Consider the following 57,671-nt stretch of genomic DNA (forward strand, 5'->3'; position numbering starts at 1 on the left):
TGCGGGTTGACGTAGCCCGAGTAGTTCGAGCCGTGCTCGATGGCGTCCTGGGAGAAGATCGGACGCAGGTAGTTCTCCGCGTGCGGGTAGTCCATGGACCACGCCAGGCGGAAGGCGCCGCTGTACTTCTTGTCGCCGAGGTCGTTCAGGATGGCCTGGAACTGCTCGAACGGCTTGACGGTGACGGTCACGCCGAGGTTCTTCTCGAGCTGGCCGGCGACGGCGGTGATCCACTCCTTGTGGCCACCGTCGTTGTTGTAGCCGAGCTCCATCTTGTTGCCCGGCAGACCGCCCGCGGCGTCGAACGCCTTCTTGGCGGCCGCGGGGTCGTAGGTGCACGCCGCGCCACAGGCGCCCTGGCGGTAGCCCGGGACCAGCGGGTTGATGAAGTCGTCCGCCGGCGTACGGGTGTCGACGAAGATCTTGTCGGTGATCGCCTTGCGGTCGATCGCCTGGGAGATGGCCTTGCGGATCTCCGGCTTGGCGTACGCCTTGTTGTACTTCAGCGGGAAGCCGATGTAGCCGACGCCCGAGTCGGTGCCCTGGATGTAGCGGTCGCCCAGGTCCTTGGCGGCGGTGGTCATCGCGGACGTCGGGACGGTGTCCATGATGTCGACGCGGCCACCGAGCAGGTCGCGGTAGGCGGTGTCCTGGCTGTTGTAGATCTTGAAGGTGACACCCTTGATCTTGACCTGCTTGGCCTCGGGGTGCTTGTCGTACTTGACCGTCTTGATCTGCTGGTTGCGGACGAACTTGCCGTCCATCTTGAACATGCCGTTGCCGATGGGCGCGGTCTCGAAGCCCTTGGGGTCCTTGAAGAACGCCTTCGGCAGCGGGAAGAACGCGTTGAAGCCCAGCATGGTCTTGAAGGCGGAGAACGGCGCCGTGAGCGTGACCTCGAGGGTCTTCTCGTCGACGACCTTCAGGCCCTTCATCTTGTCGGTCGCGGGCTTCTTGCCCTCGCCCGGGTTCAGGTCGGCGTAACCCTCGATCTTGTTGTAGAGAGGGTTCGTCTCCTGGGTGTTGGCCTGGTTCGCGCCGTAGTTCCAGGCGTCCGCGAAGGACTGCGCGGTGACCGGCTCACCGTCGTGGAAGGTGTAGCCGTCCTTGAGCTTGATCGTCCAGACCTTGCTGTCCTTGGTCTCGATCGACTGCGCCAGGTCGAGCTGGGCCTCGTTCTTCTCGTCGTACTTCACGAGGCCGGTGAACAGGGCGTTCATGACCTCGGAGCCCTCGGACTCGTACGTGTTCGACGGAATCAGACCGTTCTGGGGCTCGCCGAGCTCCATCACGACCTGGCGGGCGCCCCCGCCCTTGCCTTCGCTACCGCCACCGCCACAAGCCGTGGCTGCCAGGGCGACGACTATCGCGCCCGCGACCCACTTGGCGCTCTTGGCACCGCGCATGGGTTCCTCCTCATGAGTCCACTTGTCACTACGAGAAGGGCACTTCGAAGTGGCATGCCGACACCCCTGACGGCGATGACCCAAGTGCCCCGAGTGTGCTCGTGAGTCGGCGCTCCCCACAGCGCGTGACCCATTGACCCGAGCTCAATGGAGCCAACTATTAAGTACGTCCGGGCCGTAAACCACACTTAAAGGGTCTCGTTTTGGCAACATCACCAACCCCCCGAAGCCCGAAATCCGGACAAAGCGAGCACAGACAGACACCCGCGAAACGGACCGTTAACACATGTTCCGGAGAGCGACGGTCGATATCCGGACGCTTCGGCAGCGAAAACACGTTGACGCCCGGTCACCTCCGGACCGCTCTTGTACGGTCCGCCGGACCGCTCGCGCACGGGCCGTCGGGCCGCTCTTGTACGGTCCGCCGGACCGCTCGTGTGCGGTCCGCCGGGCCGGCGCCGCGCCCGGTGCCTGCCCGGCACGGGCCCACGGAAAACTCCCCGTCCCGGAGAGGGGAAAACCCCTCCCGGGACGGGGAGTCGGCGAACCGGGGCCGCGGAGGCGGCCGTCAGCCGTTCTTGGCGCGGGACGCGGCGCGGGCGCGCTCGCGCTGGTCCAGGTTCACCTTGCGGATGCGCACGGCCTCCGGGGTGACCTCGACGCACTCGTCGTCGCGGCAGAACTCCAGGGACTGCTCCAGCGACAGCTTGCGCGGCGGGACGATCGCCTCGAACGAGTCGGCCGAGGACGACCGCATGTTCGTGAGCTTCTTCTCCTTGGTGATGTTGACGTCCATGTCGTCGGAGCGGCTGTTCTCGCCGACGATCATGCCCTCGTACACCTCGGTGCCGGGCTCCACGAAGAGCACGCCGCGCTCCTGGAGGTTGGTCATCGCGAAGGCGGTGACCGCGCCGGAGCGGTCGGCGACCAGCGAGCCGTTGTTGCGGGTCGTCAGCGTGCCGAACCACGGCTCGTGGCCCTCGTGGATGGAGTGGGCGATGCCCGTGCCGCGCGTCTGCGTCAGGAACTCGGTACGGAAGCCGATCAGGCCGCGGGAGGGCACCACGAACTCCATGCGCACCCAGCCGGAGCCGTGGTTGGACATGTTGTCCATGCGGCCCTTGCGGACGCCCATGAGCTGCGTGACGGCGCCCATGTGCTCCTCGGGCACGTCGATGGTCATGCGCTCGACCGGCTCGTGGACCTTGCCGTCGATCTCCTTGGTGACCACCTGCGGCTTGCCGATGGTCAGCTCGAAGCCCTCGCGGCGCATCTGCTCGACCAGGATGGCCAGCGCCAGCTCACCGCGGCCCTGCACCTCCCAGGCGTCGGGGCGCTCGGTGTCCAGGACGCGCAGCGAGACGTTGCCGATCAGCTCGCGGTCCAGGCGGTCCTTCACCTGGCGGGCGGTGACCTTGCGGTCCTTGACGGCCGCCTTGTTGTCCGCGCCCTTGCCGGTGGCGCCCCGGCCGACCAGCGGCGAGGTGTTCGTACCGATGACCATGGAGATCGCCGGCTCGTCGACCGTGATCAGCGGGAGCGCGACCGGGTTCTCCGGGTCGGCCAGCGTCTCGCCGATCATGATGTCGGGGATGCCGGCGACGGCGCAGATGTCACCGGGGCCCGCCACCTCGGCCGGCTTGCGGGTGAGCGCCTCGGTCATCATCAGCTCGCTGATGCGGACGTTGGCGATGGTGCCGTCCCGCTTGATCCACGCGACCGTCTGGCCCTTGCGCAGCTCGCCCTGCTCGACGCGGAGCAGCGCGATGCGGCCGAGGAAGTTGTCGGCGTCCAGGTTGGTGACGTGGGCCTGGAGCGGGGCCTCCTCGTCGTACACCGGGGCCGGGATGTGCTCCAGGATCGTGGAGAAGAACGGCTCCAGGCTGCTGGAGTCGGCCGGGACGGTGCCGTCCTCCGGCTTGGTCAGCGAGGCGATGCCGTCACGGCCGCAGGCGTAGACGATCGGGAACTCGATCTGCTCCTCGTCCGCGTCGAGGTCCAGGAAGAGGTCGTAGGTCTCGTTGACGACCTCGTCGATCCGGGAGTCGGGGCGGTCCGTCTTGTTGATGCAGAGGATGACGGGCATCCGGCGCTGGAGGGCCTTGCGGAGCACGAAGCGGGTCTGCGGCAGCGGGCCCTCGGAGGCGTCCACGAGCAGCACCACGCCGTCGACCATCGACAGGCCGCGCTCGACCTCGCCACCGAAGTCGGCGTGGCCGGGGGTGTCGATGATGTTGATGGTGATCGGGGCCCCGCCGTCCTTGGGGTGGTACTTCACCGCCGTGTTCTTGGCGAGGATCGTGATGCCCTTCTCACGCTCCAGGTCGTTCGAGTCCATGACGCGGTCGTCGACGGAGTCGAGCTGGTGGGCGGCGAAGGCGCCGGCCTGCTTGAGCATGGCGTCGACGATGGTCGTCTTGCCGTGGTCGACGTGGGCGACGATGGCTACGTTACGGATGTCGTGGCGCGTGGGCATGAGTGGCTTGCGCTTCTCTCGGATCGTGGGTGCGGCGTCTCTTTGTTCCTCGTACGCCCGCCGGGCGGACGCGCCACGGCTGTGTCCATGGTACGGGGCCGACGCGTGCGGGGCGTCGCGGCCCGTCCGGAGAAGATCGAACTGGTGTCTGGCTGTGCGGGGACGGGGCGCGTACAGGGGGTACGGGTCCGTGTGCTGCGGTGCGCGGGTGGCGCGTGGGTGTGGCCCGGGTCATGGTCCGCAACGGAGCTTGCCCGCCGGGCGCACCGGCGGGCAAGCGACTTGAGCGACTTCTGAGGTTGGCCTTACCGGGCCGGAGTGCTTACGAGCGCCGGAAGCCGATGTCCTGGTAGCGGGGGCTGGCGAAGCCGAACGCCCCGGCGTTCACCACCGTCGAGCGGGCCGCGACCAGCTGCGGGCGCTGGTAGAGGGGGATGGAGCCGGCGGCCGCCCAGATCCGGGCGTCGGCCTGCTTCAGCAGGTCGCGGGCGGCCTTCTCGTCCAGCTCGGCCGCCGCCTGGTCGAAGAGCTGGTCGATGTGGTCCGTACCGACCCGGGTGTAGTTCTGCTCCACCAGCAGCGAGCCGTCGGCGGCGGGCTGGGGCTTGGCGAAGATGGGGCGCCCGTCGGTGGCCGGGTAGGCGGTGCCGGGCCAGGAGTAGAGGGCCAGGTCGTAGTCGCCGGAGGCGATGTGGTCCTTGAAGAAGCTGTCGTCGGGGACCTTGACCGTCTCGGTGCCGATGCCGATGCGGCCCAGCATCCGGGAGATCTTCTCGGCGACCGTGCGCAGGGACTCGGAGTCGGCGCCGGCGGGCTGGACGAAGCGGAGCGTGAGCGGTTCGCCGTCCTTGCCGAGCGGTCCGGCCGCCGCGCCGGGCGCGGGGTCCGCCGGGGCCGGGGCGGCGGTGCCGCGCGGGGCGTAGGCGCCGGGGACGGCCCCGCCCTGGGCCTCGGGCCGGGCGGCGCCCTGGTCGGTGTCGGTGAGGGCCTCGGCCTGGCGGTGCAGGGCGCTGCCCTGGACGGCCGCGGCGGGGGCCGGGGCCAGGACGTGGGTGCCCTCGGGGGCGTCGTTGCCGCCGATCGCGGGCTTGTCGTCGCCGACGATGTAGAGGCCCTCGTCGGACGGCTCGTCGGCGGAGCCGCCGTTCTTCCCGGCGGCCGGCTTCGCCCCGGCGGGCGAGGCGGCCGGGGAGGCGGCGGCGGACGCCTCGGCGCCGGCCCGGGTGCCGTCCTTGGGCGCGGCGGGCTTGCGGGCGCCGCCGCGCGTCCAGCCGGCGTCGGCCAGCAGCTCCTGGGCCTCCTCGGTGTCCTGGCCGCCGAGGGCGCCGCTGCTGTCGGCGTACGCCGGCTGCCCGGCGAGCGCGAGGTGGCTGCCGACCGGGTGCGCGGGCAGGCCCAGCGGCTTGAGGACCGCCTCGGCCAGCTCCTGGCGGTTCAGGGCGCGGGCGACCGCCCGGCGGACCCGCTCGTCGGCGAGCGGGCCGCTCTCGCCGTTCAGCGCGAGCTGGGTGTAGGCGGGCTCCAGCGACTTGCGGACGGTGAGGCCGCCCAGCGCCTTGCGGTCGGCGGCCAGGGCGGCGGCGGCCGGGCCGCTCAGCGGCGCGGCCGGGGCGGCGGAGCCGGCCGCCGAGGGGGCGGCGGGGGACGGCGAGCCGGCGGCACCGGACGCGCCCTTGGTGGCGCGGGTGATCCGCTCGGCCGTGGCGCGGTCCACCTCGGCGACGTCCAGCTGCCCGGCGGCCAGCGCGGCGGCGCGGCCCGGGCGCGGGACGGCGCGCAGCACGAGCGAGTCGAGCTTGGCGGGCTCGCCCCACCAGCGGGGGCTGCGGGCCAGCGTCACGGTGCCGGCGCGGGTGTCGACGCCCTTGAGCTGGAAGGGCCCGGCGGTCGCCGCGAGGCGGGTGCGCGACCCGTCGTTGAACGCGGCCGGGGTGGCCATCACGTCCTTGGGGTACAGCGGCGTGAACAGGGCGCGCCAGTCGGCGTACGGCTTGCTGAAGGTGACCCGGACCTCCAGGTCGCCGGCGCCGCGCTCGATCTTCTCGATGCGCTCGTAGCCGGCGTTGCGGGCGGTCCAGTACGCGGAGTTCTTGCCGCTGAGGGCGCGCCACTGGGCGACGAAGTCGGGGGCGCCGATCTCGCGGCCGTCGCTCCACACGGCCTGCTGGTTGAGCTTGTAGAGGACGACCTGCTTGGGTTCGCGCTCGACGATCTCGGCGGACTCCAGGTAGTCGCCGTTGCGCCGGGGGTTGCCGCGCTCGTCGAGGGTGAAGAGGGACGGCAGGACGGCCTGGGTGATGCGGGCGGTGGAGGCGTCGGCGTCCGCCTGGAAGGCGTTGAGGGTGGTCGGCACCGCGTCGACGGCCCAGCGCAGGGTCCCGCCGTCGGCGACCTTGGCGCGGCCGGTGTGGGCGATGTCCATGGGGACGGCTCGGGCGGCGTGGGTCTGCTCGTCGCCGGAGGAGCAGCCGCTCAGTACGGAGACGGCGAGTACGCCGGTGGTGAGGAGGACGGCGGACCGGAACCTGGGCGAACGGGGGCCCCGGGAGCATGTCCTCCCCCGAGGGGCGCCGACGTGGGACATGTCTTGTACCTCTTCGTCCTGTTTTGTGGAATTTAGAGATGATCACACCTATTGCCCCTACACTGAAAGCGATCGATCCGGCCCCGTGGCGGCGACACGGCGACACGGCGCGCCAACACCACTCGGGCGGCCCAAACCCCGGACGAGTGCAATCCGTGCACATGACTTCACAATGGGGGATGTGACGCGCGACACTCTCAGGCGCGTGTTTGCCACCCGCCATCGCGGAAGTGAGGGCAATTCATGTCACTCGAAGACGATCTGACCGAGGTCAAGCGGCGCCTCGAGGAACTGGCCCGGTCCGTCATCCAGCTGGAGCGGAACCTGGCGCGGCAGCGCGAGGAGAAGCCCGTCCCCATGGCGGTCGGCCGCCCCGACGGCCTGGTCACCATCTCGGACACGCCGTACGACAGCACCCTGTGGACCGACTCGGACGACGAGGGCCTGGGCGCGCGGGACCGCCGCGCCCCCTGACCGGCGCGCCGGCGCCCGGCCCCTCCCGGCTCGCGCCCCCGCCCTCCGTCCGCCCCGGTCCGCGTCCGCGCGCGGCCGTACGCGCACACCGGGCGGCGTACGGGCGCCCGCCGCCCGGCGCCGCGCGTCCCCGCGCCGCCCCGCCCGGACCCGTACGCCCGGCCGCCGTCCCGCACCCCGCGCGCGGCCCGCACCGGCTCCCCCTCCACCGACCGGCCCGCGCCACCACCGGCACGGGCCCCAGGAGACCCCGTTGGCCACAGGCACCGGACCACGCCCCTCCGACCCCGGCCCCGCCACCGCTCCGCCCCCCGCCGCCCCCACCGGGCGCGGGGCGGGCGGCGTGCACGGGCCCGCCCGCGCCCGTATCGCGGCGCCCCATCTGCGCACCGACCGCTGGTGGCTGGCGCCCGCCGCCACCGCCGCCGGACTGCTCGCGTTCGTCGTCTACTCCACCTGGCGGGCCTTCGCCGGCAGCGACTACTACGCGGCGCCCTATGTGTCGCCGTTCTACTCGCCCTGCCTCGCGGAGAACTGCGCGCCCATGAAGGGCGGCCCCAACTGGGAGATCTTCGGCAGCTGGTGGGGCCTCTCCCCCGCCCTGCTCATCCTGGTCTTCCCGCTGGGCTTCCGGCTGACCTGCTACTACTACCGCAAGGCGTACTACCGGGGCTTCTGGGCCTCGCCCCCGGCCTGCGCGGTCGCCGAGCCGCACCAGGCGTACACCGGCGAGACCCGCTTCCCGCTGATCCTGCAGAACGTCCACCGGTACTTCTTCTACGCCGCCCTGCCGGTCGCGGGCATCCTCACGTACGACACCGTGCTCGCCTTCCGGGACGCGTCGTACGCCTGGGGGCACATGGGCCTCGGGACGCTGGTGTTCGTCGTCAACATCGTGCTGATCTGGGCGTACACCCTGTCCTGCCACTCCTGCCGGCACATCGTGGGCGGCCGGCTGAAGCACTTCTCGAAGCACCCGGTCCGCTACCGGCTGTGGAGCTGGGCGGGGCGGCTGAACGCCCGCCACATGCAGCTCGCGTGGGCCTCGCTGTTCAGCGTCGCCCTCGCCGACTTCTACGTGTACCTGCTCGCCGTCGGTGCCTTCGGCGATCCGCGCTTCTTCTGAGGGAAAGGTGCCCATTCGATGACGCAGGCGGAACGGCAGCAGTGGGACGTCGTCGTGGTCGGCGCCGGCGGGGCGGGGCTGCGGGCGGCGATCGAGGCGCGCGAACGCGGCGCCCGTACGGCCGTGATCTGCAAGTCGCTGTTCGGCAAGGCCCACACGGTGATGGCCGAGGGCGGCATCGCCGCCTCCATGGGCAACGTCAACGCCGGGGACAACTGGCAGGTGCACTTCCGCGACACCATGCGCGGCGGGAAGTTCCTCAACCAGTGGCGCATGGCCGAGCTGCACGCGCGCGAGGCGCCCGACCGGGTGTGGGAGCTGGAGACCTGGGGCGCCCTGTTCGACCGGACCGAGGACGGCCGGATCTCCCAGCGCAACTTCGGCGGCCACGAGTACCCGCGCCTCGCGCACGTCGGCGACCGCACCGGACTGGAGCTGATCCGCACCCTCCAGCAGAAGATCGTCGCCCTCCAGCAGGAGGACTTCCGGGAGACCGGCGACTACGAGTCACGGCTGAAGGTCTTCCAGGAGTGCACGGTCACCCGGGTCCTCAAGGACGGCGACCGGGTGAGCGGCACCTTCTGCTACGAGCGGGAGTCCGGCCGCTTCTTCGTGCTGGAGGCCCCGGCCGTCGTCCTGGCCACCGGCGGCATCGGCAAGTCCTTCAAGGTCACCTCCAACTCCTGGGAGTACACCGGCGACGGGCACGCCCTGGCGCTGCTGGCCGGGGCGCCGCTGGTGAACATGGAGTTCGTCCAGTTCCACCCGACGGGCATGGTCTGGCCGCCGTCGGTGAAGGGCATCCTGGTCACCGAGTCGGTGCGCGGCGACGGCGGGGTGCTGCGCAACTCCGAGGGCGAGCGGTTCATGTTCGGCTACGTCCCGGACGTCTTCACCGACAAGTACGCGCAGTCGGAGGAGGAGGCCGACCGCTGGTACGAGGACCCGGACCACAACCGCCGCCCGCCGGAGCTGCTCCCCCGCGACGAGGTCGCCCGCGCGATCAACGCCGAGGTGAAGGCGGGGCGCGGGTCGCCGCACGGCGGGGTCTTCCTGGACGTGTCCACCCGGATGCCCGCCGAGACGATCCGGCGCCGGCTGCCGTCGATGTACCACCAGTTCAAGGAGCTGGCGGACGTCGACATCACGGCCGAGCCGATGGAGGTCGGGCCCACCTGCCACTACGTGATGGGCGGCGTCGCGGTCGCGTCGGACACCGCCGAGGCCGTCGGGGTGCCGGGGCTTTTCGCGGCCGGCGAGGTGGCCGGCGGGATGCACGGCTCCAACCGGCTCGGCGGCAACTCCCTCTCCGACCTGCTGGTCTTCGGCCGCCGGGCCGGGCTGCACGCGGCCCGGTACGCGAGCGGCCCGGCCGCCCGCCCCACCGTGTCCGACGCGCAGGTCGAGGCGGCGGCCGCCGAGGCGCTGCGCCCCTTCAGCGGCGGGGCCGCCGGGGCGGGCGGGCGCCCGGAGAACCCGTACACCCTCCACCAGGAGCTCCAGCAGACGATGAACGACCTGGTCGGCATCATCCGCCGCGAGGAGGAGATGCGGCAGGCGCTGCGGGCCCTGGCGGGCTTGCGGCTGCGGGCCCAGGGCGCGGGCGTCGAGGGGCACCGGCAGTTCAACCCCGGCTGGCACCTGGCGCTGGACCTGCGGAACATGCTGCTGGTCAGCGAGTGCGTGGCGCGCGCCGCGCTGGAGCGCACCGAGAGCCGGGGCGGGCACACCCGGGAGGACTGCCCGGGCATGGAGCGCGCGTGGCGCCGGGTGAACCTGCTGTGCCGGATCGCCGGGCCCGACGCCCCGGAGGGCCGGATCGCCCTCGAACGCACCACCACCGAACCGATCCGTCCGGACCTGCTCGCCCTGTTCGACAAGGAGGAGCTGGTCAAGTACCTCGCCGAAGAGGAGCTGTACCAGTGACCGGCTACGACGCGAGTTTCCGGGTGTGGCGCGGCGACGCGGACGGCGGTGGTCTGGAGGACTTCACCGTCGAGGTGCACGAGGGCGAGGTCGTGCTCGACATCGTCCACCGCCTCCAGGCGACCCAGGTGCCGGACCTGGCGGTGCGCTGGAACTGCAAGGCGGGCAAGTGCGGTTCGTGCAGCGCGGAGATCAACGGCAGGCCGCGGCTGATGTGCATGACCCGGATGTCGGTCTTCTCGCGGGAGGAGGTCGTCACCGTCACCCCGCTGCGGGCCTTCCCCGTGGTGCGGGACCTGGTGACGGACGTGTCCTTCAACTACGAGAAGGCCAGGGAGATCCCCTCCTTCGTCCCGCCGCCGGGGGTGGCGCCCGGTGAGTACCGGATGCGGCAGATCGACGTGGAGCGCTCGCAGGAGTTCCGCAAGTGCATCGAGTGCTTCCTGTGCCAGGACACCTGCCATGTGGTGCGGGACCACGAGGAGAACAAGCCCGCCTTCGCCGGGCCGCGCTTCCTGATGCGCGTCGCCGAGCTGGACATGCACCCGCTGGACGCGGCGGAGGAGTCGGGCCTGGACCGCAAGCGGGCGGCGCAGGAGGACCACGGGCTCGGCTACTGCAACATCACCAAGTGCTGTACGGAGGTGTGCCCCGAGCACATCAGGATCACCGACAACGCGCTGATCCCTCTCAAGGAGCGGGCCGTGGACCGGAAGTACGACCCTCTGGTCTGGCTCGGCAACCGGATCGGCCGCCGCCGGACGTGAGAACCGCGCCCCGGGCGGCGGCGCGGGTGCCGTCCCGCCGCCCGGTCGCGGGGGTACGAAGCAGCACATAGCCTCACGCATGTGACGCGCAGAGCGACCCGCGCCTGCCTCGCCGTCCTCCTCGGCCTCCTGGTGACGGCGTGGTGGCTGGTCCTGCCCGGCCCGCCGGGCGGCGCGCGCGCCGAGGACCCCGCCGACCTGGCCGGCCGGGGCACCGCCACCGACAAGGTCGCCGCCCTCGAAGGGCGCGAGCGCGAGGTGAGCCGGGCGCTCGACGCGCTGGACGACGACGGGCGCGTCCGGCTCTCCGTCGTGTACGTACGCGACTTCTCCGGCCGGTCCCCGCAGGAGTGGGCCGACGCCACCGCCGCCAGGAACGGGCTCGGCGCCGGTGACGTGCTGCTCGCCGTGGCCACCCGCGAGGGCCGTTACGCCCACTCCGCGGGACCGGCCACCGGACTCACCCCCGACCGGCTCGGCGAGGTGGCCCGGGTGGCGATCGAGCCGGCGCTGCGCCGGAACGACTGGGCGGGGGCCGCGATCGGCGCCGCCCGGGGGTACGCGGCCGCGCTGGACGGGCGGCCGGTGCCGCGCCCCACCCCGGTGCCGGGCCCCGCGGACCCGGGCGGGCGCACCGGTTCGGCCGTGGACCTGCTGGTGCCGGCGGCGCTGCTGGTGGTGGCGGGCGCGGTCGCGGCCCGCGCGTACGCCGTGCGGCGGCGGCGCACCGCGACCCGGACCACCCCGCACGGGGGCCGGGGCCCCTGGAGCCCGCCCGCGGCGGAGCCCGCGCCTCCGGCGCCGGACGCGCCGGACGGGCACGACGAGGCGGTGGAGCGGCTGCTCGTGGACGCCGACGAGGCCGTACGGGCGGGCCGCGAAGAGGTGGCGCTCGCGGTCGCGCCGGGCGCCTCCCCGGCGTGCGCGGAGGCGGCACGGCCGTACGGCGTGGCCGTGGCGGACGCCGCCGGTGAGCTGGCCGAGGCGTTCCGGCTGCGGCAGTGGCTGGACGACGCCCGGCCGGCGGACGACGCGGTCCGCCGGCGCACACGGGAGGAGATCGCCGCGCGGTGCGGCGAGGCCGGGCGGCGGCTGGACGCGGAGGCGGAGCGCTTCGACCGGGTGTGCGCCCCGGCGCGGACGGCGCCCGAGGCGCTCACGGCGGCGGAGTCGGCGCTCCGGGAGGTGAGCGGCCGGGCGGACCTGGCGGACGCGGCGCTCGCCGCCATGCGGGCCCGGTACGGGGAGGCGGCCGCCGCGCGGGTGGCGGCCGGGGTCGCGGACGCCCGGGAGCGGCTCGGTGCCGCCGCCGGGCACCTGGCGCGGGCCCGGGAGGCGGCGGCGGGGGACGACGCGGTGACGGCGGCGACCCGGGTGCGGGCCGCCGAGGGCGCCGTCGCCCGGGCGGCACCGCTGGTGGACGCCGTGGACCGGCACGCGGGCGAGCTGGCGGAGGCGGCGGGCGTGCTGCCGGCCGCGCTCGCCGGCACCGAGGCGGACCTCGCGGAGGCCGCCGCCGACCCGGTGGACGCGGCGGCCGACCCGTCGGGCGCGGCCGATCTGCGGGGGCGGGCGGTGCGCGCCGAGACGGTCCTGGCGGAGGTGCGCCGGACGGTCGCCGCCGGGCGGTACGACCCGGTCGCGGCGCTGCGCCGGGTCGACGAGGCGGACGCCCTGCTGGACGAGGCCCTGGACGGCGTACGGGAACGGGGGCGCGGCGCCGGCCGGGTGCGGGCGCTGCTGGACCGGGCCACGCTGCTGGCGCGGTCGGCCACCGGGGCGGCGGCGGACCTGGTGGCGGCGCACCGGGAGGCGGTGGGCGCCCCGGCCCGTACCCGGCTGGCGGAGGCGCACCGGCTGCTGGAGCGGGCGGTGGCGGCGGGGGACACGCCCTGGCACGGCGCGGACGACGCGCGGGCCGCGCTGGCCGGGGCCCGGCGGGCGGACGTGCTGGCCCGGCAGGCGCTGGGCCTCGCCGAGCAGGACGTGGCCCGGGCGGCCGGCCGCGGGGGCGGCGGCGGCCCGGGGTGAACCGTCCTGGCCCGCAGGGCCCGCCGCCGAGCCGTCCTGGCCGCCGCTGCCCGTGGGGCCCGCGTCAGAACATGCTGAGCAGCTGGTCGACCGTCGGCTCGGCGAGGGAGTCGCCGTCCGGCAGCGGCAGTTCGAACCAGACGGTCTTGCCGCGCGGGGTGCGGCGGGAGCCCCAGCCCGCGCTGAGCAGCCCGACGAGCTGGAGGCCGCGCCCGCCCTCGTCGGTGTCGCGGGCCCGCCGCCGGCGGGGCTGGACCAGTCCCGCGTCCCACACCTCGCAGACGACGGTGCGCTCGCGCAGCAGCCGCAGCCGTATCTCGCCCTCGCCGTAGCGCAGGGCGTTGGTGACCAGCTCGCTGACGAGCAGTTCGACGGTGTCGACCAGCGGTTCGAGGTCCCAGGCGGTGAGCTGCGCGCGGGCCAGTTCCCGGGCGCGGCCCACCGAACGGGGCTCACGGGGCAGCCGCCAGTCGCCGACGGCCTCCGCCGGGAGCCCCTCGACCCGGGCCATCAGCAGGGCGATGTCGTCCTCGCCGTGCCGGGTGTCCAGGGTGTTCAGGACGTGGTCGCAGACGTCCTCCAGGGGGCGGTCCGGGCCGTTCAGCGCGGTGCGGAAGGCGAGCATCCCCTCGTCCAGCGGGTGGTCGCGGGACTCGACGAGCCCGTCGGTGTAGAGGGCGAGCAGCGAGCCTTCCGGCAGCTCGATCTCCACCTCCTCGAACGGCTCGCCGCCGACGCCCAGCGGCATCCCGGGCGGCACGTCCAGCATCAGCGCGCTCTCGCCCGGTTCGACCAGGACGGGCGGCAGGTGGCCGGCGTTGGCGAAGGTGCAGCGGCGGGTGACGGCGTCGTACACGGCGTACACACAGGTCGCCAGGTACACCTCGGACAGCTCGGGGCCGCGCGCCTTGGTGGCGGCCCGCGCGCGCTCCCCGGCGGGGGTGCCGAGGCCCCGGGCGATCTCGTCGAGGTGGGAGAGCACCTCGGCCGGTTCCAGGTCGAGCTGGGCCAGCGTCCGTACGGCGGTGCGCAGTTCGCCCATGGCGACGGCGGCGCGCAGGCCGCGCCCCATGACGTCGCCGACGACCAGGGCGGTGCGGTGGCCGGGCAGCGGGATGACGTCGAACCAGTCGCCGCCCACCTCGGTCGCGGTGTTGCCGGGCAGGTAGCGGCAGGCGATGTCGAGGCCCGCGGCCTCCGGGTCGCCCGGCGGGAGCAGGCTGCGCTGGAGGATCAGCGCCCGTTCGTGCTCACGGCGGTAGAGGCGGGCGTTGTCGATGCAGACCGCGGCGCGGGCGGCCAGCTCGACGGCGAGCGCCCGGTCCCGCTCGCCGAACGGCTCGCTGCCCTTGGTGCGGGAGAACTGCACCAGGCCCACCACCGTGTCGTGCGCGACCATCGGGACGACCAGGGTGGACTGGACGAGGCCCCCGTCGGCGCCGGGGACGGCGTGCAGCCGCCCGGTGCGCAGCGCGTTCGCGCAGGGCGAGGCGAAGGGGTAGCGGTGGATGGCACCGACCTCGATGGGCGCCGTGCCGCAGCATCCGGCCGGTGCGCCGTGCGCGGGGCCGGAGGTGTGGTCACGCGGCTCGGGCACGGTGCCGTGCCGGTGCCCGTTCCCGGCGGCGGTTCCGGCCCCGGTCCCGGTGGCGGCGCCGGGGGCGCGGGCGAGCGGGGCGTCGGAGACGGCGCTGGCGAAGGCGACCCGGCGCAGCTCGGCGCTGGCGCCGTCGGCCCGTCCGGGCGGCGCCTCGTCACCGGTGAGCAGCCCCTGGTGGAGGTCGACGGAGGCGAGGTCGCAGAAGCCGGGGACGGCGACGTCGAGCAGTTCGCGGGCGGTGGTCTCCAGGTCGAGGGAGGTGCCGATGCGGGCGGCGGCCTCGTTGAGCAGCGCCAGGTTGCGCCGGGCGCTCGCCGCCTCACGGGCGGCGATCTGGCGGCGCGTGACGTCGATGCCGAGCCCGGCGACGCCGACGGGCCGGCCCGAACCGCTGTGCACCCGGTAGAGGTTGATCGACCAGTGGCGGCGCTCGGACCCGCCGGGCACCGCGCCGGTGAGCTGGAGGTCGGTGACCGCCTCGCCGGTCTCCAGGACGCGGCGCAGCGCGGCGGTCATCCGGTCGGCCTCCGGGCGGGAGAGGTAGTCGGCGACCGTACGGCCCCGGTGGTCGTCGGCGGAGCCGCCGAAGACGGTCGCGAAGCGCTGGTTGGCGCGCCGCACGGTGAGGTCGGTGTCGAACAGCAGGAAACCGAACGGGGATTGGCCGAAAATGGCCTGGGACGCGGCGAGATCCGTCTCCATGCGCCGCAGCGCGCGGACGTCGACGACGATGCAGAGCGCGGCTCGCTCGCCCTCGTTCGTCTCGCTGGGCATCACATAGACCTCGGCGATGCCGCGCGGCCCCCGCTCCCCCGGCACCCGGAAGGGCACCAGACCCGTCCACTCCTTGCCGTCGAGGATCTCCGAGACCTTGCGGTGCCCGCGCGGACGCAGTTCGGGCGGCATGAACGCCTCGACCGGGTCCTTGCCCCTGACCTCGTCGGCACCGATGCCGAACAGCTCGGCGGCACGCAGACTCCACTGGTCGACCAGCCCGTCGGGGCCGATCGAGAACGACGCGACCTTGATGTAGTCGTAGATCGAGCCAGGTGGACTGCTCTGCCACACGACGCCGTTCGCCGTCTCAGGTATCTCGCTCACGCGACCGTCCCCTCCAGCTCACCGCACCGGACCGGCCATTCCCGCAGTATTCAGCACTACGGCCCCCGGCGGCACGCCGTTCACGATCACAGGGTGGTCTCGTTCCTTTTGAGCCGAGCCCGGCGGTGATCGTTGTCCCTTCAGTCTTCTAACCAGGCAGGGCCAGCTCGAACCACACCGTCTTGCCCGATCTGCCCCGACGGGTCCCCCACCGGCGGGCCGAGCAGGCGACGAGCTGAAGCCCCCGGCCGCCCTCGTCGTCGGGTCCGGCGGCCCGTTCCAGGGGCGGGTCGGGCAGCGGGTCGGAGACCTCCACGAGGAGGCCGGGCTCCGCCGGGAGGAGCGGGTCGTCGCCGGGGAGCCGGGCCAGCCGGACGCCGACGGGGCCGGAGGCGTACCGCAGGGAATTGGTCACCAGCTCGCTCACCAGCAGCACCGTCACATCGCCGACCGCCGCGTCCAGCCCCCAGGCGCGCAGCGCGTCGCGGACAGCGTGACGCGCGGCGCGGACGGTGTCGAGCTCGGCGGGGAAGACCCACTCGGCGCACTCACCCTCGGTCTCGATCACGCCGACCACTTCCCAGACCCAGCGGCAGACCCGCGTCCAATTTCTGCGGGTTAATCAGCACATACCCGATATTCGGGGCGGGCTATCGCCGCAGTGGGCGCATCGTGGCACGAACGGCGTACACGACGAGTGCGCGCTCCTCGGCGAGCACCGCCCGCCGGTGCGCGCCGCGTGCGCCGTACGCGCCGCCGTTCGAGGCGGCGGAGGGTCGGGCCGGGTCAGCGGGGGGTCTGGGCTTCATGGGTGCGGGGCTCCGGGCTCAGCGGACTCTCCGGCTTTACGGACTTACGGGCTTACGGGAGCGGGGGCTCCGGGCTTGGGGGCAGGCGGCGGGCCACCTCGGCGACGGCGGGACGGTCCTGATCCAGCCAGTTCACGGTGTCCAGTTCATGGCGGTGGAGCCAGCGCAGCTCGTCGTGGTCCTCCAGCGGGCGCGGCTCGCCCGAGACCAGCCGGGCCGTCCAGACCTGGAGGACGTAACCGGGCTTCAGCGGCCACTCGCCGGGGATCCGCTCGTCCGGCTCGGCCTCCACGCCCAGTTCCTCGCGCAGTTCGCGCACCAGGGCCTGGGGGCCGGTCTCGCCGGGCTCCCGCTTCCCGCCGGGCAGCTCCCAGCGGCCGGCCAGCTCCGGAGGGGCGCTGCGGCGCGCGGCCAGCAGCCGCCCCCGGTCGACGACGGCCCCGGCCACCACCACACGATGCGTCATGCGCCGGAGCGTAACGCGCTCCCGGTCCGCGCCCGCCCGGCCCCCCGCACGTCCCGCGTCAGCCCGCGGGGCGCCCGACCCGCTCCACCCAGTAGAGCTGCTTGTGCTCCCGCGTATCGAGGCTGTCGGCGATCTTCTGAGCCTCGTCCCTGGTGGCGTACCTGCCGACCCGGTAGTGGTTGCCGTTGTCGTCCTGCCGGATCACCAGCCAGGGAAGGACCGCCCCGCTCTCACTCATCGCGCCTCACCCTCCGCCGCCCTGCACGCCTCTAAGCATCCCCACGAAACCGCACTGCGCATATGCCTGAGCTTACGCCTGACCTTCACGGAGCGGATACGTGTTTTCACGAAGAGATACGCATCCGGCCAGCGGGCGGGCGCGACAAGGGGGCGCACCCGGCCGGGTGCGCCCCCTTGCGCGACGCCGCGGGGACCTGAGAGACCGTCAGCGGCGAGCGGTCACCGCACGGGCAGGTGGTAGGCGATGCGGTACCGGTCGGCGGGGACGACCACGTCGGCCGTCTCGACCGCCCGCCCCGAGGCGTAGTACGTCCGCTCCACCACCATCACCACATGGCCCGGGACGCCGCCGAGCGTCAGGAGCTCCTCCGCGAGCCCCGGGCGGGCGCCGACCTCCTCCACCACGTTGTCCACGACGATGTCGATGGCGGCCATCCGCTCGACCACCCCGCAGCCGCCCAGCGGCCCCTCCTCGGGGAGCATCACGGGGGTGCGGCCGGTGACGGCGAGCGGCTCCCAGGAGGTGGAGAGCATCATCGGCTCCCCGGCGTCCCGGAAGACGTAGCGCGTGCGCATCACCCGCTCCCCCGGCTCGATGCCGAGGCGCCCGGCGACCGCGAGGCTCGCCGGCTCCTGCTCGCTGTGGGACTCCCAGGTGCCGCGCGCGCTCCCGTCCGCCTGCTCCTGCCGGAACGGGTTGGCGCCGGCCGTCAGGCCGAACCCGGAGCGGGCGATCCGGCGCGGCACGGGCCGCTCCCGGACGTACGTCCCCGATCCCGAGCGCCCCTCGACGAGCCCCTCGGCCATCAGCACCTTGCGGGCCTCCAGGGCGACGGTGTCGGAGACGCCGTACTCCTCGCGGATGCGGGCCTGGGAGGGGAGCCGGGTGTGCGGCGGCAGCGCGCCATTCACGATCTTCTCCCGGAGATCGCTCGCCACGCGCAGATAGGCGGGCTGCTCACCGAAGGTCACGGGCCACTCCCATCAGCTTGACAGACAGCAACAGCGTGACAACCGACGGTTGCCCGCCGCAAGCATGGGCCAGAGATTCACTCGAAGTGATGACCGCTGTTTGAGCGGGCGGATACCCGCGGTAGCCGGCCCGTCCAGCCGCCGGCCGCCCCTGCGCCCGGCGCCCCGGTCGCATACGCGGACGATATGCACCGGCTCGTACCATCGGCCCATGCGTGTGCTGATCGTCGAGGACGAGCCCCATCTCGCCGAAGCCGTCCGCGACGGCCTGCGCCTGGAGGCGATCGCCGCCGACCTCGCGGGCGACGGCGACACCGCGTGGGAGCTGCTCGGCACGCACGCGTACGACATCGCCGTCCTCGACCGGGACATCCCCGGGCCGTCCGGGGACGAGATCGCCCGCCGCATCGTCGCCTCCGGCAGCGGCCTGCCGATCCTGATGCTCACCGCCGCCGACCGGCTGGACGACAAGGCGTCCGGCTTCGGGCTCGGCGCCGACGACTACCTCACCAAGCCGTTCTAGCTGCGCGAACTGGTGCTGCGGCTCAGGGCTCTGGACCGGCGCCGGGCGCACCACAGGCCGCCGGTGCGTGAGATCGCGGGGCTGCGGCTGGACCCGTTCCGCCGCGAGGTCCACCGGGACGGCCGCCATGTCCCGCTCACCCGCAAGCAGTTCGCCGTGCTGGAGGTGCTCGTCGCGGCCGAGGGCGGGGTCGTCAGCGCCGAGGAACTGCTGGAGCGGGCGTGGGACGAGCACGCCGACCCGTTCACCAACGCCGTACGCATCACCGTCTCGGCCCTGCGCAAGCGCCTCGGCGAGCCCTGGGTCATCGCCACCGTGCCGGGCGTCGGCTACCGGGTGGACACCCGCCCGGACGCGCCGCACGGCGATGGCCCCGGGGACGGCGACCGTGACTAGCCCGCCGCCCGGGGACACCGGAACGGCGGTCCGGCTGCGCGGGATGAGTGTCCGCTGGAAGCTCACCCTCAGCTACGCCGGGTTCCTGATGCTCGCGGGCGGGCTGCTGCTGGCCGCGGTCTGGGTGTTCCTCCTGCGGTACGTCCCCGAGCGGGCGCTGATCGTGTCGGCCGACACCCCCACGCACGGCGTCTTCCCCGTCCGGTCCAACCTGCTGCGCGTGTTCGCCCCGAGGGCGGCGGCGGTCATGGCGTTCCTGCTGGTGCTCGGCCTCGCGGGCGGGTGGCTCCTCGCCGGGCGGATGCTCGCCCCGCTGACCCGGATCACCCGGGCCACCCGCACCGCCGCCGGCGGCTCGCTCTCCCACCGGGTCCGGCTGCCGGGCCGGGGCGACGAGTTCCGCGAACTGGCCGACGCCTTCGACGGCATGCTCGAACGGCTGGAGGCGCACGTCGCCGAGCAACGGAGGTTCGCCGCCAACGCCTCGCACGAACTGCGCACCCCGCTGGCGGTCTCCCAGGCGCTGCTGGAGGTGGCCCGCGCCGACCCCGGCCAGGACACCGCCCGCGTCATGGACCGGCTCCACGAGGTCAACCGCCGGGCGATCGACCTCACCGAGGCGCTGCTCCTGCTCGGCCGCGCCGACCGGGGGGCGTTCGCCACCGAGGAGGTCGACCTGTCCCTCCTGGCGGAAGAGGCCACCGAGACGCTCCTGCCCCTGGCCGAGAGGCGCGGGGTCACCCTCGACACCGCCGGCGACCCCGCCCCCGCCACCGGCTCGCGGGCCCTGCTGTACCAGCTGACCGCCAACCTGGTGCACAACGCGATCGTCCACAACCTCCCGGAAGGGGGCACCGTCCGGGTGCGCACGGACGCCCGCCCCGGGGCCGTGCTGCTCACCGTCGAGAACACCGGCGAGACGCTCGCCCCGGAGCTGGTCCCGACCCTCACCGAGCCGTTCCGGCGCGGCACCGGGCGGGTGCACACCGACCAGGCGGGCGCCGGCCTGGGCCTGGCCATCGTCCGGTCCATCGCCCGGGCGCACGACGGGACGCTCACCCTCGCCCCGCGCCCCGGCGGCGGGCTGCGCGTCACCGTGGAGCTGCCCGCTCCCCCGCCGCCCACCAGCGGCGCGACGCCAGGGCGGCCAGCCCGGCGCCGGCCGTGTTGAGCAGGACGTCGTCCACCGAGGACACCCGGTCCAGCCGCAGGACGTACTGCGCGCCCTCGACGAGGACCGAGCAGCCCGCGGCCAGTGCCAGGACGCGCGGCACCGACGCCAGGGCGGCGAACCGCACCGGGGCGAAGAACCCCAGCGCGGCGAACACCAGCAGGTTGCCGACGATCTGACCGGTGTCCATGGTGGCCAGGTCCCGCAGCGGCACCGGGCTCACCACCGCCCCGCCCTCGTCGCCCGGCAGCAGGATGATCCAGACCCAGGGCACCGTGCCATGGACCATGGCGGCCACGGCCAGCGGCCCCCGCCACGCGCGCGTGGCCCCGGCGGCACGGCGACGGCGCGCCACGACCGCGACGGCCAGGGCGGACAGCGGGAGGGTGACCACCGCGAGGAGCGCCACGCCGTTGAAGGTGCCGAACCAGACGTGCCACCCCGGCCGGTGCAGCGGCATGGTCAGCATCCGCAACACGATCCCGCCCGGGCCGAGGGCGAGGAGCACCGCGCCGAGGACGGTCGCGCCGGTGATCAGGCCCGCGCGCGTGCGCCGGGACGCGGGTGGCAGTGAGGTGTCGAGGTCCATGCCCGCATTGAAGACGGCGGGTCGTATCGCGGGCGTATGCGTATGCGTACGACGGCGGCGGGCAGCGGTGGCGCCGCGCAGGGAGAGGCGTCAAGGGGCGGTCGCCCGGCAGGCGACCGCCCCTCGTCACACTGTGCTGCTCAGTACCGGGACCGGACCGTCAGAACTGCAGGGCCCAGGAGTCGATCTTCCCGGTGTCGTAGCGGGCGTTGTCGCTCACCCGCAGCTTCCATGTGCCGTTGGCCGCCTCGGAGGAGGCGTTGACCGTGTACGTGGTGTTGATGTTGTCGGTGCTGCCGCCCGTGCCGTACGCCTTCAGCGTGTACGCGGTGCCGTCGGGCGCGACCAGCTGCACCTGAAGGTCACCGATGTACGTGTGAACGATGTTCACAGGCACCTGGAGGGCGGACGGGGCGTTCCCGGCGACTCCGGTGACGGTGACCGGGGACTCGGCGGTGGCGTTGTCGTTGACCGCGTAGTCGGTGGTGTTCTCGAAGCGCTTGCCGGGCGGCGGGGTGGTGCCGCCGTCACCGACGTACAGCAGGCGGTTGGGGGAGCCGGTGCCCGGGTTGCCGACGACACCGGTGGTGGCGGCGGAGGTGAGGGCGGTGGCGACCTGCGCCGGGGTGGCGCTGCGGTTGTTGGCCAGCCAGAGGGCGGCGGCGCCCGCGACGTGCGGGGTCGCCATCGACGTACCGGAGATGGTGCTGGTGGCCGTGTCGCTGTTGTTCCACGCGGAGGTGATGGAGGAGCCCGGGGCGAAGATGTCCACCAGGCTGCCGTAGTTGGAGAAGCTGGAGCGGGCGTCGGTGTTGGTGGTGGAGCCGACCGTGACGGCCTCCGCCACGCGCGCCGGCGAGGAGTTGGACGCGTCCCGGCCGTCGTTGCCCGCGGCGATGGCGTAGGTGATGCCGGACGCTATGGAGTTGCGCACGGCGGTGTCGAGGGCGGAGTCGACGCCGCCGCCCAGGCTCATGTTGGCCACGGCCGGCTTGACCGCGTTGCGGGTCACCCAGTCGATGCCCGCGACGACCTGGGCGGTGGTGCCGGAGCCGGAGTTGTTGAGCACCCGGACGCCGACGATCTTCGCCTTCTTGGCCACGCCGTACGCGGATCCGGCGACGGTGCCGGCGACGTGCGTGCCGTGACCGTGGCCGTCCTGGGCCGTGTTGTCGTTGTCGATGGCGTCGTAGCCGTAGGAGGCCCGCCCGCCGAAGTCGCTGTGCGTGATGCGTACGCCGGTGTCGATCACGTACGCGGTGACGCCCTCGCCCGCCGGCTCGGGGTAGGTGTAGCTCTGATTGAGCGGCAGGGCGCGCTGGTCGATCCGGTCCAGGCCCCAGGACGGGGGCGAGGGCTGGGTGCCGTTGATGGAGAAGACGCGGTTCTGCACGACCGAGTCGACGGCGGGGTCGGCGGCGAGCTTCCGGGCCTGGGCCTCGGAAAGTTCGACGGCGTAGCCGTTGAGGGCGGAGGTGTAGGTCTTCTCGATCGTGGCGCCGTAGCGCGCGGCGATCGCCTTGCCGGCCTTCGAACCGGCGTCGGCGGCCGACTCGTCGAGGGTGACGATGTAGCTGTTCGCGACGGCGCCGGGGGCTCCGGCGTTCTCGATCACACCTTCCGGGGCGGCCGCGGCCGCGGAGGCCGGGAGGGCGGAGAGGGTGCCGAGCGCGAGGGCGGCGGCGACGGTGGCGCCGGCTGCGGCCAGTCTTCGCCGCGGGGTACGCATCACTGACATGTGAGGGATCCTCCTCATCGGGTGGTGCGTTGCTGTGGGGGTTTGGCAGGCGCATGACAAGTCACACCGCCGGGTACGCGGCGTTGCCGAAAGCGTCCACCGAGCGAAAGGTTGACCGATCCATAGGAATCCCACAAGGGTCCTGACGCGCCGGTAACACACGTGCCATACAACTGACATGCTGGCCCGCATGACCCCTGCGCCGTCCTATGTGTGTACGCCGTGCGGTACCGGATCGTCCGTTTCCGCACTGACCTGGTGCTGCCCCGAGTGCCGGGGCCCGTGGGACCTCGACTTCACCGCCGCGCCCGTCCCCCGCGAGGCCCTCGCCGGCCGCGCCGGATCGCTGTGGCGGTACGCGGAGGCGCTGCCGCTCTCCGACCCGTACTGCTCGCTCGGCGAGGGCCGCACCCCGCTGGTCCCCCTCACGGAGAGGGTTTCGGCCAAACTCGACTTCCTGATGCCCACCCTGTCGTTCAAGGACCGGGGCGCCGTCCTGCTCGCCGAACTCGCTCGCCGGCTGGCCCCGCGCCGGGTGGTCGCCGACAGCAGCGGCAACGCGGGCACCGCCATGGCGGCGTACTGCGCCCGCGCCGGACTCGACTGCACGGTGTACGTCCCCGAGGGCACCTCACCGAAGAAGCTGGAGCAGATCGGGGCGCACGGGGCGCGGCTCGCGGTCGTCCCCGGCGGCCGCGAGGCCACCGCGCGCGCCGCCCGCGAGGCCGCGGACGAGCCCGGCACCTTCTACGCCTCGCACGTCTTCAACCCCTACTTCCTGCACGGGACGAAGACCTATGTGTACGAGCTGTGGGAGGACCTCGGCGGGCAGCTGCCCGACACCCTGGTCGTCCCCGTGGGCAACGGCACCCTGCTGCTGGGCGCCGCCCTCGCCACCGCCGAACTGCACGCCCACGGGCTGATCCCGCGCCGCCCCGCCCTGGTGGCGGTGCAGGCCGCGGCGGTGGCCCCGCTGGCGGAGGCGTTCCGCGCGGGCGCCGGCGACCTGCCCGGCCCCGCCCCGGCGCGGCCCACCCTCGCGGAGGGCATCGCCATCCCCCACCCGCCGCGCGCCCGCCAGATCCTCGCGGCGGTCCGCGCCTCGGGCGGCACGTTCCTCACGGTGACCGAGGAGCAGCTGCGCTCCGCCCAGCTCGACCTGGCGGCCCGCGGCCTCTACGTCGAGCCCACGGGCGTGGCCTGCTGGGCGGCGGTCACCGCCGCTCCCCGCCCGGGCACCGCGGTGGTCCCCCTCTGCGGCGCGGGCGCCCGCTCGGGCCTCGCCGCCCCGGCCTGACCCGGCCCCCGCGCGGCGGCCCGGCCCCGGGTGCAGCATGGAAGAGGGGCCACGACCGGACACCCGGAGGAGCGGAAGCCATGGGCACGTACATGGACGTCCACCGAGGCATGCAGGGCATCACCGAGGAGCAGCTGAGCGAGGCCCACCGCGCGGATCTCGCCATCGAGAAGGAGGAAGGGGTCCACTTCGAGCACGCCTGGGCCGACCCGGAGTCGGGCACGGTCTACTGCCTGTCCACCGGCCCCTCGGCCGAGGCGGTCCGCCGCATCCACGAACGCACGGGCCACGCCGCCGACGAGATCCACGAGGTCACGCTCACGGTGTGAGCTGCGGGCGCGGGTGTCAGCCGAGGTAGGCGAGGACCGCGAGCACCCGCCGGTTGTCGGCCCCGGACACGGGCAGGCCGAGCTTCGCGAAGATGTTGGACGTGTGCTTGATGACCGCGCGCTCCGTCACGACCAGCTGCCGCGCGATCGCCGCGTTCGAGCGGCCCTCCGCCATCAGCGACAGGACCTCCAGCTCGCGGGGGGTGAGCCCGGAGAGCGGGCCGCCCCGGCGGTTCTCCGTGGCGAAGAGCTTGGCGACCACGTCCGGGTCCATCGCGGTCCCACCCGCCGCGACCCGGCGCACCGCGTCCACGAACCCGTCGGGGTCGAACACCCGGTCCTTCAGCAGATAGCCGATCCCTCCGCTGCCGTCGGCCAGCAGTTCGCGCGCGTAGAGCTGCTCCACGTACTGCGAGAGGACGAGCACGGGAAGGCCCGGGACCTGGCGCCTGGCCGCCAGGGCGGCCTGCAGCCCCTCGTCGGTGAAGGTCGGCGGCAGCCGGACGTCCACGACGGCGACGTCCGGCTCGTGGTCGAGCAGGGCCTTGAGGAGCCCCGGCCCGTTGTCCACGGCGGCGACGACCTCGAAGTCGTACGACTCCAGCAGGCGGACCAGGCCGTCCCGCAGCAGGAACAGGTCTTCGGCTAGGACAACGCGCACGGCAGCTCCATGGTGAGGGTGGTCGGCCCGCCCGGCTCGCTGGTGATCACGAGGACCCCGTCGAACGCGGCGAGCCGGCGCTCGATGCCCCGCAGCCCGGTGCCGCGCGAGGGGTCCGCGCCGCCCCGGCCGTCGTCCACGACCCGGCCGTGCAGCGCCCCGCCCTCGTACCGGAGGTCGACGCGCACGGTGTCCGGCGCGGCGTGCTTGGCGGCGTTGGCGAGGGCCTCGGCGACCGCGAAGTACATCGCGGACTCGACGGGCGCCTCCGGGCGGCCGGGCAGGTCGGCGTGGACGGTGACGTCGAGCGGGCTGTCCAGGGCCAGGGCGCGCACCGCGTCGGCGAGGCCCCGGTCGGCGAGGACCGGCGGGTGGATGCCCCGGACGAGGTCGCGCAGCTCGGTGAGGGCGGCGGCGGAGGCCCTGCGGGTGTCGGCCAGGATGGCGCGGACGGCCTCCGGGTCCTTGCTGAGGAGCTGCTCGGCGACCCCGAGGTTCATGCCGAGGGCCACCAGCCGGGCCTGCGCCCCGTCGTGCAGGTCCCGCTCGATGCGGCGCAGTTCGGCCGCGGAGCTGCTGACGGCCTCGCTGCGGGTGTGCGTCAGGCGGCGGACGCGCTCGGCGGTGCGGGTCGGGGCGAGCAGCGTACGGGCCAGGGCGGCGTGGGCGCGGAGCAGGGCGGGACCGGTGGCGAGACCGGCGGCGAGGACGGCGACACCGAGGGCGGCGCAGTACCAGGCGGAGGTCAGGTCGCTGATCCGCACCCATAGGTAGTAGTTGGTGCCGGCGTCGGCGATCGGGCGGTGGATGGCGGGCATCAGCATGCCGCCGATCCCGCCGGCGACCAGAGCGAGGGGCAGCAGGGCGACGACCACGCCGGCCACCGGGTTGACCAGCATCCAGGCCAGGTCGCGCCAGGTGGCGGGGTCGGTCAGGACCCACCGCGTGCGCCGCCACTGGCCCTTGAGGCCCGGCGCGGCGGCGGGGGCCGGGAGGTACGGCTGCTCGACCGGGTGGCCCGACCACCGCTCGGCGGTCGCGCGGGAGCGGTTCGCCACGGCCCGTACGGCGACGGCGAGTGCAGGGACGAGGAGCACGCCGAGGCCGACGCCGATGAGCGAGACCGCCGTCAGGAAGAGGCAGAACAGGACGAGTTCCGCGATCGCGAGGCCGAGAACGGGCAGTCCCTTGCCGACGGAGCGTATGCCGGTGCGGAGGTTCATGGTCGTCCCGTTCTCTGCGGTGCGCGGCTCGTCGCCGTCGCGGTGCCCCGATTCTCGTGGTCCGCGCCGCCCCGCACACGGGACGTGCGTCCCGGACCTGGGGGTGTAGTCAGGTACCCCCTCGGACGGCACCAGGGTCCCTTCTCCCGCTGCTCCGCCCGGGCTTGACTCGGCGCATGATGATGCGCCGGCGACTGCGGCACCTGCTCCTCCCGCTCCTTCTCCTGATACCGATGACACTGCTGACAGCCGGGCCGGGCGCCGCCTCGGCGCCGCCGGGGGACCGTGGCGAGCGCTCCCTGTCCGGTGCGCTCGACGCTCTCGTACGCCAGCAGCTCGCCGACCACACGATCCCCGGGGCCTCCCTGGTGGTCGTCGAGGGCGGACGGCAGGTGTTCGCGAGGGGCTACGGCGTCGCGGACGTCACCACGGGCAGGCCGGTGGACCCGGAGCGCACCGGGTTCTTCCTGGCGTCCGACGCCAAGCTGTTCACGGCCGTCGCGGTCCTGCAGCAGGTCGAGCGCGGTCGTCTCGACCTGTCGGCGGACGTCAATCGCTACCTCACGACCTTCACGGTGAACGACACATATCCGGGGCACCCCGTGACCGTACGCGATCTCCTCACGCACACGGCGGGCTTCGACACCGCCGTCATCGGCCGCGCGGTCACCCGGCCCGAGGACGTACGCCCGCTCGGCGAGAGCCTCGCCGCGCACCAGCCACGCCGGGTGCGCCCGCCGGGCGAGGTCGCCAGCTACGACAACTACGGTGTGGCGCTGGCCGGTCACCTGGTCGAGACGGTAACGGGCACCCCGTTCGCCACGTACCTGGACCGGTCGGTCCTCCGGCCGCTCGGCATGGACCGTACGAGCTTCGCCCAGCCGAACCCTCCCGCGATCGCGGCGGACCTCGCCCGCGGCCACCGTCCGGAGGGCGGCCGGCAGCGGGTCCAGGACGGGCAGTACGGCGACTGGTCCCCGACCGGCGCGGGCGCGGTCACCACGGCGGCCGACATGGGCCGGCTGCTGGGCGCGCTGCTCGACGGCGGCGGCCCGGTGCTGACGCCCTCCTCCGCCTCCCCCCTGCTGAAGCGCCAGTTCGGCAACGACGACCGGCTGCCCGGCCTCGGCTACGTCTTGGAGGAGCGCGTCCGCGACGGGCAGCGGATGCTGGTCAAGGACGGCGACCTGCCCGGCTTCCACGGCAACCTGGCCCTGCTGCCCGAGCGGGACGCGGCGGTGTACGTCGTCTACAACGGCGACGGCGAGAACGGCGCCGCCGCCCACGCGGGGCAGCAGGTCGCGGACCGCTTCGCCGCCCACTTCGGCACTGCCGCCGGCGCCGGCCGCTCCCTGGCGGGGGCCGATGTCACGCCGTATGAGGGCGAGTACCGCTCGACGCGCACCAGTTCCTCCGAGCTGACCCGGGTCGGCGCCCTGACCGGCTCGGTACGGGTGAGCGCGGGCGAGGGCGCGACGCTGACCACGACGGGGCTGTCGCGCGACCCGGAGGTCACCGAACGGCACTGGGTGCAGCTGAGCCCGGGGCTCTTCCAGGAGCGGGGCGGCCAGGACCGGATCGCCTTCCGCGACGGGCGCCTCGCGGTCGCCTCCGACGCCTCCGTCGCGTACGAACGGCTGCCCTGGCACCTCTCCCCCACGCTGCACCAGCGGGTGCTGCTCGGCTCGCTGGCCCTCCTGGCCCTGACGGTGCTCGCGCTGCCGGTACGAGCCCTGGCGCGCCGCCGCTCGCCGGGCCCGCCGCCCGGCGCGCGCGCCGCCACGCTGCTGCTGTGGACGTCCGGTGCGCTGCTCACCGCGGCGGCGGTCTGCTTCCTGCTGCTGTCCACCGACCCCAACGCCCTGAACCGCACGATCATGGTGGGCGACTCGCCGCTCCTCACCGCCGTACCGGCCCTGACCGGCCTGGCGCTCGCCACCACCTGCGCCATGGTCCCGTGCGCGTTCCTCGCCTGGCACCGCCGCTGGTGGCGGACACCCGCCCGGCTCCACTACACCACCGGCACCCTGGCCGCGATCCTCACCCTCGCCATGTGCGCCGAGTACCGGCTCGTGGGGTAGCGACAGGGACGGACGGGGCCCGGCCGTCACCGCGCATCCAGGCCAAGCCGACTGAGCCAGAGAATGACCCCCGTCAACTTGAACACGACTGCTCTCGTGTCGCAGGCTGAACGCCGACGCCTGAAAGGGTCTTCACCGGTGTCGATCGGTGACAATTGATGAACCGTGGCCGAGGACCTCCACCAGCCCTGCGGCGGTGCACACCCTTTCGAATGACTTTAGGGCGCATCGCTGTGCCCCCGAATGCGCCTTTTTCGACAAGTACTTGGCCCTGCCAGCATCCATCTGGCAGGATCCCGTCATGGCAAGAGCGGGTGGGGACCTGAGAGCCTTACTGACCGGGCTCGACGATGTGCAACTTCGTGAACTGATTCTGATACCGGGGCCCTTACCCTTCTGGGCGAAGATTCCCCTCCGTGGCCCGCATCCGCGGGTTGGCCGTCGCGAGTTGCTATCGGCCCGGGCATGGCTGAGTCGGGCACAAACACGCGACTTGAAGCGAATCGCCGACGCAGCCGCCGACTTCGCGGACCATCTCTGGTCCCGACACTCCGAGGGTCCTCCAGTCGATCCTGGCCAACCCGACATCGACACCCTCATGGCGATGACCGAAGCCCTGCCTCCGGTACTTGCCCGGCTGACCCTCCACTCCATGTTGCTGGAGGATGGCACCCCACGGCAGAGACTGGCCGAGCAGTACTGGGACCAGCTGCTCGACACCGCACACCACGAGGCCACCAGCTGGGGTACGAAGGCGGAGGACCACGTCCATGGCTCAGGCGAGGACATCGCCGAGCATGACGACGCCTTGGACTCCGTACCGCGGCAGCAGCCGGACGATTCGGGAGGCGCTGTGCCGGACGAGCAGGCCAGGGGGACGGAGACCGCCCCACCTACAGCGGCTCGGACGGTCGCGGGGGCGACCGGGGCGACCCCCTCTGCCGATCTCGCGGCGGCCGTGGAGGCGCTGCGAGCCCGTGCTGCGCAGTTCGCGGATGTGTTGAGTCTCGCCGCGGACCGGGTCACGGGTGGACTTTCCCTGCCCGCGGCCCTGGAGGAGGAGGCTGCCGCGTGGACGTGTCAGCGTGAGGACGTGGCTCGCCTGTGCCGGAACTCAAGGCACGACTGGGCCGGCGAAGATGGTTTCGACCAACTCCAGGCGATTGTGGTCGCCGTACAGAAGGAACAGGAGCGGGAAGCTGCCCGCACCGGACGACTCACCGTCCTGAACGAGCAGCGGCAGGCTCTGCTGCTGTTGCTGGACCAGGTCGAGGGGAGCGGTGGCGGCGCCTACCTGGATTCCCTGCGGGCGACGCTGCGGACTCTCGAGGAAGAGATCGCCCAGCTGGTGAAAGGCTCTGGCCCCGGCCTCGAAAGCCCGGAGATCCCGACGCCTCGGCGCGCGGTCAGAGGCAGCGGTCCCACAGCCGGGACCGTGGAACCCAGCGGCGCCGAGGTCGGGAAAGACCTGTCGACCACGGACAATTCTGAAACGGCACTGCCCGACGCCGACGCGGACACCGTGGAGCCGACGGACACCGCTTCCACCGTCAATGCCCTTGCACCGTTCGCCCTCGCGGAAGCTGCGGAGCCCTCATGCGCCACAGGCCCCGCTGAGCCCGAGAACGTCGCACGGCACGCGGACGGCACGCGGGCCGTGGAGACTACGGAGGCGGAAGTGCCTGCCGAAGCCGCGGACGCCCCGCTTGCCGCCCACGGCGGGGAGCCGCAAGCCCCGAAAGACGAAGCCCCCGCCGGCCCACCCGCACAAAGCGGGCAGCCCGCGCGAGCCGAGGCACCCGAGGAGCCCGTGCTGCCCTGGCAGGGGCTCTTCGTCGAGCCCGGAACCGCAGCCGACGCCACCGTCTCTCCCGTCGAACAGTTCGTCAGCGCCAACCGCTTCCAGGAGGCCTACTGGCTGACCGTCGCATCCGCCGAGCCCGCGCATCGCGCGGAGTGCCTGGCGTTCGCGGACGCTGCCTTCTCCTGTGACACCCCGGAGGACGCGACACCGGTGATGACCCGGTACGTCCCTGACCTGGAGAGCGTGCAGAGTGACCGTCCGGCACTCGTCATGGCGGCCGTCGCCTCCGTCCGTGCCGGCCTGGTCGTGGGCTGGCCCAACGACTTGCTGTTGCAGACGGATCCTTGCTCGTCCCTCTCCGGCCCATGGAAGCAGCTGCTGGGGTGCGCCATCGACGTACTCCGCCACTACCAGCGGGTGGACCCCACCACGCTGCACCCCCGCAGGGAATCCGGCCCGACCCTGACACATTCCGGACTCGCCGAGGAAGCCGAACGGCTACGGGTGGACCTGCCGAAGCGCAAGATAGGTCTCCAGCGCGCGACCCAGGTGCAGAACCTGCTGATGCGCCCCGAACAGCCGCTGGGACGTGCACTCGAAGCGGTCCGGGACTGGGCCTCCGGCCGGGCGGACGCGTCCGTGCTGGACGATGTCTGGGAAGCCTTCCGGAAGCGGGACTCCGCCGAGCGCGTCATCGAGGAGGCGGACGCGGCGATCCGCACTCCCAAGCAGGCCAAGGAACCCATCGAGGCCAAGGCCAAGCGCTCCCTGCTCAGCCGGATCGAGCAGGTCGTCACACTCCTTTCCCAGGCCCGTGCGCTCGCCGCGCCCGGTATGGAAGAGCGCAGTGACACCGTCACCGCACTGGGCCACGCACTCGCACAAGTGCGGAATGCGCCACCGCTGCCCGGCATCGAGGGAGCAGCGCTCCTGTGCCTGCGGCGCTGGCTGAGCGGAGACGGTCGTTCGCCGGTGTTCCGGCAGCTGCCCGACCTCGTCGACCACCAGGAGCACGCGGCCCCAGGCACCGGTTTCGTACCCGCCACCGAGGCCCTGCTGGCAGCTGCGAATCTGCCCCGGACGCCCGAGGGGGCGCCCGATCCACAGGCTCGGGGCTTCACCCGGGCGGTGTTGTCGCTCTTGGAGCCGGTGGATGTGGCCGCCGTGGCAGAGACGTACGCCGAGCGGGGGGACCTGCACCTTGCGGATGCCTTGGCCGAGGCCTTGGAGCAGGGGCTTGTGCCCGCGGCTGCCCCCGGCTCCGAGGCACTCCCCTCGGATTGGGGGATCCGTCGTGACGCTCAGTGGGCGCACTGGGCGAACGTGCGGGCCGAGACCCACCGGATCGCTGCCGGACTGCTCGCGGAGTTGCGCACCCAGAGCCTCGACCCGGTGACCGAGCGGGAACTGGTGGGGCGGCTCGAGCAGTTCGAGCGGCCGACGCCGGAGGGCGCGTTCCGGCCCACGGTGGAGGCCATAGGCGGGCTGGAGGGGGAGCTGCGGGACCGGGTCCAGACGTATGTGCAGCGGCTGCGCGAGCAATTGGATGCGCTGGCGCTCACCGACGCGGACCACAAGCGGCTTTCCGCCCTGCTGGAAGCCGGCGACACGGTCACGGCGGAGGAATGTCTGGCGCTCTTGCGCAAGGGCGACACCCTGCCGCAGTGGAGCGGCACGGAGCGCAGCGAGGACCTGGAGCGGTTCGTGGCGGGTCTGGAATCCGTCACGCCGGTGAAGGCGGGCCAGCAGGGCTTTTCGGCGGTGCCATGGGCCGAGCACTACGCGGACGGGCAGACTCTGACCGACGCCGCGCTGGCCGGACTCGGCTCGTGGGACGTGCTCAGCAAGCCGTCCACCCGCGGTGCGGAGTGGCAGAAGCATGTACCGACGGTGCTGCGTCTGCTGGGGCTGGAGGGGGACAGGCCGCCGACCCGTGACGACAGCCGCCGGCTTCGCGGCACCCTCCGGCTGACCGCGAAACTCCGCGCGAGTGAGAGCGCGCCTGGTTACGTCGCAGAACTCGGTTCCGCGGCCACCACCTACACCATCCTGCTGGTGTCGGACGAGCAGCGCGGGCGCAGTCCCCTGGAACTGCTCGACCGCAGCGACTCCGGGTCCTGCATCATCCTCTACCTGTACCCGCTGGGCCTCGCCGGACGTAGGGCGATGGCGTCGCGAGCGCGGACTTCCGCACAACAGGCCCTGGTGGTGGACCCCGCCGTCTTCGGATGGGTGGCGGCGCGCTCGCCACGGTCGTTCCGGGCCCTGCAGCGCGTGACGCTGCCCTGGACCGGCTTCAACCCGTACACCCCGTTCGTAGCCGGGCTCGTGCCCCCGGAGGTCTTCTACGGCCGGACCCGGGAGATCGCGGCGGTGAAAGACCGGCTGGGTGCTCTTTTCCTCTACGGCGGACGCCAGTTGGGCAAGTCGGCGTTGCTGCGGAAAGTGGAGGCCGACTTCCCCTCGACTCCCGACCACAAGGCCGTCTACCTGGACCTGAAGGCGCGTGGGGTGGGCGAGGCGGAACCTGCCGACCGGATCTGGCCCGTGCTGGCCTCGGAGCTCAAGCGCGTGGGAGTGCTGGGGCCGAAGGTGTCCACGGCTGTGCCTCCCGCCGAGTTGCTGGAGCACGTACGCCGCTGGCTCGAGGAGAACAGTGAGCGCCGGGTACTGGTCCTGGCCGACGAGGCGGACGCCTTCCTGACCGCCGATTCCAAGGCGGTACGCGGCAGTGGTGGTGAGGGCACATTCGCCAACGTGGCGCGGCTCAAGGGGCTGATGGACAGCACCGACCGACGCTTCAAGGTGGTTTTCGCCGGCCTGCACCAGGTCCAGCGGTTCAGCCGGCTGTCCAATGTGCCTCTCGCGCACGGCGGAGAGGAGCTGATCGGCCCGCTGAAGCCGGCCGAGGCGCAGCGCCTGGTGGTCGAGCCGATGGCGGCCTTCGGTTACTGCTTCGAACGCCCCGAACTCGTCTGGCGAGTGCTGGCGGCGACCAACTACCAGGCGTGTCTGGTGCAGATCTTCTGCGAGCGTTTGGTCACCGTGCTGCGAGAGAAGCCGCTCAGTTCGGCTCAGTGGCCGATCACGGTCACTGAGGACGACATACGGGCAGTGACGGGTTCTCCGGAAGTGCACCGGCACATCGCCGAGCGGCTGCGGCTCACCATCAACCTGGAGGACCGGTACAGGGTGCTCGCTCTGGTGATCGCGCTGCGCAGCCAGGCAGACGGTTTCCAGCGCGGCTACGACGCCGACGAACTGCTCCGTGAAGCCAAGCGGAACTGGCCGGAGGGCTTCAGCCGGCTGACCGCCAGTGACGTGAGGATCTACCTGGAGGAGATGGTGGGTCTCGGCCTGTTGATCCAGCAGGCGGACCGCCGGCACTACGCGGTACGCAGCCCCAACGTGGTACACATGCTCGGCACCCGCGAGGACCTCGAACTGGAGCTGCGCCAAACGGAGTTCAGCCTGCCGTACGACTACAACCCGCGGTTTTCCCGCAGGCTGGTCGGATCGGTCGAGCGGTCCGGCGCGAACCGGTACAGCCCGCTCACCGAGCAGCAGTTGTACGAGGCGACCAGTCCCGGCCTGACCCTGGTCTGCTTGACGAAGGCTCACGGCCCGGAGCTGATGGAACCGGCAGTCCGTTCGTACGCCGACGCGCGTGGTCTCACCGTGCACACCGCCACCCCGGGAACGTTGGTGGACGTGCTCACGCAGGACACCCGCAGCAAGGACCCCAGCCTGGTCTTCGCCGATCTCCGCTACTGCGGCCTGGAGACGCTCGACCGGACCCTGGACCGGGTGCACCAGCACACGGTACGTCGCAAGGCGGCGCCGCCACGCGCAGGGATCATCCTGGTCGACCCGCTGGCGCGGGCCGCTCTCAAGGATGAGCGGGTCACCCAGGTGCTGCGGCCGGAACGGTGGAACGCCGACAGTCTGCGGGCCTGGCCGGAGTGCCCGTTCGACACCCCGGACAAACGGCGTCGGCTGATAGAGGCCACCGGCGGCTGGCCCAGCCTTGTGGAGCGCACGGTGGACTACGCCACCCGAGGCGGGTACACCCTTGAGGCGGCCGTGGAAGCGATCCAGGTCCAGTACGCCCAGGATGCGGTCGCCCGCAACCACCTCGACCGGGTGGAAGTCACCCCGGACATGCGAGGTCTGCTGGCCGAGTGGGTGCGGTACGTCGAGCCCGGCGAGGGGTGCAACCATGGCGACATCGCTGCCGTGACCGGCCTCGAACTGGCCGAGGTCCGCTCGTTGACCGACCGGCTCGCCGACCACGGCGTACTGGACGACGGCGAGGACGGGTATGCGCTGGACCTCGTCACATTCCGCGCACTCACCACGGCGGGGAAGGAATCGTGATCGGCGAAGCCATCGCCGACGGTGCCTCCCTGCCAGGGGTCAGGGTATGGCTCGCCCGTCTGCTGGATGATCTGCACAGTGGCCGCAGCTGCCTGTGGTTGCTTCCTCGGAGCATGCTCAAGGATGCCGGCAACCCAGCCGACCGGCTGCTCGACGATGTGCTGCACGAACTCGCCGACTTCTTGCTGCTGCCCTCGGACGAATCCCCTGCACCTGCCTCCGCTCCCTCCCTGCCGTCGGCCGGGCCGGGCGGCGGCCGGTGGACGGGCCTGGCCCCTGCGCCCGACTTCGACGACGGGCTGCCCGACCTGCCCCATGCCCAGGGCTTTGCTCGTCCGGGGCCCGAGCCGCCGACGCCCCTCACCCCGGCCGAGGCGTTGGCGGGCCTGCTGGAGCGGCTCGCGAAGGAACTGGGCTTCGGCGACGGCACGGAATCCGTCGGTTCGGACCCGACCGGCGACGTACTGGCCCGGCTCACCGGCCGCGGCAGCGGAACCGCCGAGACCCGTCCGGTGGTCGTGCGGGCCTGGCGCGAGCCGGTACCTTCCGCCGCCGCACATCTGCTGCGTCGGCTGGTGGCAACAGCCAAGGAGGCGGGCCTCCCCCCGGACCGGCGCCCCAGAGCCCTCGTCATCGCTTCCACCGAGGACCTTCCGACGGGCCTGCCCGATCAACTGCCCCGGGAGGGCATCGCGGTGCACTGGTGGTGGGGCGCCACAGGCCGCCTGGACACCGCCACGGTCGTCGCGCTGGCGCGTCCACAGCTGGCTTCCCCGACGGAGCGCAGCCATCTGCACGAAGCGGTCGTCCAGGCCACGATCACCGAAGTGTGCGGTCCTTTCCTCGTCATCGCCGCCGCCCTGGCCGGGCGCTGGGACGACGGACGTCCGGAGAGTCTGACGTCGGCGCTCCACGACGTATTCGCGGACTTACCCGGACCGGCGGCCGTCCCGCCGCAGCGAGCCGACGGCGCCCGGCATCCGGGCCGTCGCCCCGACGAGAGACTGCTCGCCGCATGGAACGCCGGCACCGTGGACAGCTGGGACGGCAGACTGCGCCGCCACCCCGTTCACGACCTCATGCATGAGCAGGCAGTGGCCGCCCGGGTATGGCTGGCGCAGAACCATGTGCTGCTGCCGCTGCTGGACGACGCCCGGGATCAGTTCACCACCACTGTCCGATCGCGTGCCCGCCTCCCCCTGGCCCGACTCGCACAGGACTACGGCCCGCGCCTCGGTCCCGTCGCGGCTCCCGAACCAGCCGACTCCACCGTCGCCATGATGGAGCTGGGCGCGATGTGGAGCGCGCACTGCGATGGCGCCATCGTCCTCAGACCCTCCGAGCGTCGTCGGCTGCGCGTCCTGCGTGAAGCCCGCAACCTCCTCGCCCACCGTGTTCCCCTCGACGGCGACCGGCTCCGCCACCTGGTCGAAGAGCTGTGTCGCTGACCAGCACGGGAACAGCAAGGGGCCGACCCGAACGGGCCGACCCCTGCCGTCTGAGCATGCGGCGCACTGTCTGGCGGAACGTAACGCAGGCTCACACGTTGAAGCGGAATGTCTGAAGCCCGGTCCTGACCTGCGGCGGAGCCCCTCTACAGGTCCCTGACCTGGGATTTCCTTGTTGACGTGCGTTGGCTCCAGACGGTTTACGGGTCCTGCGGACCGGCTGCGGACTGGACGACCCCCTCACCCGGATGCCGTGGGCCTTCCGTCCGTCACACCCAGACGCGCCTGCTCCTCCTCGACGATCCGGCGAGCCAGCTCAGTGTCCGACACGTCGACCGCGTCCGGGGTGGCTTCGGCCACGGCGCTACGGCGGGCGTAGGCATCGAACAGGCGGGTCTTCTCCTCCAACATCCTCACCATGCGTTCGTCCACTCCCCCGGTGGCGAGAAGACGATGCACGTGAACCGACCTGACCTGACCCATGCGGTGAGCCCGGGCCACTGCCTGGTGCTCGATGGTCGGCTTGATCTGCGGCTCGCAGATGATGACGACGGAGGCAGCCTGCATATTGAGGCCGACGCCGGCCGCCTGGATCTGCGCCAGGAGCACCGCTGGTCCCGAGACCCCGGCGAAGTCGTCGACGATCTGCTGCCGTCTCCCGGCCGGGACGCTGCCGGTGAGCGCACCGAACATAGGAGTACCGGCCGTGGGACCCACAGCGAGCGCTCCTTTCACCACGCCCAGCACGTCCTTGAAATTGGAGAAGACCACTGTCTTCTGCCCGTTCTCGCCAGCCTCCTGAACGATCTCGCGCAGCCGCTCCAGCTTGGCCGACCTCTCGGGGCGCATGTACGCAGCCCTGCGCATCGCCATGAAGTTGCCTGCGCGCACGGCATCGCGGTACGCCTCCTCGTCCGACGCGCTCAGCTCCTCCCACTCGTCGGTCTGCTGAAGACTCGGGAGTTCCGTCAGCACGTCTTCCTGGTTGCGCCTCAGGTAGACCGGGGCGACAGCCTTGCGGAAGGCGACCGATCCCGCCAAGGCGTCCCGCTCGCCAAGGGAGTCCGCCACCCCTCCATCAAGCATCTGGACCAGGTTGCGGAACTCCACGACCCGGTTCTCCATCGGTGTTCCGGTCATGAAGAGGCTGCGCTCACAACGCTCCGTCCAGAGGGCCACCGACTGGGACCGCTTGGTCTTCGGGTTCTTCACGGAGTGCGCCTCGTCGACGACAAGCAGTCCGACCTCCCCGCCGCCCGGCGCCGGAAATCCGCGCAGTGCGTCGTACGTGGTCACCCCCACCCCGCCCCGCCCCTTCCAGTCGGCGAACGCGTAGTGCCGGTCGGGGCCGTGGAGCACCATGACGCGAAGGGCGCTGCGGGCCTCGATCTCCCGGGTCCAGTTCACGAGAACGCTCGCCGGGCAGACGACCATGAAATGACTCTGCCCCTCGGCGGCCAGGTGCGCCAGCACGGCAATCGCTTGGATGGTCTTCCCGAGACCCATCTCGTCGCCGAGTATCACCCTGCGCTGCGCAAGGACGAACCTCGCGCCGAACGCCTGGTAGCCGCGCAGGGAGACCCGCCGGTGCGAGTCGTCGAGCTGTTGCGTCCGTACCCGCTCGGCGATCTCCTCCGGCAAGAACCCCTCGGCGGCTGCCGCGTCCGGCAGTCGCCCGGAGATCTCGGCGAGCAGGCTGTAGTACTCCGCGGAGCGGAGTTCGAAGTCCACCCATGCCGCGACGTCTGACGTAGATCCGCGTAGCAGGTCCACCGAGGCTTGGGCGAGCAGCTCAGGCACGTCGGCCTGCTCTGCCTCGTCCACGAGTGAACGGATCTCGGCGACCGCCGCCCGGGCACGTGCCTTCCTCTCCTGGCCGGCCAGGAGCATCCTGAAACGCCCGGTGGCGGGCCTCGCGTCGACCAGCAACGGGCCGAGCCGTTCCGACAGGGCTGCGGCTCGGTCCACCGCGCGCCGGGCGTCCGGGCCGGCTTCCACCAGTACGTGCAGGGCCATGACGAGCGCGGTAGTGCTCGGCTCCGGCCGGTCCACGTCCATGTGGACGGCCACCGTCTCGTGCACCGCTTCGGAAAGCCGGCGAGCGGCAGCAAGGATCTGGTCGACAGTGCGCTGCCCGACACCGGGAATCTGCCGCAACCGATAGGGACCCGCTTCGAGAACACGCCCCACCGTGCCAAGGCCGTTCTTCTCGACGTTCCCCAGCCGCAAGCGTCCTTCGGTAACGTCCTGCAGCCGGGCGACGGGGATGGCCTCGAGCTCGCGAGTGACCGCCGCGTCGTGAATCGGCTTCAGCGCCGCCCGCACCGCCTCGACCGCCCTGGCGTGGTCACCGGCCACTGCCTGCGCCGCCTCGTACAGTCGCGCTCCCCTTGCGACCGTGTCCCGCTCACCACGCGCCACGCGTCCCGCCCCTCTTGCACCGTTCCCGCATCCTCCCATCGCGGGCACCGATCCATGACGCGTATCCATCTACAGTCCCGACCTCCTACGACCGCCGGTAGGATCGGCACCATGAGTGGTAGCAGGAAGTATTCGATCAGCCTGCCCGAGGACCTCGCCGAGGCCGTACGCGCCCACGTCGGCCCGGGCGGTTTCTCCGCCTACGTCGCCGAGGCGCTCGAACAGCGGGTCGCCATGGACAAGCTCCGGGAGATCGTCGTCGACTTCGAGACCGACAACGAAGCCCTCACCCGCGAGGAGGTCGAGGCCGCCCGGGCGCTGCTGCGCCACGACCACCGGCAGGCCGGCGGGGCCGCCGCCTGATGCCCGGCACCCTCCTGCTCGACAGCGAAGGACTTTCGAAGCTCTACCGCAAGGACCGCATCGTCGTGGCTCTGGTCCAGGCGGCGTCGGAGGAGGGCGTCCGCGTCGCCACCAGCGCCATGACCACGCTTGAGGCCGACTACGAGCGCATCCACCCGGCTCGCGTCAAGTGGGTCCTCTCCCGCGTCGACGTTCATGACGTCACCAAGGAGATCACCGACCAGGCCGCCGCGCTCATGCGGGCCCACCACCTCCACGGCCACAAGTACGCCATCGATGCCGCCTTCGCCGCCATCGCCCGCAACGCACCCCGGCCGGTCACCGTCCTCACGTCCGACCCCGAAGATCTGACACTCTTGTGCGGCCCTTCCGCGGAGATCGTCAAGGCCTGAGGCAGCCTGACGCCGGCCGGACCCGCCGGTGCCCCACATCGCGGGGCAAGGACTCCACACGGACAGACGCCTGTGCCCGACCCGCCAACAGGCGAGCCGGGCACAGTTCATGACGCAACGTCACACGTTGAAGCGGAACTCCACCACGTCGCCGTCCTGCATCACGTAGTCCTTGCCCTCCATGCGGGCCTTGCCGGCGGCGCGGGCTTCGGCCACCGAGCCGACCGCGACCAGGTCGTCGAAGGAGATGACCTCCGCCTTGATGAAGCCCTTCTGGAAGTCGGTGTGGATCACACCGGCCGCCTCCGGGGCCGTGGCGCCCTTCTTGATGGTCCAGGCGCGGGACTCCTTGGGGCCGGCCGTCAGGTAGGTCTGGAGGCCCAGGGTGTCGAAGCCCACGCGGGCGAGGGTGGCCAGGCCCGGCTCCTCGGCGCCGACGGACTGGAGGAGCTCCATGGCGTCCTCCTCGTCCAGTTCGGCGAGGTCGGCCTCCAGCTTGGCGTTGAGGAAGATCGCCTCGGCCGGGGCGACCAGGGCGCGCTGCTCGTCCTTGAAGGCGTCGTCCGTCAGCTCGTCCTCGTCGACGTTGAAGACGTACAGGAACGGCTTGGTGGTGAGCAGGTGCAGGTCGTGCAGCAGCTCGGCGTTCTCGGAGCCCTGGACGATGCCCTGCGAGAAGAGGGTGTCGCCCCTCTCCAGGATCTCCTTGGCGGCCTCGACCGCCGCGACCTTCGGGGCGATGTCCTTCTTGATCCGGGACTCCTTCTGGAGGCGCGGCAGGACCTTCTCGATGGTCTGGAGGTCGGCGAGGATCAGCTCGGTGTTGATCGTCTCGATGTCGTCCTTGGGCGAGACCTTGCCGTCGACGTGGACGACGTTCTCGTCCTTGAAGGCGCGGATGACCTGGCAGATCGCGTCGGACTCGCGGATGTTCGCCAGGAACTTGTTGCCCAGGCCCTCGCCCTCGCTGGCGCCGCGGACGATGCCCGCGATGTCGACGAAGTCGACCGTGGCCGGCAGGACACGCTGCGAGCTGAAGATCTCGGCCAGCTTGGTGAGGCGGGTGTCGGGGACGCCGACGACGCCGACGTTGGGCTCGATGGTGGCGAACGGGTAGTTGGCCGCCAGCACGTCGTTCTTGGTCAGGGCGTTGAACAGGGTCGACTTGCCGACATTCGGCAGGCCGACGATTCCGATCGTGAGCGACACGTTGGCGACTTCCTAGAGTGAGGATGGTGGGCCGACCCCCCAGTTTACGGGCGCGGCGGACCGGGCCGTGACGGCGACCGGGAGGCGAACTCTCGGCCAAGGTCACCCGAAGGGCGTGTCCCATGCCCGCTTCCCGGCCCCGCGCGACCTACGTTGTCCAGGTGGACCAGCACGGGAACACCCCTCAGCACCGGCAGCGGACCGACCCGGCCCCCGCGGCGGGGTCGCCGTCCCCGGGCGCGCTCGTCGACGGCGGGGCCGTCCGGGGCGGCGCCGCCTCCGGGGCGCGTCCGGCACGGCCGCCCGCCCGCCCGGGTGGCAGGGCGGCGCCCGCTCCCGGGCCCGGTGCCGCCCGGCCGCGGGGCGGCGCCCATCCGGGCACGGGCGGCGGCGGCACCGGGGCGGGCCCGGCGGGTGCCGGGGCCGCGGGCGCCGTGCGCCGGCCGCGTACCGGAGCCGGGCGGCGGAGCGTCCCGCCGGTCGTCCTGGCCCTGCGGAGGCTGCCCTCGCCGCGGCTGACGGGGCTCGGCGCCGGGCTGTTCGCCACGGTGTCGATGTTCCTGCTGGGCTGCCTGGACCGGGTGCTGTTCGACGGGTCCCCGGTGGTGTACGGCCTGCTCTTCCTGCCCGTGAGCGCGCTGACCGCGCTGTGGGTGCGCGACGCCGACCTGGTGACCGCGCCGATCAGCGTGCCGATCGCCTTCGCGGTGGGCGTGGTGCCGATCGCGGGCGGCACCAGCGGCCTCGGCGGGCGGGTGATGGCGGTGGTCACCGCGCTCGCCGTGCACGCCGGCTGGCTCTACGGCGGGACGCTGGTGGCCGGTCTCATCGCCTCCGTACGCAAGGTGCGGCTGATGGGGCGGCGGCAGCGGACCACGGCCGCCGCCGCCCGCGCCGGCCAGCGCTGACCCGGCCCTCCGGCGGCGCAAGGGCCCCTCAGCGGGACCGCGCGGCCATGGCCGCGCCCACGATCCCCGCGTTGTTCTGCAGCTCGGCGGGGACCAGCTCCGCGCGGAGGCCCTTGATCAGCGGCAGGAACTTCTCCGCCTTGCGGCTCACCCCGCCGCCCACGATGAACAGCTCGGGCGAGAACAGCATCTCCACGTGCGCCAGGTACTTCTTGACCCGGTGGGCCCACTCCTCCCAGCTCAGGTCCTTGTCCTCCTTGACCTTCGTGGAGGCCCGCTTCTCGGCGTCGTGGCCGTCGAGCTCCAGGTGGCCCAGCTCGGTGTTGGGCACCAGCTGGCCGTCGGTGAACACCGCGCTGCCGATGCCGGTGCCGAAGGTCAGCATGATGACGGTGCCCTTGCGCCCGCGCCCCGCGCCGAAGGTCATCTCGGCCACGCCCGCCGCGTCGGCGTCGTTGAGGACGGTGACCGGCATGCCGCCGAGGCGGCCGCCGATGAGCGCGGCGGCGTCGACGCCGATCCAGCTCTTGTCGACGTTGGCCGCCGTACGGATCAGCGAATCGGTGACGACACCGGGGAAGGTGACGCCGATCGGGCCCGACCAGCCGAAGTGCTCCACGACCTCGGCGACGCACCCCGCGACGTCGTCCGGTGTCGCGGGGTGCGGTGTCAGTACCTTGTGGCGGGGCTCGGCCAGATCTCCGCGCTCCAGATCCACGGGAGCGCCCTTGATCCCCGACCCGCCGATGTCCACTCCGAAGACGTTCATGGACTCAACGTTACGGGGCGGCGCCGACAGTCACTGCTTTTCGGCCGCCGCGGGGGCTGGTGATCAGGGCTTCTCGTTCAGCGCCGCGGCCTCGGCGCGCAGGTCGCGGCGGAGCTCCTTGGGCAGCGAGAAGGTGATCGACTCCTCGGCGGACTTCACCAGCTCGACGTCCTCGAAGCCGCGCCCCGCCAGCCACTCCAGGACGCCCTCGACCAGGACCTCGGGAACCGAGGCGCCGGAGGTGACGCCGACAGTGGAGACCCCCTCCAGCCACGCCTCGTCGATCTCCTCGGCGAAGTCGACCAGGTGGGCGTCGCGCGCCCCGGCACCGAGGGCGACCTCGACGAGCCGGACCGAGTTGGAGGAGTTCTTGGAGCCGACGACGATGACCAGGTCGGCCTCGGCGCCCATCTGCTTGACGGCGGTCTGGCGGTTCTGCGTGGCGTAGCAGATGTCGTCGCTGGGCGGGGAGATCAGCTTGGGGAACTTCTCCTTCAGCTTGTCCACCGTCTCCATGGTCTCGTCGACCGAGAGGGTGGTCTGGGACAGCCAGACGACCTTCGAGTCGTCCCGCACGGTGACGTTGGCGACGTCGTCCGGGCCGTCGACCAGGGTGATGTGGTCCGGGGCCTCGCCGGAGGTGCCGATGACCTCCTCGTGGCCCTCGTGGCCGATGAGGAGGATGTCGTAGTCCTCGTTGGCGAACCGGACCGCCTCCTTGTGGACCTTGGTCACCAGCGGGCAGGTGGCGTCGATGGTCGCCAGCCGCCGCTCGGCGGCCTCCTGGTGGACGGTGGGTGCCACGCCGTGCGCGGAGAACATCACGATGGAGCCCTCGGGGACCTCCGCCGTCTCGTCGACGAAGATGGCGCCCTTCTTCTCCAGGGTCTGCACGACGTACTTGTTGTGCACGATCTCGTGGCGGACGTAGATCGGCGAGCCGTACTGCTCCAGCGCCTTCTCCACGGCGATCACGGCACGGTCCACGCCCGCGCAGTAGCCACGCGGTGCGGCGAGGAGGACGCGCTTGTCGGACGACGGGCTGGCAGGCGTAGCAGTCATGGTTCCCATCGTAAGGGCGTGTATGAGCGGCGGAAGATCGGCCGCCGGCCGGACACTGGGGGCATGTCGAGCACCACCAGCACGCCGGGCGCGGACCGGCACACCGGGCTGCGGCGGGAGCTCGGCTTCCGTGACCTGGTCGTCTACGGGCTGCTTTTCATCGCCCCCATGGCGCCGGTCGGCATTTTCGGCACCCTGGACGCCCGGTCGGACGGCGCTGTCGCGCTGGTGTACGCGGTGGCGACGGTGGCCATGGCGTTCACCGCATTCAGCTACGCCCAGATGGTCCGGGTGGCCCCTCAGGCGGGGTCGGTCTTCGCGTACGCGCGCAAGGGTCTGGGCGAGGGCCCGGGCTTCGTCGCCGGGTGGATGGCGATGCTGGACTACCTGCTGATCCCGGCGGTGGCGTACCTCTTCGCGGGCATCGCGATGGAGGCGCTGGTGCCGTCCGTGAACCGGTGGGTGTGGACGGCGCTCGCGGTGGTGGTCACCACGCTGCTCAACCTGTGGGGCGTCCGGGCGGCGGCGCGGGTCGGGTTCGCGGTGCTGGCGCTGGAGATCGTGGTGCTGCTGGTCTTCGTGGTGTCGGCGGTGGTGGTGCTGGTACGGGACGGGGCGCAGCGCGGCTGGCTGTCGCCGTTGACCGGGGACGCCGGGTTCTCGGTGGCCGCGGTGCTGGGGGCGGTGTCGGTGGCGGTGCTGTCGTACCTGGGCTTCGACGCGATCGCCTCCTTCGCGGAGGAGGTGACGGGCGGCTCGGCGAAGGTCGCGCGGGCGGTGCTGTCCTGCCTGGTGATGGCGGGGGTGCTGTTCGTGGCGCAGACGTATCTGGTGGCCCTCCTGGAGCCGGTGTCGTCGGCGCGGCTGGCCGCGGAGCCGGCACTGCAGGGTTCGGCGTTCTACGACGCCGTGGACGCCTCGGTCGGGGACTGGCTGCACGACCTGGTGGCGGCGAGCAAGGCGATCGGGGCGGCGTTCGCGGCGCTCGCGGGCCAGGCGGCGGCGGGCCGGCTGCTGTTCGCCATGGCCCGCGACCGGCGGCTGCCCCGGGCGCTGGCGCGCACGGACGCGGGGGTGCCGCGGGTGGCGCTGCTGCTGGCGGCGGCGGTGACCATGGTGGCGGCCGTGTGGGCGGCGCGGCGGGACGACGGGATGGACCACCTGGTGTCGGTGGTGAACATCGGCGCGCTGACGGCGTTCGTCCTGCTGCACGCGAGCGTGGTGGGGTGGTTCGCGGTACGCCGGGGCGGTACGGGGGCGAGGCCGCAGTGGCTGCGGCACGTGGCCGTGCCGGTGGTGGGCGCGGCGATCCTGGTCGCCGTCATGGCCGAGGCGGCGACCTCCGCCCTGGTGGTGGGCTCCCTGTGGCTGGCGGTGGGCCTGGTGGTGCTGGCGGTGCAGTGGGGCCGCCGGGACGGGGCGGACCCCACGCGCGCGTGAAGGCGTCTGCGGAGGCCGGGGTCGGCTCCACGCGCGCGTGGAGGGTGCCCGGGGAGGCCGGGGTGGGTCCCACGCGCGCGTGAGCGGCGTCCGGACGGGGCGGGGCCGGCTTCACGCGCGCGTGGGGGTGGTCAGCGGCCCGGCGGGTACGGCAGCAGGGTGGCGTCCACGCGCTCCCAGTGGGCCCGCAGCTCGGCGAGGAGGGCCGGTTCGGCGGCCGACCTGTCCGCCTGCTCGCGCTGGTCGGAGGCGAGGTGGAACAGCCGGTCGCGGCCGTCCTTGCCGCGGTGGTACTTCCAGTCGCCCCGGCGCAGCGCCCGTTCTCCGCGCACCCGCCAGAACAGCGGCCGTTCCGGCGCGTCCTCGCCGCGAAGGAGGTGCCCGGCGAGGCTGGTGCCGTCGAGCGGGTGGGAGGGCTGCGGGCGGGCGCCGGCCACCTCCAGGAGGGTGGCCGTCCAGTCGGGCGAGAACACCGGCGCCCCGCTCACCTGGCGGCCACCGATCCGGGCCGGCCAGCGCAGGACGGTGGGCACTCTGATGCCGCCCTCCTGGAGGGAGCCCTTGGCGCCGGACAGGGGCCAGTTGTAGGAGAAGCGTTCGCCGCCGTTGTCGCTGGCGAAGAGGACGAGGGTGTCCTCCTCCTGTCCCGACCGGCGCAGGGCGTCGAGGACCCGTCCTATGGAGCGGTCCAGGTCCTCCACCATCTCGGTGTACTTCTCCACCGACCCGCCGTCCTGGTGCCACAGGGCGCCGCGGTCACCCGCCTTGATCCGGCGCACGATCTCCGCGCTCGCCTCCGTGTCGCCGTCGGCGATCCAGGGCCAGTGCGGGGTGGTGTAGTTGAGGTTGAGCAGCCACGGGCGGTCGTGGCGGCGCTGTACGTACGCGGCGGCCCGCTCGGTGAGGACGCGGGTGTAGTAGCGCAGGTCCTTGTACGCGGCGTCGCCCTCGTACAGGTCGTACTCGCCGCCGAGGCCCAGCTTGGAGTAGTACTCCAGCGCGCCGCCGAAGTTCCCGAAGAACTCCTCCCAGCCGGACTTGAGGGGGCTGAAGTCGGGCAGGTACCCGCAGTGCCACTTGCCGATCAGGGCGGTGCGGTAGCCGGCCCGGCGCAGCAGGGAGGCGAGGGTGGGGTGCGCCGGGTCCAGGCCGGCGGTCCGGTCGGCGATGGGCTCGGCGAGCCCGCCCCGGGTACGGCCCGGGTACCGGCCGGTGTAGAGGCTGAAGCGGGTCGGCGAGCAGGTGGCCGATCCGGAGTACGCCTGGGTGAAGCGCACTCCCTGCCGGGCCAGCCGGTCCAGGTGCGGCGTCCTGATGTGGGGCGACCCGTAGCAGGAGAGGTCGGCCCAGCCGAGGTCGTCGCCCAGGATGAACAGGATGTTCGGCCGCCGGGAGTGCCGCCCCCGCAGCGCCCGGAACGGCCTCTCGGCCGGCTCGGCGGCGTGCGCGGCGCTCCCGGCGCTCCCCGCTGTCGCGGTGGCCGTGGCCGCCAGGGCCGTGGCGGCGGTGGCGGTGCCGAAGGCGCGCCGGGACAGCCCGCGGCGGGTTCTGGGGGCGGGGGCGTCGGACGGGTGGTCGTACGGGGACGTCATGGTCTCTCCGGAGGGTGGGCGCACGGCTGCTCCCGGCCGCACGGCGCCACCGCCGCACCACCGGAACCGCGCGGGACAGGGCGCGGCGGACGGCGGCACGGTGCGGGGCGGCCGGAGGCCGGGGGCGGGCGCGGAGCGCGTACGGGAAGCGGAACGGAGCCGGGGGCGTCGCGAGCCGGGACGCCGCGAACCGGGCGCGGGGAGGCTCGGGTTACGGGACGGGTGCGCGTCGGGTGTGCGGCCGGCGCCCGGGCGGGCGCGTGGTCAGCGCCCGGGCGGCCGGGGTGGACGCGCGGTCAGGCGCGCGGCTGTGCGCAGGGACAGATGGCGCTCGCGACACGGACGAGGTCGACGTGGCGGCGCTCCACGAGCGTGACCGTGCGGTCACGGGAAGCCTGCATGCGCCGAAGCTTCACGGAAGCCCGGCCGGCCTGTCAACGGCGGTTCGGATGGCGGACGTCGGCGGACGGGCCACGCGCGCGTGGCGGACCGGTCCCCGCGCGTGGACGCGGACCCTTCGGCGTCCCGCGGGGGTTGTCGGTGGGGACGCGTACGCTCGGCCGCATGGCTCTCACTACGTCTGCCGAAGCGCCCCTGCCCGTCGGTGAGGTGTCGCGGCTCATCGGGGGATGGATCGACCGGCTCGGCGCGATCTGGGTGGAGGGGCAGATCACCCAGCTGTCGCGGCGCCCCGGTGCCGGGGTCGTGTTCATGACCCTGCGCGACCCGTCGTACGACATCTCGGTGAGCGTGACCTGCTACCGGCAGGTGTTCGACGCGGTGGCGGACGTGGTGGCGGAGGGCGCCCGGGTCGTGGTGCACGCCAAGCCGGAGTGGTACGCCCCGCGCGGGCAGCTGTCGCTGCGGGCGGCCGAGGTGAAGCCGGTCGGGATCGGCGAGCTGCTGGCCCGGCTGGAGATGCTGAAGCGGTCCCTGGGCGCCGAGGGGCTGTTCGCCCTGGACCGCAAGAAGCCGCTGCCGTTCCTGCCGCAGCTGATCGGCCTGGTGTGCGGCCGGGCGTCGGCGGCGGAGCGGGACGTGCTGGAGAACGCCCGGCGGCGGTGGCCCGCGGTCCGCTTCGAGGTGCGCAATGTGGCCGTGCAGGGCGTCCACGCCGTGCCGCAGGTGGTGCGGGCGGTGCGGGAGCTGGACGAGCTGCCCGAGGTGGACGTGATCGTGGTGGCGCGGGGTGGCGGCAGTGTGGAGGACCTGCTGCCGTTCTCGGACGAGCAGCTCGTGCGGGCGGTCGCCGAGTGCCGTACGCCGGTGGTGTCGGCGATCGGGCACGAGCCGGACTCGCCGCTGCTGGACCTGGTGGCCGACCTGCGGGCGTCCACGCCGACCGACGCCGCCAAGAAGGTCGTGCCGGACGTGGGCGAGGAGCTGGAGCGGGTACGGGCGCTGCGCGACCGGGCGCTGCGTGCCGTGCGGGGGCTGCTCGACCGGGAGGAGCGGGGCCTGGCGCACGCCCTGGCCCGGCCGGTGATGGAGCACCCGCGGCGGATGGTGGCCGAACGGGAGGCGGAGGTCGACGCCCTGCTGGCGCGCGGGCGGCGGGTGCTGGGGCACCTGCTGGACCGGGCGGACTCGGAGCTGGCCCACACCCACGCGCGCGTGGTGGCGCTCTCGCCGGCGGCGACGCTGGAGCGGGGGTACGCGGTGCTCCAGCGGTCGGACGGCTCGGTGGTCCGGTCACCGGGCGAGGTGGCGGCCGGGGAGGAGCTGCGCGCGCGGGTTGCCGAGGGCGAGTTCGCCGTGCGCGCGGCCGACGGCGATGTCGTACCCCGCCCGTAGGGTGTGCGCATGGCTGCGAACACCACGGAGACGGCGATCGGGTACGAGCAGGCGCGCGACGAGCTGATCGAGGTCGTGCGCCGGCTGGAGGCGGGGGGCACGACCCTGGAGGAGTCGCTGGCCCTGTGGGAGCGGGGCGAGGAGCTGGCCAAGGTGTGCCGCCGCTGGCTGGAGGGCGCCCGGGCCCGGCTGGACGCGGCCCTCGCGGAGCAGGAGGCGCCGGCGGACGCCGAGCGCGAGGAGTGACGCCGGGGGCTGAGCCGCGGACGCCGGCACCGATGACGCCGGATCGCGAGGCAAGCCACGGGAGGCCGTGCCCACGGAGGCCGGCTCCGTGGGCGTACCACCAGGGGGAGTGAGCCTCCGGAATCACCCTGTGAGGGGACTCACGGGCGCGTCGGACCGGATTTAGTTGAAACTTAACCTATCGAGGGCGTACGGTGGGTGCCATCGCTTGATCCTTTGCACGCCCCGAAAGGTTGCCGCATGTCCCTCGTTCTCGACGCCGCCGCTCAGGACCTCCTCTTCCGCGAGGCCCGCACCGCGAACACCTTCACCGACGAGCCGGTCACCGAGGAGCAGGTCCAGGCGATCTACGACCTGGTGAAGTTCGGCCCCACCGCGTTCAACCAGACGCCGCTGCGCATCGTCCTGGTCCGCTCCGCCGAGGCCCGTGAGCGCCTGGCCCCGCTGATGGCGGAGGGCAACCGCGCCAAGACCACCGCCGCCCCGCTGGTCGCGATCCTCGCCGCGGACAACGAGTTCCACGAGGAGCTGCCCACCCTCTTCCCGCACTTCCCGCAGGCCAAGGATGCCTTCTTCGCCGAGCGCCCGGTCCGTGAGCAGGCCGCCACCCTCAACGCCGCGCTCCAGGCCGCGTACTTCATCGTCGGCGTGCGCGCCGCGGGCCTGGCCGCCGGCCCCATGACCGGCTTCGACTTCGCGGGCGTGCAGAAGGAGTTCCTGGACGACGACCACACCCCGCTGATGATCGTCAACATCGGCAAGCCGGGCGAGGGCGCCTCGTACCCGCGCTCCCCGCGCCTGGCCTACGACGAGGTCATCACCACCGTCTGACGGGCTCCCCGGAGCGGACCGGCGGCCCCGGACACCAGGGAGGTGTCCGGGGCCGCCGTCGTACGCGTACCGCCTACGCCCTGCCCGCGGAGGCCGGGGACGAAGGAGCCGGAGCCGATGGGGCCGGGGACGCGGGGGCCGGGGACGACGGGGTGTTGGACGGGGCCCGCTCGGCCGGCCGGAGCGCCGACGCCATCCGCGCCAGCTGCTCGTGCGTCGCCGTACCGGTCACCACCGTGGTCACGCCCTTGTCGCGCAGCACCAGCGCGTCGTACTTGGGGCCCTCCCAGCGCTGCCAGGCCCGGCCGCCCACCTGGTGCGTCCGGCCGGTGTCCCTGGCCTCGTGGGTCACGTCGGAGATGTACTTGCCGGCCGCCGCGGTCGACTGCTCCACCGCCACGTACTGCCGGTCCGGGGTCAGGAAGCCCAGGTGCCAGGCGTCGCCCTCCTGGCGGTCGTACGCGACCGAGGTCGGCATCCAGTCCTCGGCGAGCCCCTGCGGCGCCAGCACCGGGTAGGGCGCGGCGCGCTGCGCCGTCACCAGCTCGACCCGGTAGTCGACCGGCTTGATCGGGTCCGCCTTCTCGTCGTGCGGGATGAAGAGATACATCACACCCGCCGCGGCGCAGATGACCGCCATCGACTGGATCATCCCGCGCACTGTCTGCTTGCCACGCATACCTGCCACGCCCCCTATGGTCGCATCAGCACCGGCTGCTCATACGTGGGCCCCTCTGCTCAATATGTCGACCTACCGATAGAGTCACAGCACCCTCTTCACTTGCGGCCGTCGCCGTACAGAAAGGTGCGTTCCGATGACCGACAATCATCTGCCGTCCGAGCTCGAGGTCTCTCCCGAGGCTCCCGACCGCAACCTCGCCCTGGAGCTGGTCCGGGTGACCGAGGCCGCCGCCATGGCCGCCGGCCGCTGGGTCGGCCGCGGCGACAAGAACGGCGCCGACGGCGCGGCGGTACGGGCCATGCGGACCCTCGTGTCCACCGTGTCGATGAACGGCGTCGTGGTGATCGGTGAGGGCGAGAAGGACGAGGCCCCGATGCTGTTCAACGGCGAGCGGGTCGGCGACGGCACCGGCGCCGAGTGCGACATCGCCGTGGACCCGATCGACGGCACCACGCTGACCGCGAAGGGCATGCCCAACGCGATCGCCGTGCTGGCCGCCGCCGACCGCGGCACCATGTTCGACCCGTCCGCGGTCTTCTACATGGACAAGCTGGTCACCGGCCCGGAAGCCGCCGACTACGTCGACATCAACGCCCCGGTGTCCGTGAACATCCGCCGCGTCGCCAAGGCGAAGCACTCGTCCCCCGAGGACGTCACCGTCGTCATCCTGGACCGCCCGCGCCACGAGGGCATCGTCAAGGAGATCCGCGAGACGGGCGCGCGCATCAGGTTCATCTCGGACGGCGACGTGGCCGGTTCGATCATGGCGGTGCGCGAGGGCACGGGCGTGGACCTGCTGATGGGCATCGGCGGTACGCCCGAGGGCATCATCAGCGCCTGCGCGATCAAGTGCCTGGGCGGGGTGATCCAGGGCAAGCTGTGGCCCAAGGACGACGAGGAGCGGCAGCGCGCGCTCGACGCCGGCCACGACCTGGACCGCGTCCTGTCGACCAACGACCTGGTCAGCGGGGACAACGTGTTCTTCGTGGCGACCGGCATCACGGACGGCGAGCTGCTGCGCGGGGTGCGCTACCGCGCCGAGACGGCGACCACCTCGTCGCTGGTCATGCGCTCGAAGTCCGGCACGATCCGCCAGATCGACTCCACGCACCGGCTGTCGAAGCTGCGCGCGTACAGCCAGATCGACTTCGACCGCGCGAAGTAGCCGGCGCCGGCCCGACCGGAACGGCACGCACGAGCGCGGTACGTACGAGCACGGCACGCACGAGCGCGGTACGTACGAGCACGGCGTACACGAGCACGGCACGTACGAGCACGGCACGCACAAGCGCGGTGTGTACGAGCGCGGCATGCACGAGGGGCGCCCCCATGTGCGGTGGGGGCGCCCCTTCGTCGTGTCCGCTCGCGGGTCAGCCGGCGGCGGCGATCTGCGGGCCGGTCGACGCGGCCTTCTTCAGCTCCACCTCGCGCCTCCTGCGCCGGGCCAGCACCACGCGCCGCTCGGCCGCCGTCAGGCCGCCCCACACGCCGTACGGCTCGGGCTGGAGCAGCGCGTGCTCCCGGCACTCGATCATGACGGGGCAGCGGGCGCAGACCCGTTTCGCGGCCTCCTCACGCGCCAGCCGGGCGGCCGTGGGCTCCTTGGACGGCGCGAAGAACAGGCCCGCTTCGTCCCGGCGGCACACCGCCTCCGTGTGCCACGGTCCGGCCTCGTCCTCCCGCGCCGGAAGGCGCGGGGAGGTGGCGGCGGCGACCTGGAGACGCTGAGGCGGCAGTTGCAGCACGGTCTACTCCTGACGACGGCTGAGGCTTCGCGAGCGAGAGACGATGCAGCAAGCCCTACCCGCTGTGCGCGCTCCTATGCACTGCGTGGCGCTCCGGTGCGCACCCGGCGTCCCGACCGGCCGGAACGCCGCCCGAACCTCAACCGCCCATGTGCTTACGGAGTTTGGCGTGCAGGTCCGCGATGCGCTTGCCGCGCTTGGGGCGGGCCTCGACGGCGCCGAAGACCGCGAAGCCGTTGACGACGACGACCGGCGCCTCGGGGTCGGCGGCCTCCAGCGGCTCGACCTCGAAGGCCCCGAAGACCGCCGAGCCGTCGCCGCGCAGGGTCACGTTCTCCGGGACGCGGACCTCCACGGCGCCGAAGACCGACGTCGCGTCGATGGTGGTGAGGCGCTGGGTGAAGACGGCCTCAGTCAGGTCGATCTCGACGCTGCCGAAAACCGCGAAGGCCCTGGTCCGCCGCCCGACACGGCGGCGGCCCCGGCGGGTGGCGCTGGAGAAGAAGGCGAACAGCCGGTCCGCCGGGGCGGTGCTGTCCTCGTCGGCGTACGCGTACGCGTCCGACGGCCGCGCCCCCCGCTCCGGGTGGGGGCGGGCGGCGGGCAGGTCCCGGACGAGGGGTTCCAGCTCGCCGAGCGTCTTGGCCCGGTAGACGGCGTCCACCCGCTCCCCGTGCTCCTCGGCGTCGATCCGGCCCTCCGCGAGGGCCTCGCGGAGGATGTCCGCGATCCGGTCCCGGTCGGCGTCGGAGGCCCGCAGGGCGGGTTCGGCGGGCGCGAACGGCTTCTGGGGCTGCTTTTCGAGGTCCACGGCCGTAGCGTAGCGAAACGCGATACATCGCGACTAGGCCCCGGACGGGCGAGGCCGAGAGGCCACCGACGGCAGGCCCCGGGTGTCCACCCGACGAACCGGCGCACTGGCGCCCGGTAACTGAGCCTTACCTCACAGGATGGGGCGGCTCCGGGCGTTCTACGCTTGTGGGCGCGCTCGCCAATGGAGGCGGCGCCGCCGTCTGCCGAGTGAGGAATGGCCGCAATGCCCCCTGTCTCCCGCCCGACCAACCCCGCGTTCCAGTACTCCGACCTGCTCCCGCTGGGAGAGGACACCACGCCCTACCGCCTGGTGACGACCGAGGGGGTCTCCACCTTCGAGGCCGGCGGCCGGACGTTCCTGAAGGTCGAGCCGGAGGCGCTGCGCAGGCTCGCCGAGGAGGCGATCCACGACATCCAGCACTACCTCCGCCCCGCGCACCTGGCGCAGCTGCGCAGGATCATCGACGACCCGGAGGCGTCGGGCAACGACAAGTTCGTGGCGCTCGACCTGCTCAAGAACGCCAACATCGCGGCGGCCGGGGTGCTGCCCATGTGCCAGGACACCGGCACGGCGATCGTGATGGGCAAGCGCGGCCAGCACGTCCTCACCGAGGGCGAGGACGAGAAGGCCCTGTCGCGCGGCGTCTTCGACGCGTACCAGAACCTCAACCTGCGCTACTCGCAGATGGCCCCGCTCACCATGTGGGAGGAGAAGAACACCGGCTCCAACCTCCCGGCGCAGATCGAGCTATACGCGACGGACGGCGGCGCGTACAAGTTCCTGTTCATGGCGAAGGGCGGCGGCTCCGCCAACAAGTCCTTCCTGTACCAGGAGACCAAGGCGGTCCTCAACGAGTCCTCCATGATGAAGTTCCTGGAGGAGAAGATCCGCTCCCTCGGTACGGCCGCCTGCCCGCCGTACCACCTCGCGATCGTCGTCGGCGGCACCTCGGCGGAGTTCGCCCTGAAGACGGCGAAGTACGCCTCGGCGCACTACCTGGACGAGCTGCCCTCCGAGGGCTCGGAGCTGGGCCACGGCTTCCGTGACGAGGAGCTGGAGAAGAAGGTCTTCGAGCTGACGCAGAAGATCGGCATCGGCGCGCAGTTCGGCGGCAAGTACTTCTGCCACGACGTGCGCGTGGTGCGGCTGCCGCGCCACGGCGCCTCGCTGCCCGTGGCGATCGCCGTGTCCTGCTCCGCCGACCGCCAGGCCGTTGCCAAGATCACCGCCGAGGGCGTCTTCCTGGAGCAGCTGGAGACCGACCCGGCGCGCTTCCTGCCGGACACCACCGACGAGCAGCTGGACGCCGCCGGCGACGTGGTGCGCATCGACCTCAACCGGCCTATGGACGAGATCCTCGCCGAGCTCACCAAGCACCCGGTCAAGACGCGGCTGTCGCTGTCCGGCCCGCTGGTCGTGGCGCGCGACATCGCGCACGCCAAGATCAAGGAGCGGCTGGACGCCGGCGAGGAGATGCCGCAGTACCTCAAGGACCACCCGGTGTACTACGCCGGTCCGGCCAAGACCCCCGAGGGGTACGCCTCCGGCTCCTTCGGCCCGACGACGGCCGGCCGCATGGACTCCTACGTGGAGCAGTTCCAGGCGGCCGGCGGGTCCAGGGTCATGCTGGCCAAGGGCAACCGCAGCAAGCAGGTCACGGACGCGTGCGGTACGCACGGCGGCTTCTACCTGGGCTCGATCGGCGGCCCGGCGGCCCGGCTGGCCCAGGACTGCATCAAGAAGGTCGAGGTCGTCGAGTACGAGGAGCTCGGCATGGAGGCGGTCTGGAAGATCGAGGTCGAGGACTTCCCGGCGTTCATCGTGGTGGACGACAAGGGCAACGACTTCTTCCAGGACCCGGCCCCCGCGCCGACCTTCACCTCCATCCCGGTGCGCGGCCCCGGCCTGGGCTGACGCTCCCCGCGTCACGCGTCACGCGTCACGCGTCACGCGCGCGTGGACCCGGTGCGGGTTCCGGGGCTCACGCGCGCGTGGACCCGGTCAGGATTCCGGGGTCCACGCGCGCGTGGCCGTACCGCGTGGCCGTACCGCCGCCTCAGGCGAACCGCTGCTTCGCCGTCCCGTCGCACGGCTGGAGCCGCAGCGGGTCCTTCGCCGCGCCCAGCGTCACGCACAGGCCGGTCGCCGCCGCCGGGCGGAGCGTCCCGGCCTGGCGGACGAACCGCTGGTGGGCGGCGCCCGAGCAGTTCCACACCACGAGGGCCCGGCCCGCCCGGTAGTCGGCGCCCGGTACGTCCAGGCACCGGTCGTGCGTCAGCGCCGTGTGGAGCGAGCCGCGCTCCCGGTCGTACCACCAGTCCTGGTTGCGGCCCCCGTGGCAGTCCCAGCCGCCGACGGCCGTGCCGTTGCGGCTGACCGACCCCGCCACGTCCACGCAGGTGCCGGTGGCCTCACCGCGCAGCGGAACGAACATGTCGTCCCAGGCGCCCGGCACCAGCACCGGGCGGCCGGTCGAGGCCGGGTCGGCGCAGCTCGCCTCACGCACACCCGCCTCGTACAGCTGGGTCAGACAGGAGGCGAAGGCCGCGTGCCCGGCGGCGTTCGGGTGGAAGGACTGGCGCACCGAGTTGGCGTCCGGCAGACCGGGCTTGGACAGGTCGATGTACAGGCCGCGCGCCCAGGTGTCCTCCATGCAGACCTCGTGCCCGTGGAAGAGCCGGGAGTTGTCGAGGTAGACGGCCCCGGTGTTCGCCGCGGCGCGCCGCATCCCGCGTTCGAAGGCGGGTACGGCGGTGTCGCGGCCCCAGACGGTGTCGGAGTCGTACCCGAGCCCTCCGCAGACGAGCTTGCCGGGGAAGTTCGGGTTGTCGCGGAAGTCGGGTCCGATGGGGCTCGGGTAGCCCATGACGACGAGCTTGTAGTCGCCGTCGGCGTACCCGGCGTCGCGCATCACCGTGCGCAGGTCGCGCACGGTCTGCTCGACCTTGGGCACGAGCGCGTCGACCCGGGCCTGCCAGCCGGCGGCGTACTTCGGCTCGCACGGGCCCTGGAGGGTGAGGTAGCGGGTGACGCAGTCGGTCATGACGGGGCCGAACTGGAGGTCGTCGTTGGCGCCGGCCACCAGCAGGACCATCTTCACGCGCGTGTTGCGGGCCTTGATGGCGAGGCTGTCGCTCTGGACCAGCTCGTCGGCGTACTGCTTGCCGCCGCCGATGCGGATGTTGCCCGTCGACGCGCCGGAGCAGGCGACGTTGTAGGTGACGTCGGCGGGGATGCCGGTGCGGTGGACGGCGGCCTGCGGGGAGCGGTGGCACCAGTTGTCGGGGCCGTTGGTCGGCGGCTCGTAGGTGCCCACGCCCTCGCCGGAGATCTCGCTGTCGCCCAGCGAGACGAGGCCGGTCTTCCGCTCGGCGAGCGGCCGTTCGGCGGGGGAACCGTACAGCGCGGTCGCCTCGGCGGCGCGGACGGCCTCCAGCTCGGGCGGGAGGGGTACGGATGCGGTGGTACGGGGAGGGCCGGCGGGGTCCGCCGCGGCCCGGGCGGTCGTCCCGAGGGTGGTCGTGGTGCCGAGGGTGGTCGCGAGGACGGCCGCCGCCACGAGCGTACGGCGGAGTCCGAACCCGGCTCTGGTACCGGTGCGCCTCATCGCGCCTCCTGGAAGTGGGGTTACCCACGGTTTTTACTGATCGGTAGACATCTTGGGAATACGCGGAACGAGACAAGTGCTCAGTGTGTGCGGGAGGTTTGACGACATGACGGACCAGAGCGGCCCCGGGGACACCACGGACTCCACGGGCCGGACGGACTCCACGGACCGGGCGGAACAGGACGTGGCCGGCGGGACGGACCACCGGATCGAGCACGACTCCATGGGAGAGGTGCGCGTCCCGGCCCGGGCCAAGTGGCGCGCCCAGACCCAGCGGGCGGTGGAGAACTTCCCGGTGTCGGGCCGGCGCCTGGAGCGGGCCCACATCGAGGCGCTGGCCCGGATCAAGGCCGCCGCCGCGAAGGTCAACGCGGAGCTGGGCGTGCTGGACGAGGAGCGGGCCGCCGCGATCCGGGAGGCCGCGGCGGAGGTCGCGGAGGGCCGCTGGGACGAGCACTTCCCGGTCGACGTCTTCCAGACCGGCTCCGGCACCTCGTCCAACATGAACATGAACGAGGTGCTGGCCACCCTGGCCGGCGAGCGGCTCGGCCGCCCGGACGGCGTGCACCCCAACGACCACGTCAACGCGTCCCAGTCGTCCAACGACGTCTTCCCCTCCTCCATCCACATTGCCGCCACCGCCGCCGTGCTCCGCGACCTGGTCCCGGCGCTGGAGCACCTGGCCGCCGCCCTGGAGCGGAAGTCGGCCGAGTTCGCGGACGTGGTCAAGTCCGGGCGTACACATCTGATGGACGCCACACCGGTGACGCTGGGCCAGGAGTTCGGCGGGTACGCGGCCCAGATCCGGTACGGCGTGGAGCGGCTGCGCGCCTCGCTGCCGCGCCTGGCCGAGCTGCCGCTGGGCGGCACGGCGGTGGGCACCGGCATCAACACCCCGCCCGGCTTCTCCGCGGCCGTCATCGCCGAGGTCGCCGCCGCGACCGGGCTGCCGCTGACGGAGGCCCGCGACCACTTCGAGGCGCAGGGCGCGCGCGACGGCCTGGTCGAGACGTCCGGGCAGCTCCGTACGATCGCGGTGTCCCTCACCAAGATCTGCAACGACCTGCGGTGGATGGCGTCCGGGCCGCGCACCGGGCTCGCCGAGATCCGCCTGCCCGACCTCCAGCCCGGCTCCTCGATCATGCCCGGCAAGGTCAACCCGGTGATCCCCGAGGCGGTGCTGATGGTCGCCGCGCAGGTCACCGGGAACGACGCCACGGTCGCGGCGGCAGGCGCCGCCGGGAACTTCGAGCTGAACGTGATGCTCCCGGTGATCGCCAGGAACCTGCTGGAGTCGATCCGGCTGCTGGCCAACGCCTCGCGCCTGCTGGCGGACCGTACGGTCGACGGGATCACCGCGGACGCGGAGCGGGCGCGGGAGTACGCCGAGTCCTCGCCGTCCGTCGTGACCCCGCTGAACAAGTACCTCGGCTACGAGGAGGCGGCGAAGGTCGCCAAGAAGTCGCTGGAGCAGCGCAGGACCATCCGCGAGGTCGTCCTCGGCGAGGGGTACGTGGAGCGGGGCGCCCTGACGCTGGAGCAGCTCGACGAGGCCCTGGACGTCCTGCGGATGACCCGGCCCTGACCCGGTTCCCCCGCGCCTCCGGCCCGGGCGCCCGTCCCTCCCGTCCGCGGCGGGGCGGGCGGCGCGGCCCCGGCCCCGGCGCCCGGTTCTAAGATCTGCGCATGACAGCCGAGACGACGACAGGGAGAGCGGCGCGCGCCGGGGGCGCGCGCTGGGCGCCGGGGGCCCGCATCCTGTGGCGCTACCGCGACAACGGCGGCGGTCACATCCACATCTGCCGCCCGGTGACCGTCGTCCAGGACACCGACGACCTGCTCGCGGTGTGGATGGCGCCGGGCACCGAGTGCGTCAAGCCGGTGCTGGCCGACGGCACGCCCGTGCACGAGGAGCCGCTCGCCACCCGGTACACCGCCCCGCGCACCACCGTGCGCACCCGGTGGGAGGGGACCGGGGTGCTCAAGCTGGCCCGGCCGGGCGAGCCGTGGTCGGTGTGGCTGTTCTGGGACCACGGCTGGCGGTTCCGGAGCTGGTACGTCAACCTGGAGGAGCCGCACACCCGATGGGTGGATGGAGTGGACTCCGAGGATCATTTTCTGGACATCTCGGTGTTCCCGGACCGCAGTTGGCTGTGGCGGGACGAGGACGAGTTCGCGCAG

Annotated in this window: 44 protein-coding genes and 1 pseudogene (2 of these 45 cut by a window edge); 23 read left to right on the forward strand and 22 right to left on the reverse strand. The window is 72.6% G+C overall.

The window, feature by feature from the left end:
• The 3 genes from ACF08D_RS13295 to ACF08D_RS13305 form a co-directional block, all read right to left on the reverse strand.
• Positions 1-1,406, reverse strand: the 5' portion of a protein-coding gene (locus ACF08D_RS13295) for an ABC transporter substrate-binding protein (RefSeq protein WP_392222717.1). Its footprint begins 214 nt before the window's first position; only the first 1,406 of its 1,620 coding nucleotides appear in the window; it begins with the start codon at positions 1,404-1,406; the stop codon falls past the left edge of the window.
• A 568-nt stretch (positions 1,407-1,974) separates the two neighbouring features.
• The gene (gene typA / locus ACF08D_RS13300; protein WP_392222718.1) at positions 1,975-3,882 is read right to left on the reverse strand and encodes a translational GTPase TypA; all 1,908 of its coding nucleotides are present in this window, start codon (positions 3,880-3,882) and stop codon (positions 1,975-1,977) included.
• Between the two features lie 322 nt (positions 3,883-4,204).
• Positions 4,205-6,466 (reverse strand): ABC transporter family substrate-binding protein, encoded by a 2,262-nt coding sequence (locus ACF08D_RS13305; RefSeq protein ID WP_392222719.1) that lies wholly within the window; start codon positions 6,464-6,466, stop codon positions 4,205-4,207.
• A 243-nt stretch (positions 6,467-6,709) separates the two neighbouring features.
• Here ACF08D_RS13305 and ACF08D_RS13310 point away from each other — a divergent pair, with 243 nt between their 5' ends.
• From ACF08D_RS13310 to ACF08D_RS13330, 5 genes are all read left to right on the forward strand, one after another.
• Positions 6,710-6,940, forward strand: a complete 231-nt coding sequence (locus ACF08D_RS13310; protein WP_392222720.1) for a hypothetical protein — start codon at positions 6,710-6,712, stop codon at positions 6,938-6,940.
• Between the two features lie 253 nt (positions 6,941-7,193).
• Positions 7,194-8,066 (forward strand): hypothetical protein, encoded by an 873-nt coding sequence (locus ACF08D_RS13315; protein WP_392222721.1) that lies wholly within the window; start codon positions 7,194-7,196, stop codon positions 8,064-8,066.
• 18 nt (positions 8,067-8,084) lie between these two features.
• On the forward strand, positions 8,085-9,992 hold the full coding sequence (locus ACF08D_RS13320; protein WP_392222722.1) for a fumarate reductase/succinate dehydrogenase flavoprotein subunit: 1,908 nt from the start codon (positions 8,085-8,087) through the stop codon (positions 9,990-9,992).
• A complete protein-coding gene (locus tag ACF08D_RS13325) occupies positions 9,989-10,759 on the forward strand; it encodes a succinate dehydrogenase/fumarate reductase iron-sulfur subunit (protein WP_392222723.1) in 771 nt (256 codons plus the stop codon). The genes ACF08D_RS13320 and ACF08D_RS13325 overlap by 4 nt, the downstream gene beginning before the upstream one ends.
• Positions 10,760-10,840: 81 nt before the next feature.
• Positions 10,841-12,790: a TPM domain-containing protein gene (locus ACF08D_RS13330; protein ID WP_392222724.1), complete on the forward strand. Its 1,950-nt coding sequence runs from the start codon at positions 10,841-10,843 to the stop codon at positions 12,788-12,790.
• Positions 12,791-12,854: 64 nt separating this feature from the next.
• Here ACF08D_RS13330 and ACF08D_RS13335 read toward each other — a convergent pair whose 3' ends face one another.
• From ACF08D_RS13335 to ACF08D_RS13355, 5 genes are all read right to left on the reverse strand, one after another.
• Positions 12,855-15,491, reverse strand: coding sequence for a SpoIIE family protein phosphatase (locus ACF08D_RS13335; protein WP_392222725.1), 2,637 nt, complete (start codon positions 15,489-15,491; stop codon positions 12,855-12,857).
• A gap of 148 nt (positions 15,492-15,639) precedes the next feature.
• Positions 15,640-16,068, reverse strand: a complete 429-nt coding sequence (locus ACF08D_RS13340) for an ATP-binding protein (RefSeq protein ID WP_392222726.1) — start codon at positions 16,066-16,068, stop codon at positions 15,640-15,642.
• Positions 16,069-16,352: 284 nt separating this feature from the next.
• On the reverse strand, positions 16,353-16,766 hold the full coding sequence (locus ACF08D_RS13345; protein WP_392222727.1) for a (deoxy)nucleoside triphosphate pyrophosphohydrolase: 414 nt from the start codon (positions 16,764-16,766) through the stop codon (positions 16,353-16,355).
• A gap of 58 nt (positions 16,767-16,824) precedes the next feature.
• Positions 16,825-17,004, reverse strand: coding sequence for an SPOR domain-containing protein (locus tag ACF08D_RS13350; RefSeq protein ID WP_392222728.1), 180 nt, complete (start codon positions 17,002-17,004; stop codon positions 16,825-16,827).
• A gap of 221 nt (positions 17,005-17,225) precedes the next feature.
• Entirely contained in the window at positions 17,226-17,978 is a 753-nt protein-coding gene (locus ACF08D_RS13355) for a GntR family transcriptional regulator (protein WP_392222729.1), read from the reverse strand.
• A 211-nt stretch (positions 17,979-18,189) separates the two neighbouring features.
• Here ACF08D_RS13355 and ACF08D_RS13360 point away from each other — a divergent pair.
• Positions 18,190-18,897 (forward strand): annotated as a pseudogene (locus tag ACF08D_RS13360) (response regulator transcription factor).
• Between the two features lie 43 nt (positions 18,898-18,940).
• Positions 18,941-20,068 carry a sensor histidine kinase gene (locus tag ACF08D_RS13365; protein WP_392223183.1) on the forward strand — a complete coding sequence of 376 codons (1,128 nt, stop codon included), beginning with the start codon at positions 18,941-18,943 and terminating at the stop codon, positions 20,066-20,068.
• Here the strand turns inward: ACF08D_RS13365 and ACF08D_RS13370 are convergent.
• On the reverse strand, positions 19,989-20,657 hold the full coding sequence (locus ACF08D_RS13370; protein WP_392222730.1) for a VanZ family protein: 669 nt from the start codon (positions 20,655-20,657) through the stop codon (positions 19,989-19,991). The two genes, ACF08D_RS13365 and ACF08D_RS13370, sit on opposite strands and share 80 nt — an antisense overlap.
• 160 nt (positions 20,658-20,817) lie before the next feature.
• The gene (locus tag ACF08D_RS13375) at positions 20,818-22,395 is read right to left on the reverse strand and encodes a S8 family serine peptidase (RefSeq protein ID WP_392222731.1); all 1,578 of its coding nucleotides are present in this window, start codon (positions 22,393-22,395) and stop codon (positions 20,818-20,820) included.
• Positions 22,396-22,585: 190 nt separating this feature from the next.
• On the opposite strand from ACF08D_RS13375, the gene ACF08D_RS13380 reads away from it, so the two are divergent.
• On the forward strand, positions 22,586-23,692 hold the full coding sequence (locus ACF08D_RS13380; RefSeq protein ID WP_392222732.1) for a pyridoxal-phosphate dependent enzyme: 1,107 nt from the start codon (positions 22,586-22,588) through the stop codon (positions 23,690-23,692).
• An 80-nt stretch (positions 23,693-23,772) separates the two neighbouring features.
• Positions 23,773-24,021: an SCO4226 family nickel-binding protein gene (locus ACF08D_RS13385; protein WP_392222733.1), complete on the forward strand. Its 249-nt coding sequence runs from the start codon at positions 23,773-23,775 to the stop codon at positions 24,019-24,021.
• Between the two features lie 16 nt (positions 24,022-24,037).
• On the opposite strand, the gene ACF08D_RS13390 is transcribed toward ACF08D_RS13385, so the two are convergent.
• Positions 24,038-24,682: a LuxR C-terminal-related transcriptional regulator gene (locus ACF08D_RS13390; protein ID WP_392222734.1), complete on the reverse strand. Its 645-nt coding sequence runs from the start codon at positions 24,680-24,682 to the stop codon at positions 24,038-24,040.
• Positions 24,667-25,905: a sensor domain-containing protein gene (locus ACF08D_RS13395; RefSeq protein WP_392222735.1), complete on the reverse strand. Its 1,239-nt coding sequence runs from the start codon at positions 25,903-25,905 to the stop codon at positions 24,667-24,669. Before ACF08D_RS13395 ends, ACF08D_RS13390 begins: the two co-directional genes overlap by 16 nt.
• 233 nt (positions 25,906-26,138) lie before the next feature.
• Between ACF08D_RS13395 and ACF08D_RS13400 the strand changes: the two genes are divergently transcribed.
• The 3 genes from ACF08D_RS13400 to ACF08D_RS13410 all read left to right on the forward strand — a co-directional run bounded on the left by ACF08D_RS13400 (position 26,139) and on the right by ACF08D_RS13410 (position 35,615).
• Entirely contained in the window at positions 26,139-27,986 is a 1,848-nt protein-coding gene (locus ACF08D_RS13400) for a serine hydrolase domain-containing protein (protein WP_392222736.1), read from the forward strand.
• 604 nt (positions 27,987-28,590) lie between these two features.
• Positions 28,591-34,167: a hypothetical protein gene (locus ACF08D_RS13405; RefSeq protein ID WP_392222737.1), complete on the forward strand. Its 5,577-nt coding sequence runs from the start codon at positions 28,591-28,593 to the stop codon at positions 34,165-34,167.
• Positions 34,164-35,615 (forward strand): hypothetical protein, encoded by a 1,452-nt coding sequence (locus tag ACF08D_RS13410; protein WP_392222738.1) that lies wholly within the window; start codon positions 34,164-34,166, stop codon positions 35,613-35,615. The genes ACF08D_RS13405 and ACF08D_RS13410 overlap by 4 nt, the downstream gene beginning before the upstream one ends.
• Before the next feature lie 240 nt (positions 35,616-35,855).
• On the opposite strand, the gene ACF08D_RS13415 is transcribed toward ACF08D_RS13410, so the two are convergent.
• Positions 35,856-38,075 (reverse strand): DEAD/DEAH box helicase, encoded by a 2,220-nt coding sequence (locus ACF08D_RS13415; RefSeq protein ID WP_392223184.1) that lies wholly within the window; start codon positions 38,073-38,075, stop codon positions 35,856-35,858.
• 72 nt (positions 38,076-38,147) lie between these two features.
• On the opposite strand from ACF08D_RS13415, the gene ACF08D_RS13420 reads away from it, so the two are divergent.
• Together ACF08D_RS13420 and ACF08D_RS13425 are read left to right on the forward strand one after the other, a co-directional pair.
• Positions 38,148-38,399, forward strand: coding sequence for a hypothetical protein (locus ACF08D_RS13420; RefSeq protein ID WP_156692568.1), 252 nt, complete (start codon positions 38,148-38,150; stop codon positions 38,397-38,399).
• A complete protein-coding gene (locus ACF08D_RS13425; RefSeq protein ID WP_392222739.1) occupies positions 38,399-38,791 on the forward strand; it encodes a DNA-binding protein in 393 nt (130 codons plus the stop codon). The genes ACF08D_RS13420 and ACF08D_RS13425 overlap by 1 nt, the downstream gene beginning before the upstream one ends.
• 120 nt (positions 38,792-38,911) lie before the next feature.
• On the opposite strand, the gene ychF is transcribed toward ACF08D_RS13425, so the two are convergent.
• Positions 38,912-40,000 (reverse strand): redox-regulated ATPase YchF, encoded by a 1,089-nt coding sequence (gene ychF / locus ACF08D_RS13430; RefSeq protein ID WP_392222740.1) that lies wholly within the window; start codon positions 39,998-40,000, stop codon positions 38,912-38,914.
• Between the two features lie 434 nt (positions 40,001-40,434).
• Here ychF and ACF08D_RS13435 point away from each other — a divergent pair, with 434 nt between their 5' ends.
• A complete protein-coding gene (locus ACF08D_RS13435; RefSeq protein WP_392223185.1) occupies positions 40,435-40,908 on the forward strand; it encodes a DUF6542 domain-containing protein in 474 nt (157 codons plus the stop codon).
• 28 nt (positions 40,909-40,936) lie between these two features.
• Here ACF08D_RS13435 and ppgK read toward each other — a convergent pair whose 3' ends face one another.
• Both ppgK and ACF08D_RS13445 read right to left on the reverse strand, forming a co-directional pair.
• Positions 40,937-41,677, reverse strand: coding sequence for a polyphosphate--glucose phosphotransferase (ppgK, locus tag ACF08D_RS13440; RefSeq protein ID WP_392222741.1), 741 nt, complete (start codon positions 41,675-41,677; stop codon positions 40,937-40,939).
• Positions 41,678-41,740: 63 nt separating this feature from the next.
• Positions 41,741-42,739, reverse strand: coding sequence for a 4-hydroxy-3-methylbut-2-enyl diphosphate reductase (locus tag ACF08D_RS13445; RefSeq protein WP_392222742.1), 999 nt, complete (start codon positions 42,737-42,739; stop codon positions 41,741-41,743).
• A 63-nt stretch (positions 42,740-42,802) separates the two neighbouring features.
• Between ACF08D_RS13445 and ACF08D_RS13450 the strand changes: the two genes are divergently transcribed.
• Positions 42,803-44,179: an APC family permease gene (locus ACF08D_RS13450; protein WP_392222743.1), complete on the forward strand. Its 1,377-nt coding sequence runs from the start codon at positions 42,803-42,805 to the stop codon at positions 44,177-44,179.
• Positions 44,180-44,310: 131 nt separating this feature from the next.
• On the opposite strand, the gene ACF08D_RS13455 is transcribed toward ACF08D_RS13450, so the two are convergent.
• Together ACF08D_RS13455 and ACF08D_RS13460 are read right to left on the reverse strand one after the other, a co-directional pair.
• Positions 44,311-45,771, reverse strand: a complete 1,461-nt coding sequence (locus ACF08D_RS13455) for a sulfatase-like hydrolase/transferase (protein WP_392222744.1) — start codon at positions 45,769-45,771, stop codon at positions 44,311-44,313.
• A 296-nt stretch (positions 45,772-46,067) separates the two neighbouring features.
• Complete coding sequence (locus tag ACF08D_RS13460) at positions 46,068-46,172, reverse strand: putative leader peptide (RefSeq protein WP_392222745.1); 105 nt, start codon at positions 46,170-46,172, stop codon at positions 46,068-46,070.
• Positions 46,173-46,335: 163 nt separating this feature from the next.
• On the opposite strand from ACF08D_RS13460, the gene xseA reads away from it, so the two are divergent.
• From xseA to ACF08D_RS13475, 3 genes are all read left to right on the forward strand, one after another.
• Positions 46,336-47,565 carry an exodeoxyribonuclease VII large subunit gene (gene xseA / locus ACF08D_RS13465; protein ID WP_392222746.1) on the forward strand — a complete coding sequence of 410 codons (1,230 nt, stop codon included), beginning with the start codon at positions 46,336-46,338 and terminating at the stop codon, positions 47,563-47,565.
• Between the two features lie 9 nt (positions 47,566-47,574).
• Complete coding sequence (locus ACF08D_RS13470; RefSeq protein WP_392222747.1) at positions 47,575-47,811, forward strand: exodeoxyribonuclease VII small subunit; 237 nt, start codon at positions 47,575-47,577, stop codon at positions 47,809-47,811.
• 240 nt (positions 47,812-48,051) lie between these two features.
• The gene (locus ACF08D_RS13475; protein ID WP_392222748.1) at positions 48,052-48,642 is read left to right on the forward strand and encodes a malonic semialdehyde reductase; all 591 of its coding nucleotides are present in this window, start codon (positions 48,052-48,054) and stop codon (positions 48,640-48,642) included.
• Positions 48,643-48,715: 73 nt separating this feature from the next.
• Here ACF08D_RS13475 and ACF08D_RS13480 read toward each other — a convergent pair whose 3' ends face one another.
• Positions 48,716-49,321 carry a DUF4245 domain-containing protein gene (locus tag ACF08D_RS13480; RefSeq protein WP_392223186.1) on the reverse strand — a complete coding sequence of 202 codons (606 nt, stop codon included), beginning with the start codon at positions 49,319-49,321 and terminating at the stop codon, positions 48,716-48,718.
• A 136-nt stretch (positions 49,322-49,457) separates the two neighbouring features.
• On the opposite strand from ACF08D_RS13480, the gene glpX reads away from it, so the two are divergent.
• Positions 49,458-50,489, forward strand: a complete 1,032-nt coding sequence (gene glpX / locus ACF08D_RS13485) for a class II fructose-bisphosphatase (RefSeq protein WP_392222749.1) — start codon at positions 49,458-49,460, stop codon at positions 50,487-50,489.
• A 205-nt stretch (positions 50,490-50,694) separates the two neighbouring features.
• Here glpX and ACF08D_RS13490 read toward each other — a convergent pair whose 3' ends face one another.
• Entirely contained in the window at positions 50,695-51,069 is a 375-nt protein-coding gene (locus ACF08D_RS13490) for a WhiB family transcriptional regulator (RefSeq protein ID WP_392222750.1), read from the reverse strand.
• A gap of 139 nt (positions 51,070-51,208) precedes the next feature.
• Complete coding sequence (locus tag ACF08D_RS13495) at positions 51,209-51,880, reverse strand: DUF1707 domain-containing protein (protein ID WP_392222751.1); 672 nt, start codon at positions 51,878-51,880, stop codon at positions 51,209-51,211.
• Between the two features lie 225 nt (positions 51,881-52,105).
• Between ACF08D_RS13495 and ACF08D_RS13500 the strand changes: the two genes are divergently transcribed.
• A complete protein-coding gene (locus ACF08D_RS13500) occupies positions 52,106-53,797 on the forward strand; it encodes a fumarate hydratase (RefSeq protein ID WP_392222752.1) in 1,692 nt (563 codons plus the stop codon).
• A gap of 142 nt (positions 53,798-53,939) precedes the next feature.
• Here ACF08D_RS13500 and ACF08D_RS13505 read toward each other — a convergent pair whose 3' ends face one another.
• A complete protein-coding gene (locus tag ACF08D_RS13505; RefSeq protein WP_392222753.1) occupies positions 53,940-55,490 on the reverse strand; it encodes a ricin-type beta-trefoil lectin domain protein in 1,551 nt (516 codons plus the stop codon).
• A gap of 106 nt (positions 55,491-55,596) precedes the next feature.
• Between ACF08D_RS13505 and ACF08D_RS13510 the strand changes: the two genes are divergently transcribed.
• Together ACF08D_RS13510 and ACF08D_RS13515 are read left to right on the forward strand one after the other, a co-directional pair.
• Positions 55,597-57,075, forward strand: coding sequence for a class II fumarate hydratase (locus tag ACF08D_RS13510; RefSeq protein ID WP_392222754.1), 1,479 nt, complete (start codon positions 55,597-55,599; stop codon positions 57,073-57,075).
• A 101-nt stretch (positions 57,076-57,176) separates the two neighbouring features.
• On the forward strand, positions 57,177-57,671 hold the 5' portion of the coding sequence (locus tag ACF08D_RS13515) for a DUF402 domain-containing protein (protein ID WP_392222755.1). It continues 195 nt past the right edge of the window; the window shows 495 of its 690 coding nt (coding positions 1-495); the start codon lies at positions 57,177-57,179; its stop codon lies beyond the right edge, outside the window.

The organism is Streptomyces sp. NPDC015131 (assembly GCF_043079975.1).
Lineage (GTDB): Bacteria > Actinomycetota > Actinomycetes > Streptomycetales > Streptomycetaceae > Streptomyces.

Excerpts from the sequence above, each read along its gene's own strand:
- typA (WP_392222718.1), bottom strand. The coding sequence starts at position 3,882 with ATGCCCACGCGCCACGACATCCGTAACGTAGCCATCGTCGCCCACGTC.
- ACF08D_RS13305 (WP_392222719.1), bottom strand. The coding sequence starts at position 6,466 with ATGTCCCACGTCGGCGCCCCTCGGGGGAGGACATGCTCCCGGGGCCCC.
- ACF08D_RS13310 (WP_392222720.1), top strand. The coding sequence starts at position 6,710 with ATGTCACTCGAAGACGATCTGACCGAGGTCAAGCGGCGCCTCGAGGAA.
- ACF08D_RS13320 (WP_392222722.1), top strand. The coding sequence starts at position 8,085 with ATGACGCAGGCGGAACGGCAGCAGTGGGACGTCGTCGTGGTCGGCGCC.
- ACF08D_RS13345 (WP_392222727.1), bottom strand. The coding sequence starts at position 16,766 with ATGACGCATCGTGTGGTGGTGGCCGGGGCCGTCGTCGACCGGGGGCGG.
- ACF08D_RS13350 (WP_392222728.1), bottom strand. The coding sequence starts at position 17,004 with ATGAGTGAGAGCGGGGCGGTCCTTCCCTGGCTGGTGATCCGGCAGGAC.
- ACF08D_RS13365 (WP_392223183.1), top strand. The coding sequence starts at position 18,941 with ATGAGTGTCCGCTGGAAGCTCACCCTCAGCTACGCCGGGTTCCTGATG.
- ACF08D_RS13370 (WP_392222730.1), bottom strand. The coding sequence starts at position 20,657 with ATGGACCTCGACACCTCACTGCCACCCGCGTCCCGGCGCACGCGCGCG.
- ACF08D_RS13375 (WP_392222731.1), bottom strand. The coding sequence starts at position 22,395 with ATGTCAGTGATGCGTACCCCGCGGCGAAGACTGGCCGCAGCCGGCGCC.
- ACF08D_RS13380 (WP_392222732.1), top strand. The coding sequence starts at position 22,586 with ATGACCCCTGCGCCGTCCTATGTGTGTACGCCGTGCGGTACCGGATCG.
- ACF08D_RS13385 (WP_392222733.1), top strand. The coding sequence starts at position 23,773 with ATGGGCACGTACATGGACGTCCACCGAGGCATGCAGGGCATCACCGAG.
- ACF08D_RS13395 (WP_392222735.1), bottom strand. The coding sequence starts at position 25,905 with ATGAACCTCCGCACCGGCATACGCTCCGTCGGCAAGGGACTGCCCGTT.
- ACF08D_RS13400 (WP_392222736.1), top strand. The coding sequence starts at position 26,139 with ATGACACTGCTGACAGCCGGGCCGGGCGCCGCCTCGGCGCCGCCGGGG.
- ACF08D_RS13405 (WP_392222737.1), top strand. The coding sequence starts at position 28,591 with ATGACCGAAGCCCTGCCTCCGGTACTTGCCCGGCTGACCCTCCACTCC.
- ACF08D_RS13415 (WP_392223184.1), bottom strand. The coding sequence starts at position 38,075 with ATGGGAGGATGCGGGAACGGTGCAAGAGGGGCGGGACGCGTGGCGCGT.
- ACF08D_RS13420 (WP_156692568.1), top strand. The coding sequence starts at position 38,148 with ATGAGTGGTAGCAGGAAGTATTCGATCAGCCTGCCCGAGGACCTCGCC.
- ACF08D_RS13425 (WP_392222739.1), top strand. The coding sequence starts at position 38,399 with ATGCCCGGCACCCTCCTGCTCGACAGCGAAGGACTTTCGAAGCTCTAC.
- ppgK (WP_392222741.1), bottom strand. The coding sequence starts at position 41,677 with ATGAACGTCTTCGGAGTGGACATCGGCGGGTCGGGGATCAAGGGCGCT.
- ACF08D_RS13445 (WP_392222742.1), bottom strand. The coding sequence starts at position 42,739 with ATGACTGCTACGCCTGCCAGCCCGTCGTCCGACAAGCGCGTCCTCCTC.
- ACF08D_RS13450 (WP_392222743.1), top strand. The coding sequence starts at position 42,803 with ATGTCGAGCACCACCAGCACGCCGGGCGCGGACCGGCACACCGGGCTG.
- ACF08D_RS13455 (WP_392222744.1), bottom strand. The coding sequence starts at position 45,771 with ATGACGTCCCCGTACGACCACCCGTCCGACGCCCCCGCCCCCAGAACC.
- ACF08D_RS13460 (WP_392222745.1), bottom strand. The coding sequence starts at position 46,172 with ATGCAGGCTTCCCGTGACCGCACGGTCACGCTCGTGGAGCGCCGCCAC.
- xseA (WP_392222746.1), top strand. The coding sequence starts at position 46,336 with ATGGCTCTCACTACGTCTGCCGAAGCGCCCCTGCCCGTCGGTGAGGTG.
- ACF08D_RS13470 (WP_392222747.1), top strand. The coding sequence starts at position 47,575 with ATGGCTGCGAACACCACGGAGACGGCGATCGGGTACGAGCAGGCGCGC.
- ACF08D_RS13475 (WP_392222748.1), top strand. The coding sequence starts at position 48,052 with ATGTCCCTCGTTCTCGACGCCGCCGCTCAGGACCTCCTCTTCCGCGAG.
- ACF08D_RS13480 (WP_392223186.1), bottom strand. The coding sequence starts at position 49,321 with ATGCGTGGCAAGCAGACAGTGCGCGGGATGATCCAGTCGATGGCGGTC.
- glpX (WP_392222749.1), top strand. The coding sequence starts at position 49,458 with ATGACCGACAATCATCTGCCGTCCGAGCTCGAGGTCTCTCCCGAGGCT.
- ACF08D_RS13500 (WP_392222752.1), top strand. The coding sequence starts at position 52,106 with ATGCCCCCTGTCTCCCGCCCGACCAACCCCGCGTTCCAGTACTCCGAC.
- ACF08D_RS13505 (WP_392222753.1), bottom strand. The coding sequence starts at position 55,490 with ATGAGGCGCACCGGTACCAGAGCCGGGTTCGGACTCCGCCGTACGCTC.
- ACF08D_RS13510 (WP_392222754.1), top strand. The coding sequence starts at position 55,597 with ATGACGGACCAGAGCGGCCCCGGGGACACCACGGACTCCACGGGCCGG.